The organism is Pseudomonas sp. GW822-FHT04C11 (genome assembly GCF_058800905.1).
Map to the genome: position 1 here is coordinate 1 of NZ_JBXAMS010000012.1, position 57,671 is coordinate 57,671.

52 protein-coding genes (1 of these 52 running past the window's edge) are annotated in these 57,671 nt (G+C 60.3%); 30 read left to right on the forward strand and 22 right to left on the reverse strand.

Annotation, left to right across the window (positions count from 1 at the left end):
* On the forward strand, positions 1–4,312 hold a 4,312-nt coding region (locus AC1RJ3_RS19180), incomplete at its 5' end, for a beta strand repeat-containing protein (RefSeq protein ID WP_493079945.1).
* 67 nt (positions 4,313–4,379) lie between these two features.
* Here the strand turns inward: AC1RJ3_RS19180 and lapD are convergent.
* From lapD to AC1RJ3_RS19195, 3 genes are all read right to left on the reverse strand, one after another.
* Positions 4,380–6,320, reverse strand: a complete 1,941-nt coding sequence (gene lapD, locus AC1RJ3_RS19185; RefSeq protein WP_493079947.1) for a cyclic di-GMP receptor LapD — start codon at positions 6,318–6,320, stop codon at positions 4,380–4,382.
* Between the two features lie 148 nt (positions 6,321–6,468).
* Positions 6,469–6,864 (reverse strand): YbaN family protein, encoded by a 396-nt coding sequence (locus AC1RJ3_RS19190; RefSeq protein ID WP_493079949.1) that lies wholly within the window; start codon positions 6,862–6,864, stop codon positions 6,469–6,471.
* A gap of 10 nt (positions 6,865–6,874) precedes the next feature.
* Positions 6,875–7,462 carry a UPF0149 family protein gene (locus AC1RJ3_RS19195; RefSeq protein WP_019692442.1) on the reverse strand — a complete coding sequence of 196 codons (588 nt, stop codon included), beginning with the start codon at positions 7,460–7,462 and terminating at the stop codon, positions 6,875–6,877.
* A 313-nt stretch (positions 7,463–7,775) separates the two neighbouring features.
* On the opposite strand from AC1RJ3_RS19195, the gene recQ reads away from it, so the two are divergent.
* From recQ to AC1RJ3_RS19215, 4 genes are all read left to right on the forward strand, one after another.
* The gene (gene recQ / locus AC1RJ3_RS19200) at positions 7,776–9,905 is read left to right on the forward strand and encodes a DNA helicase RecQ (RefSeq protein ID WP_054596241.1); all 2,130 of its coding nucleotides are present in this window, start codon (positions 7,776–7,778) and stop codon (positions 9,903–9,905) included.
* A gap of 118 nt (positions 9,906–10,023) precedes the next feature.
* A complete protein-coding gene (locus AC1RJ3_RS19205; RefSeq protein WP_054596242.1) occupies positions 10,024–10,458 on the forward strand; it encodes a MarR family transcriptional regulator in 435 nt (144 codons plus the stop codon).
* Positions 10,459–10,585: 127 nt separating this feature from the next.
* On the forward strand, positions 10,586–12,241 hold the full coding sequence (locus AC1RJ3_RS19210) for a FimV/HubP family polar landmark protein (RefSeq protein ID WP_493079952.1): 1,656 nt from the start codon (positions 10,586–10,588) through the stop codon (positions 12,239–12,241).
* 197 nt (positions 12,242–12,438) lie between these two features.
* Positions 12,439–12,726, forward strand: coding sequence for an Rdx family protein (locus tag AC1RJ3_RS19215; RefSeq protein ID WP_103315567.1), 288 nt, complete (start codon positions 12,439–12,441; stop codon positions 12,724–12,726).
* On the opposite strand, the gene AC1RJ3_RS19220 is transcribed toward AC1RJ3_RS19215, so the two are convergent.
* Together AC1RJ3_RS19220 and AC1RJ3_RS19225 are read right to left on the reverse strand one after the other, a co-directional pair.
* Entirely contained in the window at positions 12,720–13,613 is an 894-nt protein-coding gene (locus AC1RJ3_RS19220; protein WP_493079954.1) for a DMT family transporter, read from the reverse strand. The genes AC1RJ3_RS19215 and AC1RJ3_RS19220 overlap by 7 nt on opposite strands.
* 91 nt (positions 13,614–13,704) lie before the next feature.
* Positions 13,705–14,463, reverse strand: a complete 759-nt coding sequence (locus tag AC1RJ3_RS19225; protein ID WP_054596246.1) for a helix-turn-helix transcriptional regulator — start codon at positions 14,461–14,463, stop codon at positions 13,705–13,707.
* 134 nt (positions 14,464–14,597) lie between these two features.
* Between AC1RJ3_RS19225 and AC1RJ3_RS19230 the strand changes: the two genes are divergently transcribed.
* Positions 14,598–15,413, forward strand: a complete 816-nt coding sequence (locus AC1RJ3_RS19230) for a UDP-2,3-diacylglucosamine diphosphatase (protein WP_493079956.1) — start codon at positions 14,598–14,600, stop codon at positions 15,411–15,413.
* Between the two features lie 176 nt (positions 15,414–15,589).
* Here AC1RJ3_RS19230 and AC1RJ3_RS19235 read toward each other — a convergent pair whose 3' ends face one another.
* Positions 15,590–16,180, reverse strand: coding sequence for an HD domain-containing protein (locus tag AC1RJ3_RS19235; RefSeq protein ID WP_489111740.1), 591 nt, complete (start codon positions 16,178–16,180; stop codon positions 15,590–15,592).
* 99 nt (positions 16,181–16,279) lie between these two features.
* Positions 16,280–16,591, reverse strand: a complete 312-nt coding sequence (locus tag AC1RJ3_RS19240; protein ID WP_103315572.1) for an Mpo1-like protein — start codon at positions 16,589–16,591, stop codon at positions 16,280–16,282.
* Positions 16,592–16,751: 160 nt separating this feature from the next.
* On the opposite strand from AC1RJ3_RS19240, the gene AC1RJ3_RS19245 reads away from it, so the two are divergent.
* Positions 16,752–17,813: an AraC family transcriptional regulator gene (locus AC1RJ3_RS19245; protein WP_103315573.1), complete on the forward strand. Its 1,062-nt coding sequence runs from the start codon at positions 16,752–16,754 to the stop codon at positions 17,811–17,813.
* On the opposite strand, the gene AC1RJ3_RS19250 is transcribed toward AC1RJ3_RS19245, so the two are convergent.
* Positions 17,770–19,224: a TrkH family potassium uptake protein gene (locus AC1RJ3_RS19250; protein ID WP_054596251.1), complete on the reverse strand. Its 1,455-nt coding sequence runs from the start codon at positions 19,222–19,224 to the stop codon at positions 17,770–17,772. The two genes, AC1RJ3_RS19245 and AC1RJ3_RS19250, sit on opposite strands and share 44 nt — an antisense overlap.
* 120 nt (positions 19,225–19,344) lie before the next feature.
* Between AC1RJ3_RS19250 and AC1RJ3_RS19255 the strand changes: the two genes are divergently transcribed.
* The gene (locus AC1RJ3_RS19255; RefSeq protein WP_493079960.1) at positions 19,345–19,911 is read left to right on the forward strand and encodes an NAD(P)H nitroreductase; all 567 of its coding nucleotides are present in this window, start codon (positions 19,345–19,347) and stop codon (positions 19,909–19,911) included.
* 37 nt (positions 19,912–19,948) lie between these two features.
* Here AC1RJ3_RS19255 and AC1RJ3_RS19260 read toward each other — a convergent pair whose 3' ends face one another.
* From AC1RJ3_RS19260 to AC1RJ3_RS19285, 6 genes are all read right to left on the reverse strand, one after another.
* Positions 19,949–21,295: a sensor histidine kinase gene (locus AC1RJ3_RS19260; RefSeq protein ID WP_054596253.1), complete on the reverse strand. Its 1,347-nt coding sequence runs from the start codon at positions 21,293–21,295 to the stop codon at positions 19,949–19,951.
* Between the two features lie 67 nt (positions 21,296–21,362).
* Positions 21,363–21,803, reverse strand: coding sequence for a Spy/CpxP family protein refolding chaperone (locus AC1RJ3_RS19265; protein ID WP_054596254.1), 441 nt, complete (start codon positions 21,801–21,803; stop codon positions 21,363–21,365).
* A gap of 287 nt (positions 21,804–22,090) precedes the next feature.
* The gene (locus AC1RJ3_RS19270) at positions 22,091–22,768 is read right to left on the reverse strand and encodes a response regulator transcription factor (RefSeq protein WP_493079963.1); all 678 of its coding nucleotides are present in this window, start codon (positions 22,766–22,768) and stop codon (positions 22,091–22,093) included.
* 7 nt (positions 22,769–22,775) lie between these two features.
* Entirely contained in the window at positions 22,776–23,186 is a 411-nt protein-coding gene (locus AC1RJ3_RS19275) for an SH3 domain-containing protein (protein ID WP_054596256.1), read from the reverse strand.
* 108 nt (positions 23,187–23,294) lie between these two features.
* A complete protein-coding gene (locus tag AC1RJ3_RS19280; RefSeq protein ID WP_054596257.1) occupies positions 23,295–23,594 on the reverse strand; it encodes a YciI family protein in 300 nt (99 codons plus the stop codon).
* 1 nt (position 23,595) lies between these two features.
* Positions 23,596–24,192, reverse strand: a complete 597-nt coding sequence (locus AC1RJ3_RS19285; RefSeq protein ID WP_493079965.1) for a septation protein A — start codon at positions 24,190–24,192, stop codon at positions 23,596–23,598.
* An 87-nt stretch (positions 24,193–24,279) separates the two neighbouring features.
* On the opposite strand from AC1RJ3_RS19285, the gene AC1RJ3_RS19290 reads away from it, so the two are divergent.
* The 5 genes from AC1RJ3_RS19290 (at position 24,280) to rluB (ending at position 29,086) form a co-directional block, all read left to right on the forward strand.
* Positions 24,280–25,143: a PHP domain-containing protein gene (locus AC1RJ3_RS19290; RefSeq protein ID WP_054596259.1), complete on the forward strand. Its 864-nt coding sequence runs from the start codon at positions 24,280–24,282 to the stop codon at positions 25,141–25,143.
* A 13-nt stretch (positions 25,144–25,156) separates the two neighbouring features.
* Entirely contained in the window at positions 25,157–25,786 is a 630-nt protein-coding gene (locus AC1RJ3_RS19295) for an L-threonylcarbamoyladenylate synthase (protein WP_103315681.1), read from the forward strand.
* Complete coding sequence (locus AC1RJ3_RS19300; RefSeq protein ID WP_489111743.1) at positions 25,787–26,605, forward strand: segregation and condensation protein A; 819 nt, start codon at positions 25,787–25,789, stop codon at positions 26,603–26,605. It begins immediately after the preceding gene.
* A 12-nt stretch (positions 26,606–26,617) separates the two neighbouring features.
* Positions 26,618–27,610 (forward strand): SMC-Scp complex subunit ScpB, encoded by a 993-nt coding sequence (gene scpB, locus AC1RJ3_RS19305; RefSeq protein WP_493079968.1) that lies wholly within the window; start codon positions 26,618–26,620, stop codon positions 27,608–27,610.
* A gap of 192 nt (positions 27,611–27,802) precedes the next feature.
* Positions 27,803–29,086, forward strand: a complete 1,284-nt coding sequence (gene rluB, locus AC1RJ3_RS19310) for a 23S rRNA pseudouridine(2605) synthase RluB (RefSeq protein WP_054596262.1) — start codon at positions 27,803–27,805, stop codon at positions 29,084–29,086.
* A 177-nt stretch (positions 29,087–29,263) separates the two neighbouring features.
* On the opposite strand, the gene AC1RJ3_RS19315 is transcribed toward rluB, so the two are convergent.
* Positions 29,264–30,226: a M29 family metallopeptidase gene (locus AC1RJ3_RS19315; protein ID WP_493079971.1), complete on the reverse strand. Its 963-nt coding sequence runs from the start codon at positions 30,224–30,226 to the stop codon at positions 29,264–29,266.
* 67 nt (positions 30,227–30,293) lie between these two features.
* Positions 30,294–30,431 (reverse strand): hypothetical protein, encoded by a 138-nt coding sequence (locus AC1RJ3_RS19320; protein ID WP_054596264.1) that lies wholly within the window; start codon positions 30,429–30,431, stop codon positions 30,294–30,296.
* 949 nt (positions 30,432–31,380) lie between these two features.
* On the opposite strand from AC1RJ3_RS19320, the gene AC1RJ3_RS19325 reads away from it, so the two are divergent.
* Positions 31,381–32,802, forward strand: coding sequence for an amino acid permease (locus AC1RJ3_RS19325; RefSeq protein WP_054596265.1), 1,422 nt, complete (start codon positions 31,381–31,383; stop codon positions 32,800–32,802).
* A 144-nt stretch (positions 32,803–32,946) separates the two neighbouring features.
* A complete protein-coding gene (gene arfB / locus AC1RJ3_RS19330; RefSeq protein WP_019692415.1) occupies positions 32,947–33,360 on the forward strand; it encodes an alternative ribosome rescue aminoacyl-tRNA hydrolase ArfB in 414 nt (137 codons plus the stop codon).
* Here arfB and AC1RJ3_RS19335 read toward each other — a convergent pair.
* The 6 genes from AC1RJ3_RS19335 to phhA form a co-directional block, all read right to left on the reverse strand.
* A complete protein-coding gene (locus AC1RJ3_RS19335) occupies positions 33,357–34,556 on the reverse strand; it encodes an MFS transporter (RefSeq protein ID WP_054596266.1) in 1,200 nt (399 codons plus the stop codon). The two genes, arfB and AC1RJ3_RS19335, sit on opposite strands and share 4 nt — an antisense overlap.
* A gap of 115 nt (positions 34,557–34,671) precedes the next feature.
* Positions 34,672–34,854, reverse strand: coding sequence for a hypothetical protein (locus tag AC1RJ3_RS19340; protein ID WP_019692413.1), 183 nt, complete (start codon positions 34,852–34,854; stop codon positions 34,672–34,674).
* Between the two features lie 75 nt (positions 34,855–34,929).
* A complete protein-coding gene (locus AC1RJ3_RS19345) occupies positions 34,930–35,061 on the reverse strand; it encodes a hypothetical protein (protein WP_256583854.1) in 132 nt (43 codons plus the stop codon).
* Between the two features lie 307 nt (positions 35,062–35,368).
* Positions 35,369–36,562 (reverse strand): amino acid aminotransferase, encoded by a 1,194-nt coding sequence (locus AC1RJ3_RS19350; RefSeq protein ID WP_103315583.1) that lies wholly within the window; start codon positions 36,560–36,562, stop codon positions 35,369–35,371.
* Positions 36,562–36,918, reverse strand: coding sequence for a 4a-hydroxytetrahydrobiopterin dehydratase (locus AC1RJ3_RS19355; RefSeq protein WP_019692410.1), 357 nt, complete (start codon positions 36,916–36,918; stop codon positions 36,562–36,564). Before AC1RJ3_RS19355 ends, AC1RJ3_RS19350 begins: the two co-directional genes overlap by 1 nt.
* An 80-nt stretch (positions 36,919–36,998) precedes the next feature.
* Positions 36,999–37,790 (reverse strand): phenylalanine 4-monooxygenase, encoded by a 792-nt coding sequence (gene phhA / locus AC1RJ3_RS19360; protein ID WP_054596268.1) that lies wholly within the window; start codon positions 37,788–37,790, stop codon positions 36,999–37,001.
* A 281-nt stretch (positions 37,791–38,071) separates the two neighbouring features.
* Here phhA and AC1RJ3_RS19365 point away from each other — a divergent pair, with 281 nt between their 5' ends.
* From AC1RJ3_RS19365 to AC1RJ3_RS19435, 15 genes are all read left to right on the forward strand, one after another.
* Positions 38,072–39,634, forward strand: a complete 1,563-nt coding sequence (locus tag AC1RJ3_RS19365; RefSeq protein WP_103315682.1) for a sigma-54-dependent transcriptional regulator — start codon at positions 38,072–38,074, stop codon at positions 39,632–39,634.
* A gap of 368 nt (positions 39,635–40,002) precedes the next feature.
* On the forward strand, positions 40,003–40,743 hold the full coding sequence (locus tag AC1RJ3_RS19370) for a flagellar basal body rod protein FlgF (RefSeq protein ID WP_103315585.1): 741 nt from the start codon (positions 40,003–40,005) through the stop codon (positions 40,741–40,743).
* Between the two features lie 45 nt (positions 40,744–40,788).
* Entirely contained in the window at positions 40,789–41,574 is a 786-nt protein-coding gene (gene flgG, locus AC1RJ3_RS19375) for a flagellar basal-body rod protein FlgG (RefSeq protein ID WP_054596270.1), read from the forward strand.
* 51 nt (positions 41,575–41,625) lie between these two features.
* A complete protein-coding gene (gene flgH / locus AC1RJ3_RS19380) occupies positions 41,626–42,306 on the forward strand; it encodes a flagellar basal body L-ring protein FlgH (protein WP_054596271.1) in 681 nt (226 codons plus the stop codon).
* Positions 42,307–42,321: 15 nt separating this feature from the next.
* Positions 42,322–43,431 carry a flagellar basal body P-ring protein FlgI gene (locus tag AC1RJ3_RS19385; protein ID WP_054596272.1) on the forward strand — a complete coding sequence of 370 codons (1,110 nt, stop codon included), beginning with the start codon at positions 42,322–42,324 and terminating at the stop codon, positions 43,429–43,431.
* Positions 43,432–43,441: 10 nt separating this feature from the next.
* Positions 43,442–44,737 carry a flagellar assembly peptidoglycan hydrolase FlgJ gene (gene flgJ, locus AC1RJ3_RS19390; protein WP_493079977.1) on the forward strand — a complete coding sequence of 432 codons (1,296 nt, stop codon included), beginning with the start codon at positions 43,442–43,444 and terminating at the stop codon, positions 44,735–44,737.
* A gap of 23 nt (positions 44,738–44,760) precedes the next feature.
* Positions 44,761–46,824, forward strand: a complete 2,064-nt coding sequence (flgK, locus tag AC1RJ3_RS19395; RefSeq protein ID WP_493079979.1) for a flagellar hook-associated protein FlgK — start codon at positions 44,761–44,763, stop codon at positions 46,822–46,824.
* Positions 46,825–46,837: 13 nt separating this feature from the next.
* The gene (locus AC1RJ3_RS19400) at positions 46,838–48,406 is read left to right on the forward strand and encodes a flagellar hook-associated protein 3 (protein WP_493079981.1); all 1,569 of its coding nucleotides are present in this window, start codon (positions 46,838–46,840) and stop codon (positions 48,404–48,406) included.
* 114 nt (positions 48,407–48,520) lie between these two features.
* Positions 48,521–52,117 (forward strand): glycosyltransferase, encoded by a 3,597-nt coding sequence (locus AC1RJ3_RS19405; protein ID WP_493079983.1) that lies wholly within the window; start codon positions 48,521–48,523, stop codon positions 52,115–52,117.
* A gap of 750 nt (positions 52,118–52,867) precedes the next feature.
* A complete protein-coding gene (rfbF, locus tag AC1RJ3_RS19410; RefSeq protein ID WP_103315589.1) occupies positions 52,868–53,641 on the forward strand; it encodes a glucose-1-phosphate cytidylyltransferase in 774 nt (257 codons plus the stop codon).
* A complete protein-coding gene (rfbG, locus tag AC1RJ3_RS19415) occupies positions 53,623–54,705 on the forward strand; it encodes a CDP-glucose 4,6-dehydratase (protein WP_347929314.1) in 1,083 nt (360 codons plus the stop codon). The genes rfbF and rfbG overlap by 19 nt, the downstream gene beginning before the upstream one ends.
* A complete protein-coding gene (locus AC1RJ3_RS19420) occupies positions 54,702–55,262 on the forward strand; it encodes a dTDP-4-dehydrorhamnose 3,5-epimerase family protein (protein ID WP_493079985.1) in 561 nt (186 codons plus the stop codon). Before rfbG ends, AC1RJ3_RS19420 begins: the two co-directional genes overlap by 4 nt.
* Positions 55,259–56,485, forward strand: coding sequence for a methyltransferase domain-containing protein (locus AC1RJ3_RS19425; RefSeq protein WP_347929316.1), 1,227 nt, complete (start codon positions 55,259–55,261; stop codon positions 56,483–56,485). Before AC1RJ3_RS19420 ends, AC1RJ3_RS19425 begins: the two co-directional genes overlap by 4 nt.
* On the forward strand, positions 56,482–57,603 hold the full coding sequence (locus AC1RJ3_RS19430) for a DegT/DnrJ/EryC1/StrS family aminotransferase (RefSeq protein WP_103315592.1): 1,122 nt from the start codon (positions 56,482–56,484) through the stop codon (positions 57,601–57,603). The genes AC1RJ3_RS19425 and AC1RJ3_RS19430 overlap by 4 nt, the downstream gene beginning before the upstream one ends.
* Positions 57,600–57,671, forward strand: partial view of an acetyltransferase gene (locus tag AC1RJ3_RS19435; protein ID WP_493079988.1) — the beginning only. The gene runs 594 nt beyond the window's last position; the window shows 72 of its 666 coding nt (coding positions 1–72); the start codon lies at positions 57,600–57,602; its stop codon lies beyond the right edge, outside the window. Before AC1RJ3_RS19430 ends, AC1RJ3_RS19435 begins: the two co-directional genes overlap by 4 nt.

The following is a 57,671-nucleotide window of genomic DNA, read 5'->3' on the forward strand; positions in this document are numbered from 1 at the left end:
GCAAGGCGCCACGGCCAGTGTCACACTCAGCTACACCATGACCGACGAGCATGGCGCGATCTCGACCAGCAGCGTAGGTGTGACCATCACCGGCACCAACGACGCGCCGGTAGCGGTGGCCGATGTCGCCGCCGGTACGGAAAACCAGACCCTGAGCATCGACGTGTTGGCCAACGACACCGATGTCGACGACGGTCACGCGTTCACCTTGGTCAGCGCCAGTGCGCCAATCGGCCAGGGCAGTGCCAGCGTGGTCGGCAACCAGTTGCAGTTCAATCCGGGAAGCGACTTCGATCACCTGGCGCAAGGCGTGGTCGAGCACGTGACGCTCAGTTACCAGATGCAGGACCAGTACGGAGCGCTCTCAAGCTCCACGGTGGACGTGACGATCACCGGCACCAACGACGCGCCGGTAGCGGTGGCCGATACGGCCGCCGGCACGGAAAACCAGACCCTGACCATCAACGTGCTGGCCAACGACACCGATGTCGATGACGGCCACCTGCTCACGCTGAACTCGGCCAGCGCGCCGGCAAACAAAGGCAGTGCCAGCGTGGTCGGCAACCAGCTGCTGTTCAATCCGGGGAGCGACTTCGATCATCTGGCACAGGGCGTGGTCGAGCACGTGACGCTCAATTACCAGATGCAGGATGAACACGGCGCGCTCTCGAGTTCCACGGTGGACGTGACCATCACCGGCACCAACGACGCGCCGGTGGCGGTGGCCGATACGGCCGCCGGTACGGAAAACCAGACCCTGACCATCAACGTGCTGGCCAACGACACCGACGCTGACGACGGCCACCTGTTCACGCTGAACTCGGCCAGCGCGCCGGCAAACAAAGGCAGTGCCAGCGTGGTCGGCAACCAGCTGGTGTTCACCCCGGGAAGTGATTTCGACCATCTGGCGCAGGGTGCGGTCGAGCACGTGACGCTCAATTACCAGATGCAGGATGAACACGGCGCGCTCTCGAGTTCCACGGTGGACGTGACCATCACCGGCACCAACGACGCGCCGGTGGCGGTGGCCGATACGGCCGCCGGTACGGAAAACCAGACCCTGACCATCAACGTGCTGGCCAACGACACCGACGCTGACGACGGCCACCTGTTCACGCTGAACTCGGCCAGCGCGCCGGCAAACAAAGGCAGTGCCAGCGTGGTCGGCAACCAGCTGGTGTTCACCCCGGGAAGTGATTTCGACCATCTGGCGCAGGGTGCGGTCGAGCACGTGACGCTCAATTACCAGATGCAGGATGAACACGGCGCGCTCTCGAGTTCCACGGTGGACGTGACCATCACCGGCACCAACGACGCGCCGGTGGCAGTGGCCGATACGGCCGCCGGTACGGAAAACCAGACCCTGACCATCAACGTACTGGCCAACGACACCGATGTCGATGACGGCCACCTCTTCACGCTGAACTCGGCCAGTGCGCCGGCAAACAAGGGTACGGCCAGCGTGGTCGGCAACCAGCTGCTGTTCAACCCCGGAACTGACTTCGACCACCTGGCGCAAGGGGTGGTCGAACACGTGACACTCAGTTACCAGATGCAGGACCAGTACGGGGCACTCTCGAGTTCCACGGTGGACGTGACCATCACCGGTACCAACGATGCTCCGGTAATGACGGCAGGTGGTTCTCTGTCGTACACAGAGAACCAGGCAGCGACGGCGATCAACTCGGTGCTGACGGTCACCGATGTCGACAGTAGCAACCTAACGGGCGCTACGGTATCGATCACCAGCAACTTTGCCTCGGGTCAGGACGTACTCGGGTTCACCAACCAGAACGGCATCAGCGGCAGCTACAACGCAAGCACTGGCGTGCTGACACTAAGCGGGACGTCGTCGGTGGCGAACTATCAAGCCGCGCTACGTTCGGTGACCTACTCCGACACCAGCGACAACCCGTCGACGGCACCGCGCACGATTAGCTTCCAAGTGGATGACGGCTCTGCTGCTAACCACGCGAGCAACGTCGCAACGACGACCGTCACTGTGGCGGCAACCAATGACGCGCCGATAGTGGACTTGAATGGTGGCAGCGCGGGCAATGACGCAACGGCGAACTATCCAACAGGCACCTCGCAGTTATTGATTGCGCCGTTGGCGACGGTCACCGACGTCGACTCGCCGAACCTGTCGTCAATGACTGTCACGTTGACGAACGCTATGGACAGCAACAATTCGAACGTCAGGGAAATGCTCTCTCTGAACGCGTCAGCATCGACCGCCGCTACGGGGTTGACGGTGACCGGTGTTGCCAGTGGCGCAAACAATGGGATCTATACACTGACGATCACTGGCTCGGCTAGCCAGGCCACCTACCAGACTATCCTCAAAGGCGTTCAGTACACCGACACCAAGACCGGAAGCCACAACGTTACCGACCGAATCGTGAACGTGGTGACCAACGATGGAGCTGCAAATAGTCTCTTGCACACAGTCACAATCCATGTGGCAGCTCCGGCTGGCGTAGCCGGCGAGGCTATCAATCTGGCACTGACCGATCCCACGCCCGACACCTCTGAGGTCATTACCTACAAGGTGAGCGGGGTTCCGATAAATTGGGTACTGAGTGCCGGAACCAGAAACGGTGACGGTAGTTGGACGATACAGACCAGCGACCCCTCCGCACTGACGGTCATGACGCCATCCACCTATGCCGGTGCGATGGAACTCACAGTAACTTACGGATGGACCAATGCGGACGGCAGTACAAGCACTCATATCGTTTCCGACAACGTCGAAGCCTACGCCCCCGGCTCGCCGATCTTCGCCTTGTCAGCGGACGACAACCTCACTGCCTCCAGCGGTGCTGACCTGTTCGTGTTCGCTCAGCCGGTTGGCAACAACGTCATCCACAGCTTCGATACGGCAGCGGACAAAATCGACTTGATCGGCTTCACGGGCGTTACCGGCTTTGCTGACTTGAGCATCGCTCATGACGCAAACGGCAATGCGTTGATCAGCATGGGGTCCGGCCAGACGGTAACCCTGAAAGGTGTCGATGCGGCGGGCTTGAGCGAAGCGAACTTCCAGTTCGATGTGGATCCGCTCACCACCAATACCGGCACCATCAGCATTGCCAACGGGGCGATCATGCCGTTTGGTGGCAGCATCCATAACAGCGGCACCATCGAGCTCGGCTCCACCGGCACTGAAACCGACCTGGAAATCCTCTTCCGTGGCGCGACCTTGACCGGCGGCGGACATGTGCTGCTATCCGACAGCGCGCACAACGTGATTTTCGGTGGCAGCGCCGACACCGTGCTGACCAACGTCGACAACCACATCTCCGGTGCCGGCCAACTCGGCGCAGGGCAAATGGTGCTGGTCAATGAGGGGCTGATCCAGGCCGACGGGCTGAACAGCCTGGTGCTCGACACCGGCTCCCACACCATAGTCAACAGCGGCGTGCTGGAATCCACGGGCACGGGGGGCATGACGGTGACCAGCGCAGTCGATAACTCCGGTCACCTGTGGGCCAATGGCGGCGACCTGCGCCTGCTGGCAGACGTAACCGGCAACGGCAGTGCCACAATCGATGGCGACGCCAGCTTGATCTTCGGCGGCGGCGCCCACGCGTCAGTCGCCTTCCACGGAGAAGGTGCGGGTACGCTGATCGTGGAGCACGCCGCGGATGCCGGCTCGCTGGTCGGCATTCTCGGACTCGAAAGCAATGACTCGCTGATGTTCGGCGATATTGCCTTCGGCGCCAACACCCAGCTCGGCTACAGCGCCAATGCCCTTGGCTCCGGCGGCCTGCTGACGGTGGACGACGGCGTGCATCGGGCCGAAATGAACCTGCTGGGGCACTACTCGGCGGCCGACTTCCATGTCACCGACGGCGGCGCAGCCGGCACCCTGGTCGATTACCACGGCGTATCCAGCGGTACACTGGTGGGCAGCATGCTCGCGGACGTGGTCAGTGGCGGCGACGGCAACGACATTCTCGCGGGACGTGGCGGGGAGGACATACTCAGCGGTGGCGCGGGAGCCGATGTGTTTGCCTACCTCAGCCCGAACGACGGCGGCGACACCATCCTCGACTACAACTTCGCGGAAGGTGACACGCTCGACCTCTCCGCGCTGCTCAAGGCCAACTTCGTTAGCGGCAGCAGCCAGGTGTCAGACTTCGTCCAACTGGCGAAGTCCGGCAGCGACATCACCGTGAAGGTGGATACCGATGGTGCAGCCAATGGTGCGCATTTCACTGATGTGGCGGTCCTTGCCAACGCTGGCACGGCCGGCACCGATCTTGTGCGTGCCTGGTTCGGGGATGCTGACCATACGCTGAAGACCTGACAGACTGGAGCTACCCGGGGGGGCAAACATTTGCCTCCCGGGCTGCCAGGCAAAGCCAAAGCATCGCCTACATCGGCGCTGGCGGTCCGATCAGCCGGCCCATGACGCCGAACAGTCCCAGCGACCTGATTGCCTCCAGTTCCCCCTGCGTTTCTATCTGCTCGGCAATCAACGGTAAATCGATGCTGTTGGTCGCGCGGAAAATGGCTTCGATGAACAGGCGTTTGTCGCTTTGCTGGTCGATGGCGCGAATGTAGCTGCCGTCGATTTTCAGGTAGGCCAAACCGAGTTGGGTGAGGTTGCCGATCTGGCTGAAGCTGCCACCGAAGTGCTGCAGGCCGATCCCGTAGGCGGTGCCGTGCAGGCTCAGGCACAGTTGACGCAACTCTTCGGGGGGCGGCAGTTGGCGTTCGTCGAGTTCAAGGGTCAGCAAGGGGCCGAGGCTGGGCAGGCCGTCGAGCATATCGAGGATCAGGCGCCGTTGCGCGGCATCGCGCAGGGTACTGCCGGACAAGCTCAGGGCCAGCGGCCAAGGGTGTTCGGCAAGGTAGTCGAGGGTGTGTTCGAGCATTGCCAGGTCGAACCGCGCCGACCAGCCGAGACGCTCTATCCAGGGGAGAAAGTGTCCGGCACAAATGGCTTTGCCCTGCGGATCGAGCAGGCGCGCCAGCACCTTGTGGTGCAGCACCTGGCTGGTGTCGGCGCATTGCACCACGGGTTGGAAGTACAACTGCATCTTGCCATGGGTCAGAGCGTCATCGATCCAGGTACGCCAGTCGTGCTGCGTCTGGTTCGGTGGGTTATCGGACTGCTGCAGATGCACCCACGGCCGTTCTGGATGCTGCTGGGCCTGAGTCAGTGCCTGATCGAGGCGCAGCAGAATGTCGGTGGAGGCTTCGCCGGGTGTGTAGGCGACGATTCCCAGATGCGCCACTGGCATGCAGTCGCTGGCGCCGGTCAGGCGCAGGTTTTCCAGAGTGGCGCTGATCTCTGCGGCCAGGCGCGCTGCGTCCTTGCTGTCCAGGCCTGGGGTCAGCAGGCTGAACTCACCGCCCCGATTGCGTGCGGCCAGCCAGGTATGGCGATCCGGCTGTTGAGTCAGGCGCTTGAGTAACTGAGCCACGGCGCTGATCAGCGCGTCGGTGCGCTGGCCACCCAGTCGCTGGTTGAGCCCGGTCAGGTCATTGATCCGCAACATCAGCAGGTGTCCGGCGCTGCTCTGCTCAGTCACCAGCAACTGATCGGTGAGTTGTTCGTTGAGCAAACGGCGGTTGGCCAGCCCCGTGAGACTGTCCTGAAACGACTCGGCGCGCAGTTGTTCGCTTCGTGCAGCTTCTTCGGCAAACAGCCCTTTGAGCTTTTCGACCATTTGGTTCATCGCCAGCACCACGCGTTTGAGTTCCGGGGTTCTGGGCACCTTCGGCAGGCTGAGAAACTCGCGTTTGTTGATGGCTTCGGCCTGTTTGACCATGGCGTCGAGCGGGCGCAGTTGCCGACGGAGCAACCAGCCGCCGAACATCGCGCTGAGCAACCCGCACAGCAGTAACCAGACCAGACTGCCGAGGGTACTGTCCCACAGTTTGCTCAGGACGAACTGTGGGTTGCTCACCACTTCAACCCGCGCGGCTTGCTCCCAACCGCGCATCACCAACGCATCCCCGCCTTGCGGATGCAGGTTCACCAGATCGACGAACCAACCCGGTACGCGTTCGGTGGTGACGACCGCATTGCGCTCGACCAGGACGCGCTCGTCCTCGATATTGATGACCCGGATACTGGAAAAGTAGCCACTGTCGAAGACCGAGCTGACCATCAATTCAATCATCGCCAGATCGTCGATCTGTGTGGTCAACGACAGCCCCAGTGCGGTGGCAGTGTCCTGGGCATGGGAGCGCAATTGGCTGAGTATCTGCGCACGCGAGCTTTCCAGGCCGACAAAGAAACTGCCGCTGAAGGCGACCAGCAAGAACAGGCAGATGGCCAAAAACAACTGTTTGAGTAGCGACATGAGACGCTCCGGAGCGTTGACCTTCCTGGACGACGGGATATGTCTGGCCGCAGACGTGCAGATGCCTGGAGTTTAGGCGCTGTTTTGCGGGAAGCAGGGCAGATTGTCGGGGGCGGGGGGATAGATGAGCTTAGGTGGCGAAGCGTATTCAGGGTTTGATCAGGGTTTTCTGCCGCAGGATATAAACCGTCACCAGCACTGCGCTGGTCAGCATGAAACCGCGTGCCCAGGGCAGTGGGACGAGGATGCAGGACAGGCTTATGCTCAGCCACATCAGGCCAATGGCGTAGACCTTGCCCTTGAGCGGAATGCCGTTGCCGTCCAGATAGTCGCGAATCCAGGGGCCGAGTCGTGGATGCTCGACCAGCCATTGATAAAAGCGCGGCGAACTGCGGGCGAAACAGGCGGCCGCCAACAGCAGGAAAGGGGTGGTGGGCAGTACAGGCAGGAAGATCCCGATCACCCCCAACGCTACGCTCAGCCAGCCGATGGCCAGCAGCACGTAGCGCAGGATCAGGGGGCGTTTGCCTATGGGTTCAGCCACAGGCAACGACTTAGTGGTGACGAGGCTTGAGGATCGCCGGTTTTTCGTCTGGCGCGTTGCACAGCAGGTACAGCGCGGTCAGGGCTTCCGGGATCTGCACGATCATGTCGTCCATCAGGTTGGCGTCGGCCGCGATGTCGGAGAACTCTGGCTGTTCGTCGAACAGGCCGGAACCGACCATGATCGGCAGCAGCATTTCGCTGACTTCGTCTTCGGCGGTTTCGAACCAGGCTTCTTCACGCAGGAATACGCCTTCCATGAAACCGATGCACCAGCCGCGCAGGTCGGAATCATCCGGCTCTTCGCCCAGGTCCAGGTCGCATGGCAGCTCGAACTCTTCATCGGACGCCAGTTGGCGAGCGATATGAGCCTTGAGGGCCAACAGGGTCGATTCGATTTCCTGACGCTCGGCGTCATCGCGATAATGCGGCTCTTCGGCGAACAGCGCGTCGATCCACTCACGATCAGGCACCGTCTCGGAACAGATCGACAGGGCTGTCAGATAGCCGTGGGCGGCCACATAGTCCAGCGCCTCGTCATGCAGCTCGTCGGCGTCGAGGAAGGCTTGCAGGCGGGTTAGTTGCTCAGCGAAGGACATTGAAGGGCTACCTTGGGAATATACGATGCCCAATTCTAGGCGTTCTTGAGCGGTCCGGCCAGCCGCACGGCAGATTTGCCCGCATTCCAGACCAGTCTAATCCCGATCCGTAGGGAATTGTTGATCTGGGCGGGGAGGCTATTCGTCAGTGACCCCCATTGCCCGGTATCGCTCGGGTATACTCGCGCGTTTTGCAAAGCCCTGCAGGTGTCGCGACGGTCCCGGACAAATCCGCTTACGGATCTGTCCGTGACAACGTGGTTTTTTGATCCAGCCTGCACACAGGGATATTCAGCACCATTTGGAGTTTTTCATGCTCGAACAGGCTCAGCGCGTCCTCAAGGACATCTTCGGCTACGATAGTTTTCGTGGCCGTCAGGGTGCCATCATTGAGCGCGTGGCCAGCGGCGGTGACGCTCTGGTGCTGATGCCGACCGGCGGCGGCAAATCGCTGTGCTTCCAGGTCCCGGCACTGTTGCGCGATGGCTTGGCGGTGGTGGTTTCACCGCTGATTGCCTTGATGGACGATCAGGTTGCGACCCTCGAAGAACTCGGTGTGGCCGCGGCGGCGCTCAATTCGACCTTGAGCGCCGAGCAACAGCGCGATCTGGCGGCGCGGATCAAGCGCGGCGAAGTGAAGATGCTGTACCTGGCACCTGAGCGCCTGGTCCAGCCACGGATGCTGGCATTCCTGCAAAGTCTTGAAATCGCGCTGTTTGCCATCGACGAAGCTCACTGCGTGTCCCAATGGGGGCACGATTTCCGCCGGGAATACCTGCAACTGGGCCAGTTGGCGGAACTGTTCCCCAACGTCCCGCGCATTGCCCTGACCGCCACGGCCGACAAGCGCACCCGGGAAGAAATCGTCGAGCGCCTGCATCTGCAGAACGCCGAGCGCTTTCTGTCGAGTTTCGATCGGCCGAACATTTTTTACCGCATCGTGCCCAAGGAGCAGCCGCGCAAGCAGTTGCTGGCGTTTTTGGCTGAACGACGCAGCGATGCCGGCATCGTCTATTGTCTGTCGCGCAAGAAGGTCGATGAAGTAGCGGTGTTCCTCAGCGAGCAGGGTTTCCCGGCGCTGCCGTACCACGCCGGCCTGCCCAACGACACGCGGGCTCACCACCAGAAGCGCTTCCTCAACGAGGAAGGCCTGATCATGGTCGCCACCGTGGCATTCGGCATGGGCATCGACAAACCCAACGTGCGCTTTGTCGCGCATCTGGACTTGCCAAAGTCCCTTGAGGCCTATTACCAGGAAACCGGTCGGGGTGGCCGTGACGGTCTGCCGGCAGATGCCTGGATGGCTTACGGCCTGCAAGACGTGGTGATGCTCAAGCAGATGCTGCAGAACTCCGAAGGCGATGAGCGCCACAAGCGTCTGGAGCAGCACAAGCTCGACGCCATGCTCTCGCTGTGTGAAGAAACCCGCTGCCGCCGTCAGACGCTGCTGGCCTATTTCGACGAAGACATGCCGCAGCCCTGCGGGCATTGCGACAACTGTGTCGACGGTGTGCAGACCTGGGACGCCACCGAACCCGCCCGTCAGGCACTGTCGGCGATCTACCGCACCGGCCAGCGTTATGGCGTCGGGCATTTGGTGGACGTGTTGCTGGGCAAGGACAACGAAAAAGTCCGCAGCTTCGGCCATCAGCATCTGTCGGTATTTGGTGTCGGCAAGGCGCGGGCCGAAGGTGAATGGCGTTCCCTTTTCCGACAGTTGGTGGCGCGCGGTCTGGCGGACATTGACCTGGAAGGCTACGGCGGCCTGCGTTTAAGCGACAGCTGTCGGCCGTTGCTCAAGGGCGAAGTGACCCTGGAGCTGCGCCGCGACCTCAAACCGCAAACCACCGCGAAAAGCAGCAGCACCAGCCAGGCCAGCCAGTTGGTGCGAGGCGAAGAACGCGAGCAGTGGGAAGCCTTGCGCGCCCTGCGCCGCAAGCTCGCTGGAGAGCATGGCGTGCCGCCGTACGTCATCTTCCCCGATTCGACCTTGCTCGAAATGCTTCGCAGCCAGCCAAGCTCGTTGCCGGAGATGGCCAAGGTCAGCGGTGTCGGTGCACGCAAGCTGGAGCGCTATGGCGAGGCCTTCCTCGAAGTGCTGGGCGGCCAGGCCGAGGCGCCGAAAGTGGTTGCCGACCTGCGTCACGAATTGATCACACTGGCGCGCGCCGGCATGACGCCGATGCAGATTGCCGGTCAGTTGCAGTGTTCGGAAAAGAACGTGTACACGATGCTCGCCGAGGCCATCGGCAAGCAGCAACTGTCGCTGGAGCAGGCACTGGACCTTCCGGAAGACCTGATGGGTGAAGTCCAGGACGCCTTCCTGGACGGCGAGGGCGAGTTGCCGCCGGTGTCGGAGATTTCCGCGTTGTTTGCCGGTCGTGTTCCCGAGGGCGTTTTGTACTGTGTGAGAGCGGCATTGCAGTCGGAGTTTGAAATTTAAGTGTCGAAGATCAAGATGTAACGATTCAGTACAGACCGAGCCTTGCCTAGAGTCGAGGGCCATGCTTAGCTGACTAATAATTAGTTTCAGCCTATTTCAGTCTAACCATGAGTTTTTTATGCCGTTAACCGATCAACACCGTTTTGGCATGCAGTTGGCGCAGATGTCTCGCGGCTGGCGCGCCGAACTGGATCGCCGTCTTGCCGGCCTTGGCCTGTCCCAGGCCCGCTGGCTGGTGCTGTTGCACCTGGCGCGTTTCGAAGAAGCCCCCACTCAGCGTGAGTTGGCACAAAGCGTCGGTGTTGAAGGACCGACACTGGCGCGTCTGCTCGATAGCCTGGAAACCCAAGGCCTGGTGCAGCGTCAGGCGGTGGCGGAAGACCGCCGGGCGAAAAAGATCGTGCTGTGCGCGCCCGCCCGTCCCTTGATCGAACAAATTGAAACCATTGCCGCCGAGTTGCGCCATGAGCTGTTCGAGGGTGTCAACGAGGAAGATATGCGGGTGTGTATGCGGGTCCATGGGCACATTTTGGCCAATCTGGAAAAATCTTGAGGCATAACCACACCGCAGACTTTTGAGAACTGGCGCAGAGCAGACTATAAGAACTACCAGGCAATTACGTGTTCACACTGGACGTGCGAATGCGCACAGGTTGATTCTGGTTAGCTAAGGAATGCTCATGCTCGAGAGTTTGCAGTCTGTGTTACGGCGCTCCGTCAGCCTGTTGTCGGTCGCCGGTGCCTTGAGTTACTCCGCATTGGCACCCGCGTTGGGGTTGGGCGACATCACGTTGCACTCAGCCTTGAACCAGCCGTTGAATGCCGAAATCGCCTTGGTCGATCCCGGTGCCCTGAGTGACGGTGAACTCTCGGTCAGCCTGGCGACGGCGGATGAGTTCGCCCGCGCCGGTGTCGAGCGAGTGTTTTTTCTCAACGACCTGCGTTTTACCACCGTTCTGCGTGGCAATCGCAGCGTGATTCGGGTGGTGTCCAGCAAGCCGGTCAATGAACCGTTCCTGAATTTTCTGGTGCAGGCGAACCAGCCCAATGGGCATCTGCTGCGCGAATACACGGTGCTGATCGATCCACCGGGTTCACCGGGGATCGTACCGGTGAGTGAGGTCGAGCCGGCCCCGGCGATCACCCAGCAACCCACTGCTGCCGCACCCGCCAAAACGCCAGCTGTTGCTCCAGCGAGCACGGCGCCTGCGGCTACCGATCCGACTTCCGAATTGCTGGCAGCCAGTGTCCTGGAAAACCAGCAACTGAAACAAACGATCGATCAGTTGAACAGCCGGCTACAAGCCCAGGATGAACAGATCGCCAGCCAGCGCAAGCAAGTCAGCGATCTGCAAACCGAGTTGGCCGAAGCCAAAAAACCTTTACCCGCCCCCGTCATTCCCGTCGTGCCAATTCCGGTGCCCACAGCCGCTGTGGATGAGACGAGCAGTGGTTGGGCGTTGTGGCTGATCGGCGGCCTGTTGGTGCTTGGCGTGCTATTGCTACTGGGCCTGTTTGCGCTCCGTCGGCGGCGGGTACAGCCTGTATCAGCATCCGCGCCGCGACATGAGCCGGTGGTCAGTCGGGGAGCGCCCGATAGTGCACAGAAACCATCGATTGAGCTTTCTGCGATGCAGTCTCCCCCTGCGAACCGCGAAACCGCTCATGGGGCGGAAGTGCTTGAGGGTGTCGGTATCTACCTGACCTATGACCGCTACGCCGAGGCGGTCAGTCTATTGCGCGAAGCCTTGCTTAAAGAGCCGCAGCGCAGCGATTTGAACCTGAAGTTGTTGGAGGTACTGGGGCTGCAGGGCGACAGCGCAGCTTATTCGGAGCATGAAAACAGTTTGCATGAAGCGGGTTACAGTGCCGAGGTGCTGGAGCAGATTCGCGCACGTTCGCCGAAACTGGCCAGTGCACAATCGTTGGCGACTCTTGAGTCGACGGCTGAAACGACGGCTGAACCTGCTGCCTCGGTAGAGGATGAGTTCCAGTTGAATCTGGATGACTTGTCGATGGATTCGAGCTGGGATCTGGCCTGTCCGTCCGACACAACAGCGGCAATGGCTGAACCCGTGGATCAGCTGGAACCGTTGGACGATGGCTTTCTCGACCATTTCGCCGATGCATCGCCGCCTCTGGAACTTGAGCCGTTGTCGGGCGGGCTCGCAGTGCCTGAGCACGAAGAGATCCACCCCGGCAAACTGGAAGAGGCGCAGAACTGCATCGACGACGGTGATCTGGACAGCGCCATTGCGCTATTGAACGAGTTACTCAAGGACAGTGACGAATCCTTGAAGCAAACCGCCCGCAGCCTGTTGGCCAGCATACGCTGAGCTCCTGTAGGAGCATGGCTTGCCAGCGATGGCGTCCGTGAGATCGCTATCGCCAGCAAGCTGTGCTCCTACAGGTGTCGCGCAGCCATCAATTTTCGCAATACCTGTGATCAGTACGTCTGCCCAAGGCTCAGGTAAATCGAGCGGCAAAGGCGGCTATCATAGCGGCGCCATCGAGCTCAGGAGTCCAGCACGCCATGACCACACACAAACCGGAAGTTGTCATCACTTACTGCACGCAATGCCAGTGGCTGTTGCGCGCCGCCTGGCTGGCCCAGGAGCTGCTCAGTACCTTCGGTGACGACCTGGGCAAAGTTTCTCTGGTGCCGGGAACCGGCGGGGTGTTTTTCATTACCTGCGACGGGGTGCAGATCTGGGAACGCAAGGCCGATGGCGGTTTCCCGGAAGCCAAGGTGCTCAAGCAGCGGGTCCGGGATCAGATCGATCCCGACCGCGATCTCGGACACAACGATAGAACTCAGTGAGAGGCGGCTTCGGCCGTCACGCTTTTCTTGCTTAAGCTGCCAGACAGACTGCTGGACACCACGATCGCGATGATGATCAGCGCACCGCCAATCAACATCCGCAGTGTCGGATTCTCACCGAACAGCAGCCAGGCGACGGTGATGCCGTAAACCGGCTCCAGGGCAAACACCACCGCGGCGGTGCGAGCCTTGATCACCGCCAGGCTGGCCACGAACAGGCTGTGGGCGACGCCGGTGCAGAACACTCCGAGCAGACCGATCCACAGCCAGTCGATGGCGCGCACCTCACTCAAGCCCGGTGCTGCCACCGGCAACAGGCAGAGGGCGACCACTACGTTCTGACACAGCGCTGCCTGCACGGCGGGTATACGCCCGGAGCTGGCACGGTTGGTCAGCGACAGCAAGGCGAACAGCAGGCCCGAGCCCACCGCCCAGAGCAGACCGCTGGTGGCTTCACTGGCGAGGTCGAAATCCGGGGTAACCAACACCAGGCCGACGCTCACCAGCGTCACCAGAAGTATTTCATTGGCGCGGATTCGCTCGCGGAAGATCAGGCCTTCGAGGATCACTGTGAACGCCGGGAAACTGGCAAAGCCCAGGGTCGCAATCGCCACGCCGGCGACTTTCACCGCAATGAAAAAACTCACCCAATGCCCGGCCAGCAACAGGCCGCTGAGGAGCAGGCGACGCCAGTCCACGGCTTCGAGTTTCTGCCAGCCAGTGCTGCTGGCGAAACGGGCAAAGAATGCCAGAGCGATCACCGCGAATGCCGCACGGCCAAAGACAATGATGGCAGGGGAGGCCGCGGCGAGTTTGCCGAACACACCCGTCAGGCCAAACATCAATGCGCCGATATGCAGGGCGCCAAGGGCGGTACGCGGAGTCATTTCAATCCTTAATCCATAGAGGCAATGACGACATTGAACCGCGTGACGGCCTGATCTGTCTGTCGTCAAACTCGCGTTTTTTATCGTCAGCCTAGCGCTTGCCCGCCGTACGACGCAGTGCGCCCGGCGAGGCGCCGAACTCGCGCATCACCGCTGCGGCGAAGGCGCTCTGGGAGCCATAACCGACACGGCAGGCGACTTCGCCGATGGGCAGCGCGGATTCACGGAGCAACTTCACCGCGATATGCAGGCGGCGACTGCGGATGTAATCCATCGGCGTCTGTCCGCATTCAGCGACAAAGCGTGCGTGCAGACGTGCGCTGGACAGCCCGGCGACGCGCGCCAGATCGGCGACTTGCAGCGGATAGGCGGCGTATTGGTCGATGTGCGCGTTGAGCGCGGCGTAAGGCAAGCGGCGCCCGGCGATGCTGCTTGGCGCGGCGTTGTTGAGGCTGGCGAGCAACAATACGGCGCCTTGCTGGGCGATCAGCGGGTCTGCGACCGGGCTGCTCGCCAGCCAGCTCACCAGCTGGCTTTGCCCGGCATCCAGCGGCAAGCGTCCGGGGTTGTCGAGCAAGCGCCGACTGGCCTCGGCATGCTCGCCCAATGATTGCGAAACCCATTGGTCGCTCGGCACATCGAGCACCAGGCAGCGGCTGCCATTCGGGCTGCCGCAAGCGTGATGAGCACCTGCCGGTACGACCACAAAACTCTGCTGCACCACCTGGCTGCCATGACCGCCGACCTCGAAGTCGAGCGCGCCCGACAGGCCGAACACCAGTTGCGCGTGGTCATGGCTGTGGACGATCAGGTCGTGGGTGTACTGGCGTAGCGTGAGGATCGGTCTCATCGCAGTCTCCTGGGCAGACTCGCAGTCTACACCGGCCGCGCCTGGGTCCGGGTTGTCATCAGACTGCCGTATTTGTGTCATGGGCTATTAATCGCTGCGGTGCAAGCTTGCGAAAAATCTCGCAGAGGTTGCCCATGACCAGCGCCGAACGTGCAAAACCCAGCCGTAAACAACGCGTGCGCACCTTGTGGATCTCCGATGTGCACCTCGGCACCCGGGATTGTCAGGCCGAGCATTTGTCGCAGTTTCTCAAGGGCTATCAGGCTGACAAGATCTATCTGGTCGGCGACATCATCGATGGCTGGAAGCTGCGCAGCGGCATGTACTGGCCGCAGGCTCACACCAACGTCATTCGCCGTTTGCTGACCATGAGCAAGCGCGGCACCGAGGTGATTTATGTCACCGGCAACCACGATGAATTTCTGCGGCGCTATTCGAAGCTGATCCTGGGCAACATTCAACTGGTGGACGAGGCGGTCCACGTTACTGCGGATGGCCGGCACCTGTTGGTGATTCATGGCGATCAGTTCGATGTGATCACCCGTTATCACCGCTGGCTGGCGTTTCTCGGCGACTCGGCCTATGAGCTCACTCTGACCCTCAACCGCTGGCTCAACCACTGGCGTGCACGGTACGGCTACGGTTACTGGTCGTTGTCGGCGTACCTCAAGCACAAAGTCAAAACCGCGGTCAGCTTCATCAGCGATTTCGAAGAGGCCATCGCCCACGAGTGCGTCAAACGCGAGCTGCACGGGGTGGTTTGCGGGCATATCCATCATGCGGAAATCCGCAAGGTCGGCGAGGTGGACTACCTCAATTGCGGAGACTGGGTGGAGTCGTGCACGGCCTTGATCGAGCATTGGGACGGCACGATCGAGTTGTACCGGTTGGCGGATGCGCAGGCGCGCGAGGCACAACTCAAGGCCGTTAAGGTTGCTGAACCGGCTTGATCCGACAGGTTTAGCTTTTGTGGCGAGGGAGCTTGCTCCCGCTCGACCGCGAAGCGGTCGTAATCCGGCAATCGCGATCCATCCGAATACTCGCGGCGGCTGACATCAGGGTCGCTTCGCCCGAGCGCGGACCGACCCGCGGGAGCAAGCTCCCTCGCCACAGGTCCGCGGATATTTCAGACCGGTGCGTATTCTTCCATCGCTGCCATGTAGATCGAGTTTTTCGGCCGGGCAAACAGGCGTTCCATCATCGGTTCGAAGAAACTCAGCGGCAGGGTCTCGTAGTCTGGATCAAAGGCTGCCGCGTCATACCTGGCGCAGAAATCGAGGGTTTGCCGGTACTGCGGGTGTTCGCGAAACTGCTCGCGCAGGTGCCGGTCCATGCCCAGGTGATGGAAAAAATAGTAGCCCTGGAAAATTCCGTGCTTTTCGACCATCCACAGGTTTTCAGGGCTGACGAATGGCTTGAGGATCGCTGCCGCAATGTCCGGGTGGTTGTAGGAGCCAAGGGTATCGCCAATGTCGTGGAGCAGCGCACACACCACGTATTCCTCATCCCGGCCATCGCGCCAGGCGCGGGTGGCGGTTTGCAGTGAGTGGGTCAGCCGATCGACCGGGAAACCGCCAAAATCACCCTCCAGCAGTTTCAGGTGCGCCACAATCCGTGTCGGCAATTGTTTGGCGTAGGCACTGAAGTCCGCGGCGATGATCGCCCAGTCTTCCTGCGTACCCTCCTTCATGTGGGTGAAACGGGCGTGCGCATTCATCAGCTATCCTCTTATTGTTTTCGAAGGGACGTCGTGCAGTGTAGAGCTTGGATCCAATGCTGCGCTGGCCAAGTGGGACGGCTTGATGGCCCGGCGAGCCTAGAAAGGCACTTTGCCGAGGATCATGTCGCGATACATGATGAAGTCGCCGAGCAGGCTGTAAAACGGATGCTGGAATGTCGCCGGCCGGTTTTTTTCAAAGAAAAAGTGTCCGACCCAGGCGAAGCTGTAGCCGGCCAGAGGCAGGGCCAGCAACAACAGCCAGGCACCTTTGCCGATAGCGAAGGCCAGGATGAAAAGCACCAGGCTGGTGCCGACAAAGTGCAGGCGTCGGCAGACACTGTTGCTGTGTTCGCTGAGGTAATACGGGTAAAACTCGGCGAAGCTGCTGAAACGCTTGATGTTTTCCACGACTGCATTCTCTGTGGTTATTGTTCTGCCGAGCGGATGTTCTGCGGGCAGCTTATTTAAGTCTAGAGTCATCAGTGGCAACAGCCAGTGACCTTGGGCGCCACTTTAGTATCCTTCTGAAATTGGCCGTGATGCGCGGCACATCAAGTAAGAAAACGCCATGAGCGAACGAACGACTTCTGCAAGCTGGGCGATGGGGATTGTCAAGGCACTGGAGATGGACGGCCTGGATTGCCGGGTCTTGTTCAAACAGCTGGGGCTCGACTACGCGGCGCTGAATGATCCGGATGCGCGCTTTCCTCAAGATTCGATGACGCGACTCTGGCAGCGTGCGGTAGAGCTGTCCGGCAACCCGGCAATCGGTCTGAACATGGGCAAGTTGGTCCGCCCGGCATCGTTTCATGTGGTCGGTTATGCCTTGATGTCGAGCCAGACCCTGGCGGAAGGTTTTCAACGCCTGGTGCGTTATCAGCGGATCATCGCCGAAAGCGCCGACCTGAGTTTTCGCCTGTTACCCGAAGGGTATGCACTGATTTTGACGGTGCATGGCGACCACCTGCCGCCCACCCGACAAAGTGCCGAAGCGTCACTCGCCTGCGCGCTGGGCTTGTGTGGCTGGCTGACCGGGCGCACCTTGCAGCCACGCAAAGTGCTGATGCAGGGCGATCAACCCCAAGACCTCGAACCCTACAAATTTGCCTTTCATGCGCCGCTGGAGTTCAGCGCGCCTTATGACGCGCTGATTTTCGAACGGGCAGACATGGAAGCCCCGTTGCCGACTGCCAACGAGGCGATGGCGTTGTTGCATGACCGGTTTGCCGGCGAATACCTGGCTCGGTTTTCTGAAAGCCAGGTTACCCACAAGGCCCGGCAAGTGCTCTGTCGCCTACTGCCGCAAGGCGAGCCCAAGCGCGATACAGTGGCGCAAACCCTGCACTTGTCCCAGCGCACCTTGCAGCGACGCTTGCAGGAAGAGGGCACGAGTTTTCAGACGCTGCTCGACGACACGCGCCGTGAGTTGGCCGAGCAGTACCTGGCGCAACCGAACATGACCCTGCTGGAAACTGCCTACCTGTTGGGGTTCGCCGATCCGAGCAATTTCTTTCGGGCTTTTCGGCGCTGGTTCGATACCACGCCCGGCGAATACCGGACGCGGTTGATGGACGCGCCCAAAGAACTCAGTGACGCCAGAACGCCGGGATACACAGCACAAACACGGTAATGATCTCCAGTCGCCCGAGCAGCATGCCGAGGGACAGAATCCACTTGGCGGCGTCGGGCAGGCTGGCGAAGTTACCGGACGGTCCGATGGTTTCACCCAGTCCCGGACCCACTCCGGAAACCGTACTGGCGGCACCGGTCAAGGCGGTCATCCAGTCCACGCCCAGCAGCGACAGCGCCAGGGCTATGGCGCAAATGGTGATTGCAAAGAAGAACGAAAACGTCAGGATCGAGCGCACAATTTCTTCGTCGAGACGATGACCGTTGTACTTCTGCTTGATCACCGCACGGGGGTGGATCAGTTGGTTGAGGTTAGCCTTGAGCAGGATAAAGGCCACCTGGAAACGGAAGATCTTGATCCCGCCAGCGGTCGACCCAGAGCAACCACCGACAAAGCCCAGATAGAAAAACAGCATCAATGAGAAGGTACCCCACAAGCTGTAGTCCCCCAGCGCGAAACCGGTGGTGGTGACCACCGAGGTGACGTTCAGCGCAACGTGGCGCAGGGCGTCCAGCCAATGCAGGTCGGTGGTCCACCAGTACCAGGTGCCGAGTACCAGCCAGGTCACCAGCAGCATGCCGAGTAACCCCTGCACTTGCTGATCCTTGATCAGCGCCCGTCGATTGCCGCGCAAGGTCGCCACGTACAAGGTAAATGGCAGGCTGCCGAGAATCATGATCACCACCGCGACCCAGTGCACAGCCGGTTGCGTCCACTTGGCCAGGGACTGGTCGGAGGTGGAGAAGCCGCCAGTGGATATTGCCGACATCGCATGGTTGACGGCATCGAACGGGCTCATGCCCGCCCACCAGAACGCCAGGCTGCCGAGGATGGTGATGCCGACGTAGGCGGCGACGATCAGCCGGGCCACCATGTGCGAACGCGGCATGACCTTTTCGGAACGGTCCGACGACTCGGTCTGAAACAGCCGCATGCCGCCGATGCGTAGCAGTGGCAGAATCGCGACCGCCATGCCGATAAAGCCGATACCGCCCAGCCAGTGCAGCAACGAACGCCACATCAGGATTCCCGGAGACATGCTGTCCAGGCCGCTGAGCACAGTAGAACCGGTGGCGGTGATGCCTGACATGCTTTCGAAAAACGAGTCGGTGTAGCTGATGTGCTGGGTTAGCAGAAATGGCAAGGCGGCGAATATGCAGACCACCACCCAGCTCGACACCGTGAGCAGGTACATGTCCCGCGGGCGCAGGTGTATATGCTCTGGTCGCCCGGGGATAACCAGCGCCAGGCCGGCGAGAAAGGTAATCATGCTGGCCCAGAGGAACGACGGCAGGTCGCTGGTGCGGTCGTAAATCAGCAGGGTTGCCATCGGCACAACCATGCTGATGGCCAGGGTGATCAGGAAGATGCCGATGATGAAACCAATGATCCGTAAGGTCGGCAACGCCATGAAGTCCGCTCGGGCTGATAGGGAAGGGCGCCATTCTACCTGCGAGGCAGGGCATGTAAACCGGCATCCCGGCGGCAGTTGCCGCTAGAATAGCCAGACATTTTTTTCAGGAGGTGGCCGATGCAGGCTCTCGACGCTTTGCTCAACCGTGTATCCGTTCCGCGTTTGCTCGACCCGGCGCCCACCGCAGCACAACGGGAAGTGTTGTTTTGCGCGGCCATGCGCGCACCGGATCACGGGCATTTGCAGCCGTGGCGTTTTCTGACGGTCGAAGGCGCGGCGCGCGAGCAATTGGGCGAGATACTGGCTGAGGCTGCACGCCTGCAAGACGCCGATGTACCTCAGGCCCTGGTGGACAAGGCGCGCAATGGCCCGCTGCGTGCGCCGTTGGTCGTTGTTGTGGTGGCGCGCGTTCAAGACCACGTCAAAGTGCCAAAGTCCGAGCAGTTGCTGGCGGCAGGTTGTGCGGCCCACGCTATCTTGCTGGCGGCTTACGCTCAGGGTATCGGCGCGGTGTGGCGTACCGGCGAGCTGGTCTATTCGGCGCATGTGGCCCAGGGGTTGGGCCTGGCCGAAGGTGAAGAAGTGATTGCGTTCCTTTACCTGGGCACACCGCAGAACGAACCGCGGGTGGCTGGGAAAGTCGATCTCGCCGAGTTTGTCAGCGCCTGGCCTGCCAAGCCCTGAACATGATCGTCCCCACGCGGGAGCGTGGGGATGATCGTTACGGTGCGATACCGGGCTCTAATGGCAGCTCCAGGCTGGCAATGAATCCACCTTCCGGGTGATTGGCCAGAATCAGGCTGCCGCCGTGGCGCTCTGCCGCGCGACGGGCGATGGCCAATCCCAGGCCATGTCCGGGGGCGGTCTGGCCGGGTGCCCGAAAAAACGGCTCGCCCAATTGCTTCAAATGCTCGGCTTCTACACCGGGGCCGTGGTCGCGCACGCTGATCACAATCCGATCTCCCTGACGCAATGCCAGCACTTCAATCGGTTGTCCTGCCGGATTGAAGCGCTGGGCGTTGCGCAACAGGTTGTCCAGCGCCCGCTCGATCATGGTCGGCCAGCCCTTGAGGCTTAATTGCCGTTCGGCTTCGATACGGATGCTTTGCTCTGGCGCGCCAAGCTGAGCGTCTTTTTGCACAGTATTGAGTAGCGCGTTGAGGTCGACCGCTTCGGCACTTGCGTTGTCGGCGTCGACCCGTGCCAGCACCAGGATTTCACTGATCAGTGCTTCCAGACGATCACATTCGCGGGTCAATCGTGGCCAGAGTTTTCCGCGTTCTTCGGGACCGGCCCGTTCCGCAAGCGCCAGGGCGATGCGCAACCGGGCCAAGGGTGAGCGCAGTTCGTGAGACACGTCGCGCAGCAGTTGCCGCTGGCTGCCGATCAGGCTTTGCAGGCGTGCGCCCATGCGGTTGAAGTCGTTGGCCAGCACGCCAAACTCGTCACGCCGGTTGGCCAGCCGCGCCAGGCTGTTTTGCTGATAGGTCGTCTGACCGAGATCGTGCACCGCGCCGCGCAAACGGCTCAGCGGGCGGGTGATGGACAGCGTCACCAGCAGGCTGAACAGTGTCAGCACCACCAAGGCAATCGCCAGCGCACTGAAGGGCCAAAGCAGGCTGTTGCGGTGCCAGGCGTTGAGCTCTGGATGCGGAATACGGTAGATCAGCAAGTAGGTTTCGGCGCTTTTCGGGCTGGTGTACTCGACGGTCAGACGCCGCCAGGGCAGGTGACGGCCGCTGTCGTCGGGGTTGTCGTTTTGCCGTGCTTCCAGGGCTGCCGCGCGGCGAGGAAAGGTCCCGCGCACCACCGGGTCACCACCTTCGTTCAGTACCTGAACATCGATGTGGTAACGCCGTTTGCGTTGTTCGAGCAAGGCTTGTGCCGCGTCCTCGCCTTTTTCTTCGTAGAGCTGCGTCCACTCTTGCGCCAGGGTATTGAGGCCCGGGTGGCGACTGAGAATCCAGGCGTCCTGGTTCAACATGTGCCCGAGCAGGATCGACAACCCTGCAACCAGAGCGATGGCCAGCCAGAAACTGGCAAGGATGCGCCAGAACAATGAACGCACGGTAAGTCCTCAAACAAAGAAAGCCCAATGGCGATTGACCATTGGGCTGGGGAGAAACGCTAGAGCATTATTGCGTTTTTTGCGGTTGTTGGGCTTTCCAGGCCTGGAACTGCTCCCATTCGGCTTTGCGTTCGGCCTGCTTCTTTTGGATCGCATCGAACTTCTGCTGTTGGTCCGGCTTGAGAAGGGCACGAATGTCCTTCTCGGTTTTCTGGCGGCCGGCCGCCATTTGGTCTTTCATGGCCTGCTGATCGGCTGGCGAGAGTTTTTGCAGGTACTGCTCGACCAACTCTTTACGTGCATGCATCTGCTCGCCGATCAATTTGCGAATCTGCTCGCGTTGTTCGTGGCTGAGGTTCAACTCTCTGTACATGCCTTTGCCGCCATGCATGTGCTCGCTGTAGCCGTGGCCTTCCATTGGGCCCATCGGGCCTGGGCCTTCTGGTGCAGCCATGGCAATGGTTGGCAGTGCAGCGGCGAACATCAAAGCGATAAGGGTCTTGCGCATGGTGTGTCTCCTTGTCTCGTTCCCGGTGTGTTCCGGATGAGTACAGAATACGGAGATCAAGGTCAGCGGCGGTCAGCAGAGCGTAAAGCTTGGGTAAAGACGGTTTTGTGCTGACCTGACAAAACACAGTCCCGTAGCAGCTGGCGAGCCCGCGAGCCTGCGTTCGGCTGCGAAGCAGTCGTGAAATCCGGCACCGCAGTGTTTCAGGTAGACCGAGGCGATAGGGTTTACGACCGCTTCGCGGCCGAACGCAGGCTGCGCCAGCTGCTACAAGGACCGTGTGGTGTTCAGAGGCTGTAGTAATAACCACGGCTGCGCAGGGCAACGATGCGCGGGCGACCGTCGGGGTGTGGGCCGATCTTTTTGCGCAGGTTGCTGACGTGCATGTCCAGGCTACGGTCGTACAGGGTCAGCTTGCGCCCCAGGGCGATCTGCGCCAGTTCCTGCTTGTCCAGCGGTTCGCCGGGTTGCTTGAGCAGGGCTTCGAGCAGGCGACTTTCAGAGACGGTCAGGGTGAATTCCTGGTCGTCGATGCTGACCACGCCGCGGACCGGGCTGAAGCACAGGTCGCCGAGTTCCATCTGGCTGGACACCGCTGCCGGATGGCTGCGTCGCAGCACCGCACGCAGGCGCGCGGTCAGTTCTCGGGGATCACAAGGCTTGGCCAGGTAATCGTCGGCGCCCAGTTCCAGCCCGAGGATCCGGTCCAGCGGCTCGCCACGGGCCGAGAGCATCAGCACCGGCAGGTCCGGGTGGTCGTTGCGCAACTGCTTGAGCAGCTCCAGACCGCTGCCGTCGGGCAGCATCACATCCAGCACCACTGCTGCTGGCGCAGACTCGGCCAAGGCGCGGCGCGCACTCAGACCGTCGTGGCAAGCGCGCACGACAAAACCTTCCTGGCTCAGCCAACTGCTCAGGAGCTCACACAGCTCCTGGTCATCATCAATTAGTAACAGCTCGCTCATGACTCACTCAATTTAGCCATTGCCGACGTGTTCTACGTCCACCACTGGCGAAGATACCGCAGAGCAGGGCCAATAGCGCTACTCCGGCGCCAGTGACGAACCACTGCTGTTGATCGGTCAGCAGGCGCGGCAGCGGGTTTGCCTGGGCTTCCTTGAGTTGCAGCTTGAGGCGCTGATTCTCTTGGCGTAACCGGCCCAGCAAGGCGCTTTCGCGTTCGTTATCGGCATTTTGCAGTTGTTTGTTCAGCTCTTCTCGTTGCCGCTCGCTCTCTTTCAAGCGCTGCTGCAATTCGGTGATCTGGCTTCCGGCGCTTAACGACAGAGGCGTTGAATAGCCTGAGTCCGAATGCTCTTCGGCATGGGCGAAGGCCCCGATCGATAACGTGACCAACAGCAGACACAGCGGACCTTGGCGCATCGAAACTCCTGATTCCAATCGAGTGTTGGGCAGGTTGTCGGCCGTGGAACGAGAATAATGAGCAATTGAACACGCGATGAACCGAAGGTTCATCGCGCAGAGGCCGGGTTATGGCAGGACTTGCTTGAACGGTTTGACCAGAACGTTGGCGTAGACGCCTGCGGCGATATACGGATCGGCGTCGGCCCAGGCCTTGGCGGCTTCGAGGGAGGCGAACTCGGCGACGATCAGGCTGCCGGTGAAACCTGCTGCGCCCGGATCATTGCTGTCGATGGCAGGGTGCGGGCCTGCCAGAACCACGCGGCCCTCGGCCTTGAGCTGTTGCAGCCGCTCGATGTGGGCAGGGCGCGCAGCCAGGCGGTTTTCCAGGGAGTTGGCGACGTCTGTAGCAATGATTGCGTAAAGCATGTCAGTCCTCGGTTTTTGGCGTAGAAGTGTCGGCGTCGTGCAGGTGGCGGGACAGGTAAATGCCCTGGCCGACCAGGAACAGCAGGGTCATGCCCAGGCTGCCGAAGACTTTGAAGTCGACCCAATAGTCCTGGAAGGTGAACGCAACGAACAGGTTGGCCGCGCCACAAAACAGGAAAAAGCCGATCCAGGCGATGTTCAAACGGCTCCAGACCAGGTCCGGCAGGGTCAGCGCATGGCCCATGATGCGTTTGATCAGCAACTGCTCGCCGATGAAGTGGCTGCCGATAAAGGCCAGGGCGAACAGCCAGTTGACCACCGGCGCTTTCCATTTAAGGAAGGTTTCGCTGTGGAACGCCAGGGTCAGGCTACCGAAGACCAGGCAGGCGATCAGGGTCAGCCACTGGCTCTTTTCCAGCTTGCGCTGCTTGATGAACAGCGTGCCGTAGACCACCAGAGAGCTGACGATCAGCATCGCAGTGGCGCTGTAAATGCCGCCTACCGTCAGTGGATGACCGGCGATGTCGACGACCCGTGGATCGATTTTGAAGACGATGAAAAACAGCAGAAGCGGGATGAAGTCGATGAATTGTTTCACAGTGGCAGCCAGAAGCAGGATGTGGCGGCATAATAACAAACATATTGAGTCGCGAAAGCGCCAGCTGATTTGAGGTTACACAGTCCTGTGAATGTTGATTTGCACTGCCATAGCACGGCCTCCGATGGCGCCCTGGCGCCTGCGGTACTGGTTGCGCGTGCGTTCGAGAAAGGCGTGCGAGTCCTGGCCTTGACCGATCACGACACCCTTGAAGGCCTCGACGAGGCCCGCAGCGCTGCGGTTGCGCTGGGGATGCAACTGATCAACGGCGTCGAATTGTCCTGCACCTGGGGGGGCGCGACCATTCATGTGCTCGGTTACGGGTTCGACGTCAATGCCCCGGCGCTGGTCGAGGCGATTGCCAAATTGCGTGACGGGCGCTGGCTGAGGTCCGAAGAAATCAGCCGCAAGCTCGAACTCAAGGGCATGCCGGGCGCGCTGGAAGGCGCGCGAGCTATCCAGCAGGAGCTCGGTGACAGCGGCAATGCGCCGGCCCGACCGCACTTTGCCGACTATTTAGTCCGTGCAGGCTTCGTCAAGGACCGTGCCGAAGCCTTCCGCAAGTGGCTGGGCGCCGGCAAGCTGGGGGACGTCAAGCAGCACTGGCCGACCCTGGAAGAAACCGTCGAAACCCTGCGCGCTGCCGGGGCCTGGGTCAGTCTGGCGCATCCTTGGCACTATGATTTTACCCGCAGCAAACGCCGTCGCCTGATTGCCGACTATATTCAAGCAGGCGGCCACGCAATCGAGGTGGTCAATGGCCATCAGCCGGCCGAGCAGGTCGGCAGCCTGGCTATTCTTGCGCGTGAGTTCGGTCTGCTGGTCAGTGCTGGCAGTGATTTCCATGGACCCGGAGGCTGGTCCGAGATCGGCGAGTACCGCCCACTCCCGGAGGACCTGCCACCACTTTGGTGTCGGTTCAAACATGACCCAGCCGTTATTGCCGTCTGAACAGGTAGACAATGTGAGTCAATTTTTCCAGATTCATCCGGAAAACCCGCAAGCGCGCCTGATCAAACAGGCTGTCGAGATCATCCGCAATGGCGGGGTAGTGATTTATCCTACTGACTCGTCCTACGCCATTGGTTGCCAGATCGGTGACAAGAATGCTGTGGAGCGCGTGCGTCGGCTACGTCAGCTGGATGAAAAGCACAATTTCGCGCTGATTTGCAGCGACCTGTCACAGCTGGGGCTGTTCGCCAAGATCGACACCGGCACCTTCCGCTTGCTCAAGGCCCACTTGCCGGGGCCGTACACGTTTATTCTCAACGCCACTCGCGAAGTGCCGCGTCTGCTGCTGCATCCGAAGAAGCGCACCATCGGACTGCGGGTGCCGAGCCATCCGATTGCCCTGGCGCTGCTCGCAGAGCTGGGTGAGCCGCTGATGAGCGTGACCCTGATCATGCCCGGCGACACCGACCCGTTGAGCGATCCGTATGAAATGCGCCAGTTGCTTGAGCATCAGGTCGACCTGATCATCGACGGCGGTTTTGGCGGTATCAAAGCCTCCACGGTGATCAACCTGGCCGATGGCGAGCCAGAAGTGATTCGCGTCGGTTGCGGTGACCCTGCACCGTTTACGGTTGAGGCCTAGATGTCCGCAGTAGAGCCCGTCGATAGCCAGGCCGGGGCACAGCAAGAGCTGCCGTTCGCCATGGTCTATGGCCAGGCGGTCATGGAAATGCCGCTGGACCTGTACATTCCGCCGGACGCGCTGGAAGTCTTCCTTGAAGCCTTCGAAGGCCCGCTCGACTTGCTGCTGTACCTGATCCGCAAGCAGAACATCAATATCCTCGACATTCCGGTGGCGGAAATTACCCGGCAGTACATGGGCTATGTCGAGTTGATGCAGTCGGTGCGCCTGGAACTGGCTGCCGAGTATCTGGTGATGGCGGCGATGCTCGCCGAGATCAAGTCGCGGATGCTGCTGCCGCGCTCGGCCGAGATCGAAGAGGAAGAGGACGATCCGCGTGCCGAGCTGATCCGGCGCTTGCAGGAGTACGAACGCTTCAAGGCCGCGGCTGAAGGCATCGACGGCCTGAGCCGGGTCGGCCGCGATGTGGTGGTGCCCAAGCTCGATGCCCCGCAGGCGATGGCGCGCAAATTGCTGCCGGACGTGAGTCTGGAAGAGTTGCTGATGTCCATGGCCGAGGTGCTGCGCCGTGGCGATATGTTCGAAAGCCATCAGGTCAGCCGCGAGGCGTTGTCAACGCGCGAGCGCATGAGCGATGTGCTGGAACGGCTCAAGGGCGGCGGTTTTGTGCCTTTTGTCGAGCTGTTCACCGCCGAAGAAGGACGCTTGGGTGTGGTCGTGACCTTTATGGCGATCCTCGAACTGGTCAAGGAATCCTTGGTCGAGCTGGTGCAGAATGAGCCGTTTGCGGCTATCCATGTGCGGGCGCGAGCCGAATAACGAGCAAAATCAATGAATCTGAGTGAACCCCGCGAGCTGGCGCCACTGCTTGAAGCCTTTCTGTTGGCCTCGGGAAAGCCGCAGTCGATGGAGCGTCTGTACGAACTCTTCGAGGAGGGCGAGCGCCCGGAGCCGCCGGTCTTCAAGAAGGCCTTGGCGATTCTCGCGAAATCCTGCGACGGTCGGGCTTTTGAGCTGAAGGAAGTCGCCTCGGGCTACCGTCTGCAAATTCGCGAGAAGTTCGCGCCCTGGGTCGGACGTCTGTGGGAAGAGCGCCCGCAGCGCTATTCCCGGGCGATGCTGGAGACCATGGCGTTGATCGCCTATCGTCAGCCGATCACCCGTGGCGAGATCGAGGATGTGCGCGGCGTGGCGGTCAACAGCCACATCGTCAAGACCCTGCTGGAGCGTGAGTGGATCAGGATCGTCGGTTATCGCGACGTACCGGGCAAGCCGGCGATGTTCGCCACCACCAAGGCGTTCCTCGATCATTTCAACCTGAAGAACCTCGACGACCTGCCACCGCTGGCCGAACTGCGCGAGCTGGAACCCGAGCCGATGCTCGAGTTCGACGACGCACCGGTGCCGCAGGGCCTGCAAGAACTGGCCGATGCCAGCGCCGAGCCGGAAGAACCGAAAGACGAGACCAGTTTCCATACCTTGCTGCTCGAACTGGACTCGATGGAAGAGGGGATCAAGACCGACTTCGACGACTTGCTGCGTGACGGCGCGGTCAGCGACAGCGAGCCGCAATCGCCCGTTGATGCGCCCGTCGAAGTGGCGGTAGAGACCGAGCACCAGGTTGAAGCCGAGGCCGAAACTGAAGAAGTTGAGGAGGAGGCTGAAGACGACGTCCTCGGCGTTGCCGAAGCTCGGGAGAAACTGCTCGCCGCCGTCGCCGCGTTGGAGCAGTCCGAACCCGAACCCGAGCTGAGCGACGAAGAAGCCGAAGCCCAGGCCCTCGCCGAAGCGATCGAGAACGAACGCCGCCAGTTTGAGGATTGAGGGGCGCCAAAAGATCCTTGCGCACCACCGGTCGGCGGAAAAACAATTAACCGACCGTTTATCCGCTAGTCTCTGATGCGCGAGCGGCGTCATGCGCGTATGATTCGCGACCCTTCGGCGATCCTTTCGCCCAAAGACCAGATTTCAACTCTTCAGGCCAGGCCTGAACAGACCACACCGGGAGGTGCCCAGATGAGTATCAACGACCAGAAAGACGACCAGGAAATCGGCCCAGCAGGCGAAAAACTGCAGAAAGTCCTCGCCCGTATCGGTGTCGGCTCGCGCCGCGACGTAGAAGCCTGGATCAGTCATGGCCGGATCAAGGTCAACGGCAAAGATGCCACCCTTGGCCTGCGAGTCGACCTGCACGACGCCATCACCATCGATGGCAAGGTGATCAAGCGTGAAGAAGCGGCCGAATCGGTCCGCCGCGTGATCATGTACAACAAACCCGACGGCGAAATCTGCACCCGTGACGACCCGGAAGGCCGTCCGACCGTGTTCGACAAAATGCCGAAACCCAAAGAAGGCCGCTGGATCAACATCGGTCGTCTGGACATCAACACCACCGGTTTGCTGATGTTCACCACCGACGGTGAACTGGCCAACCGCCTGATGCACCCATCCTACGAAATGGACCGCGAGTACGCGGTACGTGTTCGTGGTGAAGTCGACGACGAAATGATCGAGCGCCTGAAGGCTGGCGTCGTTCTCGAAGACGGCCCGGCGAAGTTCACCGACATCAAGCAGGCTCCAGGTGGCGAAGGTTTCAACCACTGGTACCACTGCGTGGTGATGGAAGGTCGTAACCGTGAAGTTCGACGTCTGTGGGAATCCCAGGGGCTGGTGGTCAGCCGTCTGAAGCGCGTGCGTTTCGGTCCGGTGTTCCTCAACTCTGACCTGCCGATGGGCCGCTGGCGCGAAATGAGCCAGTACGAAGTCGACGTACTGAGTGCTGAAGTCGGTTTGACCCCGGTGGCTATGCCGCAAATGAACGCCAAGAGCAAAGACAAGCTTGAGCGTATGCAGCGCAAGTCGTCGCGCCCGGTCGGCAAGAGCGAGCGCGTGCGGACCCTGCGTCCAGCGACTGGTGCTCCAGCGGCTGCTGGTCCGCGTCCAGCGCGCGAGCCGCAGATTGAAGGCGAGCGTCCGGCTCGCAAGCCGGCACCACGTCAGGACGGCGAGCGCGGTCCACGCACTCCGCGTCCGGCCAACGGTCGCACTGAACGTGGCGAAGGCCGCGGTGCTCCGTCCGGTGGTCGCAGCGATCGCGGTGCGCCGGCAGGTCGTGGTGAGTCCGGTCGCGGTACGCCAGTGGCAGACCGTCCGTCCGACACCAAGCGCCCGGCCAAGCCTGCGCCGAAAAAGCGTCCGGGCATCGTCCTGGTCGACCGTGATGCGCCATCGGGCAAGCGTCGTGGCGCACCGGCCGGTTCTGGTCAACGCCCAGGCTTTGGTCGTCGCAAGCCGGAATAATCGGTAAGCGCTCCATAAAAAACGCCAACCCTCGGGTTGGCGTTTTTTTTTGCCTCTATGGAGCATCGCGGGCAAGCCTTGCTCCTACAGATTTACCTCCATTTTCAAGATCACCGCAAAACCTGTAGGAGCATGGCTTGCCCGCGATGACGTCAGCCGCGTCACCACTGAACTCGCTTAGAACACAAACCGCCCATCAAACACCGGCTTGTCATCCAGCGCCAACACGCCGCTGGCGAAGATCAGGTCCAGGTGATGGCTGCCCTTGGCGCCACCGCCCAACCCCAGGTGGAGGCCGCAATGGCGCTCTTCGAAGCCGGCGTTGCGCGCATACAGGTCCTTGACGCCCTCGTTGGTGCCGATCCCCAACTCCTCGATGCGTCGGTTGGAAGGATTGGCATCCAGGTATTTGTTGAAGTCATGTTCCAGCCCCGGCACTTGCGTGGCGATTCGGCTGATGGTCGAGTTCTCGATCCACAATTCCAGCGGCGATTCGAGCACACCATATTTGCGGGCGAAAGGAATGGTGCCGAGGAAGGTACCGACGAACTTTACCTGGCCATTGATGGCTTCGCTGTGGGTGGCGATCTCGCCGGGCGCCAGATCGAAGTTGCCGACGCCGTTGATATTGGTCCACTTCTTGATGCTGCTCAGCGGTGTTTCAAAGTAAGAGCCATGTCGATCACTGAAGCTCAGGGTGGTGGCCTGGGACATGCGCTGGATCAGATGGCTGTTGAGCCCGGCGATACGTTGCGGCGTGACACTGAAGGTGTCGTAGAAGTAATCGCCGTAATCCTTGAACAGCAGCGACTTCTTCCAGTGGTCGGCCATGACGCTTTGCAGGGCGCGAACAAAGTCGGGGCCGTCCGGGCGCGGGTTGGGCAGGGTCGACGAGTCATAGAAGAAAATGTACAGATCGCAGTCGGCAATCGCCTGCGCCAGGGTTTGGGTCGATTCGAGGTCCAGGCGCATGGCACTGAAGTGGAATGGCTCGTTGGCCGCTTGCTCGATGATCGCGCCGGTCAACGCCTCGTAAGGTTGCGTATGCCCAAGCAAGACCTTGGCCGGACGTACGCCAACGAGGGCAGGGTGGTGTTCGAGGTAGTAAAGGAAATGCGAAATGGCGCGGAGTCTTTCCATGAATCCTCCCTGACAGTCAGCGAATAATGGCAGGTACGACCGGCCGGCGCGTACCTGCCTGGATTTCTTACAAAGGCCACATCGCCGTGCCGAACGGAACGACCGCGTCGGCTTGCATCATTTCAACAGCTGCGTCATGGGTCGGCGCTTCAAACCACTCGTCCAGTTGCAGTTCGGTTTCCAGGTCTTTATTCATTGCTTGCATAGTGAATCTCCCTGATAGCTTTAAGGTTGAATGGCGGTGCTGTTTTCAGTGCGGGAATAAATCATTGCGACTGAAAAAGTTGCCGCTTACTTGCGCGCCTTCACGGTCTGGCAAGTGGTTGGAAACCTAGTCCAGTACTTTTTAAAATACAATTTAAAATTTAAATTCATCTTTGGTGAAATTTATATTCCGTTTTTGGTTGTCTGTTTTTTCAATTAAAAACAAAACGCTAACTCGGTCTCATCGGCAGGAATGGGGCTGCTGTCAATTTGCAGTCGGCCTCCAGAAAGATCTGTTGTGGAAAAAATACGTTACGCCTCGTAACGGAGGCTTTACGAAAAGCCGCGTTCTGCGCCATGGATTCGGGTTGCAGTGAGGACTGTAAGGAAAAACTTCCGGTTGGCGCTCTGTCATACGGTTTGCAGGGCTCTGGTCCGCTTGTTTCAAGACGGTTTCAGCGGTGAGATGCGCCCATGCCTGTCGTGCAGGTGCATAACAAGAAGGAGGCGCAATGAACGCCGTGAGTCATCTCCATCTCTCTTCGAGGGACGATTTTTCCATCGTCCCCGTCAACGACCCGCAAAGGTCTGAGCCTTTTTTTGCAGCCGTCCGGGCTCCCCGAGGCGGACACAGGCAATCCCGGCAAACGACCCGCTGATTCAGCGGTGTCTGGCAGCAGGGGGTTACAGGTGTACAATGCGCCGCGTTTTAACTGTGACCACCCTGCGTAACTGCGCAAACTCAAGGCTATCCGCTTTGTTAACTCCGCCGCGCCACAAGCGTGTCGGGTTCGATTTCGTCACAGATAAAAACAAACAGGTGACGCATGACCGGTAAAAAAACGCTGAACTCCTGGTGCCTGCGCTGGGGTTTGATCCGCGCTGCTTGATCCTGATCCGAGCGGCAACGTCTTAACGAACATTATCAAACCTTGCGTGAGACCCTTTTCATGAGTGGACAAAACTCGCATTCAGGTACGCTTCAACGCGGCCTGAAAAATCGCCATATTCAACTGATCGCCCTCGGTGGCGCGATCGGTACCGGATTGTTCCTGGGCTCTGCCGGTGTGCTGAAATCGGCCGGCCCGTCGATGATTCTCGGTTACGCAATCTGTGGCTTCATCGCTTTCATGATCATGCGCCAACTGGGCGAAATGATCGTTGAAGAGCCGGTGGCCGGCTCGTTCAGCCACTTTGCGCACAAGTACTGGGGCGGTTTCGCCGGCTTCCTGTCGGGCTGGAACTGCTGGATCCTGTACATCCTGGTGGGCATGTCGGAACTGACTGCGGTCGGCAAATACGTGCACTACTGGTGGCCGGATGTCCCGACTTGGGCTTCGGCTGCAGTGTTCTTCGTGATGATCAATGCGATCAACCTGGCTAACGTCAAAGTCTTTGGCGAAGCGGAGTTCTGGTTTGCGATCATCAAGGTCGTGGCGATCGTCGGCATGATTGCCCTGGGCAGCTACCTGCTGGTCAGCGGCCATGGCGGCCCGCAAGCCTCGGTGAGCAACCTGTGGGAACACGGTGGGTTCTTCCCGAATGGCGTCAGTGGTCTGGTGATGGCCATGGCGATCATCATGTTCTCCTTCGGCGGCCTGGAAATGCTCGGTTTCACCGCAGCAGAAGCCGACAAGCCGAAAACCGTGATCCCGAAAGCCATCAATCAGGTGATCTACCGGATCCTGATTTTCTACATCGGCGCCCTGGTGGTTCTGCTGTCGCTGACTCCGTGGGACAGCTTGCTGGTGAGCCTGAATGCGTCCGGCGATGCCTATAGTGGCAGCCCGTTCGTTCAGGTGTTCTCGATGCTGGGCAGCAAGACCGCGGCGCACATCCTCAACTTCGTGGTGCTGACTGCTGCGCTGTCGGTGTACAACAGCGGCACCTACTGCAACAGCCGCATGTTGCTGGGCATGGCTGAACAGGGCGACGCCCCGAAAGGCCTGGCGAAGATCGACAAGCGCGGCGTGCCGGTGCGTTCGATCCTGGCCTCGGCCGCGGTAACGTTCGTTGCGGTGGTGATGAACTACCTGATCCCGCAGCACGCGCTGGAACTGCTGATGTCGCTGGTGGTTGCAACGCTGGTGATCAACTGGGCGATGATCAGCTACTCGCACTTCAAGTTCCGCCAGCACATGAACCGCACCAAACAAACGCCCTTGTTCAAGGCGCTGTGGTACCCGTACGGCAACTACATCTGCCTGGCGTTCGTGGCCTTTATCCTGTGCATCATGCTGATGATCCCGGGCATCCAGATCTCGGTCTACGCGATTCCGGTGTGGGTCCTGTTCATGTGGGTCTGCTACAACATCAAGAACAAACGCAGCGCTCAGCACGCGTTGAATGCTGCGGCTTCTGCAGTGAAGTAACGCAGAAAGCAGAAACGACAAACCCGGCCATGTGCCGGGTTTGTTGTTTTCAGGGTTCATACAAAACTCCGTGGGGACGAGCCTGTAATCTCCTTCAGGCTATTCGGGTATCCTGATGCACTCCTAACGCGGATACGCTTTTCCATGCTGGTGATTTCCAACAACGTGCATCTGCCGGATGCCGAGATCGAATTGACCGCCATTCGTGCGCAAGGCGCGGGTGGGCAGAACGTCAACAAGGTCTCCAGCGCGGTGCACCTGCGCTTCGATATTCCGGCGTCATCCTTGCCGGAGTTCTACAAGGAGCGCTTGCTGGCGCTGCGTGACAGTCGGATCACCAGCGACGGCGTGATCATCATCAAGGCCCAGCAGTACCGCACGCAGGAGGCCAACCGCGCCGATGCGCTGGCGCGACTGACCGAGTTGATCCTCAGCGCCACCAAGGTTGAAAAGAAGCGTCGTCCGACCAAGCCGACCCTGGGTTCGAAGAAGCGTCGGCTGGAGTCAAAAACCAAGCGCGGCTCGATCAAGGCCGGGCGCGGCAAAGTCGACTTCTAGGGCACTTCGCGCTCTTCGCGATACTTTGGTGATTGCCGGTACAGGTAGAAGCTGAGCATCAAACCGCTCAGCGCGGCGAGGGCGGCGAACAGGAAGATCGAGGCAAAGCCGAATCCGGCCGCGATGGCGCCCGCCAACGGCCCGGTGATCCCCAATGACAAGTCGATGAACAGCGAGTAAGCGCCGACTGCCGCGCCACGGCTGGAGGCGGGCACCAGATTCACCGCTTCCACGCCCAGCGCCGGGAACACCAGCGAGAAGCCGAACCCGCTCAACGCCGCGCCTGCCAGTGCCCAGTGTGCGTCCGGGGCCAGCCACAACAGCAACAGGCCAAGGGTTTCGACCGACAGGCAGGCAATGGCCACGCGAAAACCGCCGAGGCGATTGATCAGGTTACCGAACAACAGGCGCGCGCCAATGAAGCAGGCGCCGAACAGGCTCAGGCAGAGCACGGCGTTGTCCCAGTGTCGGGTGGCGTAATACAGGGTGATGAAGGTGGCGATGGTGCCGAAGCCGATCGAGCCCAGCGCCAGTCCACAGCCGTGGGGCAGCACCCGCCCCAGCACATGCATGAACGGCAGGCGTTCGCCGGCAACGATCGGCGCCGCGGTTTTTGGCCAGGCCAGCAGCAGCCCCAACGCTGCCAACAACAGAATGCTCACGCCCATGCTCCACAGCCCCAAGTGATGCACCAGCAGCACGCCGAGCGGTGCGCCGACCGCCAGCGCACCGTAACTGGCGATGCCGTTCCAGGAGATAACCTTGGCGGTATTCGCTGCGCCGACCCGACCGATGCCCCAACCAATCGATCCCGAACCGACCAGGCTTTCGGCACTGCCCAGTACCAGTCGGCCGATCAGCAGGCTGATCAGGCTCAAGGTCGGCAGGTTTTGCGTCCAGGCCGACAGCAGCATAAACACGCCGCTCAAGCCGCAGCCCGCCAGGCCGATCATTACCGCGCGTTTGCTTCCCTGGTTGTCGATGATCCGTCCTGCGTACGGGCGGCTGAGCAGGGTGGCGAGGTATTGCACACTGATCACCAGGCCCGCGATCACCGCGCCAAAGCCCAGGTCGCTGTGCACGTAACCCGGCAACACGGCTAAGGGGATGCCGATATTCAGATAGCCGATGAAGGTAAACAGGACGATGGAAACGACTTGCAGCGTGACCGCCATGGGGCGCTGAGGATCTGGCATGGGAATGGGTCCACGGGACAGCGGGATAGATAGGCTGCTTATGATACCGGTGGTTGGATGCGCAGAGGGGGAGAAATTGGTGCCGGGTGTCGATCGTTGTGTTGCCTGGCCGGAATCAGGATTTGGCAGGTGCGACCAGTTGCGTGGTTACCAGTGCGGCGAGGGCGTTTTCCTGGCTGCCGAAGCGGGTCAGGAGCAGGGCTTGCTTCTCGGGTGTCAGGCGGTTCCAGACATCGATCATCTTTTCGGCAGTGCCGATCAGTACGCTGGCCTGGCTTTCGGTGAAGGTGTCGCTCATGTGCGGGTCCTTGGTTCAGGCTGTGTGGAAAGCGCATGAGTTAGCGCTTTCCACACGGTCTGGGTAGTGCTTTTTTCAGTCTTCGCTGTCGGCCTTGCGGCTGCCAGTGGCTTCTTTCGGCTCGGGCTTATGGGCACCGGCTTGTTGCGGGGTTGTCTGCGCAGTTTCGTGCAGGCTTGGGAAGGGGAGATTAGGAATCTCGTGCATGTTGGTTGCTCCTCGCAAGGTCTGTTTTTAAATCGCTGTGTAGATCCGCGCTTTTAAAAAGCCTGGGCAGGATACAGCAGGGGAGATGACAGAAAGACTTTTATCTCCCTTTGTTGCGACGGATGGCCGCATGCGGTACCCGTGCTTTGAAGCATTTGTGGCGAGGGAGCTTGCTCCCGCTGGGCTGCGGAGCAGCCCCAAAAGTAAGGTAATGAGTTTGTTCAGTTAAAGCTCGAATGCAGGCTTTTCGACCACTGCGTGCTCGAGCGGGAGCAAGCTCCCTCGCCACAAGGAGCCTGCCAGGGATTTACTTGCAGACGTCAGCGATAGCTTGCGCCAGCAAATCCAGACGTGTCGCATCAATCCCGGCGACGTTGGCACGACCGGAGCTGACCATGTACACGCTGTGGTGGTCGCGCAGGTTTTTCACCTGCGCCGGCGTCAAACCGGTGTAGGAAAACATCCCGCGTTGCACGCCGATATGCGCGAAGCGTTCACCCAAACCGTGTGGCTCCAGCGCTTCCACCAGGCCCGAGCGCAACTGCGCGATGCGCAAACGCATGGCTTCCACTTCATCGGCCCACAGCTGTTTCAGCTCCGGGTCGCCGAGGATGGTTGCCACCACGGCGGCGCCGTGATCCGGTGGTGTCGACCACAGGTTGCGGGCGATGTTGGCCAATTGGCTGCGGATATCCACCAGCTTTTCGGCATCCTTCGCGCAGACGATCAGTGCACCGGTGCGGTCGCGGTACAGACCGAAGTTTTTCGAGCAGGAACTGGTGATCAGCAGCTCGGGCAGCTCAGCGGCAAACAACCGCACCGCCCAGGCGTCCTGCTCCAGACCATCGCCAAAACCCTGATAAGCGAAGTCGATCAGTGGCAGCAGTTCGCGGCTGCGAACCACCTCCAGCACTCGGCGCCAGTCATCGTGGGACAGGTCGAAACCGGTCGGGTTGTGGCAGCAGGCGTGCAGCAGCACCACATCGCCCTTGGGAATCAGGTTCAGGGTCGCCAGCATCGCTTCGACATCGAGGCGATTGTCGCTGCCCACGTACGGATAGTGGCTGACCTTGAGGCCGGCAGTGGCGTAGATGGTTTCGTGAATCGGCCAGGTCGGGTTGCTCAGCCAGATGCCACGCCCCGGCAGGCAGTGCGCAATGAAGTCGGCGCTCAGGCGCAAGGCGCCGGTGCCGCCCGGGGTTTGGGTCGCGCCGGCTCGCTGCTCGGCGATCAGCGTGGAATCGGCGCCGAGCACCAGCTCATTGATCACTTTGCCGAAAGCCGGGTCACCGTGACCGCCGATGTAGGTCTTGGTGGTCTGACGATCCACCAGGCGCAGTTCGGCGAGTTTCACCGACTGCGGAATCGGGGTCAGGCCCTGGGCGTCCTTGTAGACGCCCACGCCAAGGTCGAACTTGCACGGATTGCTGTCCTGCGCATAGGCCTCCATCAGGCCGAGAATCGGGTCGCCGGGTACTCGGCCGATGGCGTCGAAATGCATTATTTGCGGCCCTCGGCGTCTTTCGCCACTTCGTCAGTGCGCGCGGCCATGATGAAGTCGTTGCGGTGCAGGCCTTTGATCGAGTGGCTCCACCAGGTCACGGTGACTTTGCCCCATTCGGTGAGCAGGCCTGGGTGGTGGCCTTCGGCCTCGGAGATTTCACCCACGGCATTGGTAAAGGCCAGGGCGAATTTGAAATTCTTGAACAGGAAGACTTTTTCCAGCTGCATCACGCCATCGCGGACTTCGATGTTCCAGTCAGGGATCTGCTTGATCAGTACCGGCAGTTCTTCGTCGCTGACTTGTGGGGCATCGGCACGGCAGGCTTCGCAATGGGCTTGGTTCAGAGCGTTCATGGTTTATTCCTGAATTCGGTTCTTGTTAGACGTTGTTACTTTTTACGGGCATTTGCAAGGTTGCCGCGACTGCGGCGCTCTCAGGCCGCCTTGGGTTTAGGCGGAAACTTGGGTGCGTGCAGACCCAGCTGCATGCCTTGATGGACCATGCCCATGATGTCCTCGTGGGCCAGATCGAACAGGCGCTTGAGGTTGGGCAGGACGAAGTACAGCGGTTGCAGGATGTCGATGCGATACGGCGTGCGCATCGCTTCCAGCGGATCAAAGGCTTGATGCTCCGGTTCGCCGGACAGGCTGTACACGGTTTCTTTCGGCGAGGAGAGGATGCCGCCGCCGTAGATGCGTTTGCCTTGCGGGGTGTCGACCAGGCCAAACTCGATGGTCATCCAGTACAGGCGCGCCAGATAAACGCGTTCTTCCTTGGAAGCCTGTAGGCCGAGTTTGCCGTAGGTGTGGGTGAATTCGGCGAACCAAGGGTTGGTCAGCAGCGGGCAGTGCCCAAAGATCTCGTGGAAAATGTCCGGCTCTTGCAGGTAATCCAGTTCTTCGCGAGTACGAATAAAGGTCGCGACGGGAAACTGCTTGCTGGCCAGTAATTCAAAGAAGGTCTGGAATGGAATCAGCGCCGGTACCCGGGCAACTTGCCAGCCAGTGGTCTCGCCGAGGACTTTGTTGATTTCGTCGAGTTGCGGAATGCGGTCATGGGGCAGGCCGAGTTTTTCGATGCCGTCCATGTATTCCTGGCACGCACGACCCTCGAGCACTTTCAGCTGGCGAGTGATCAGCGTGTTCCACACCGCGTGTTCTTCTGCGGTGTAGTGGATAAAACCTTGCGCATCGGGCTCGCGGGCCACGTATTGCGTCTGCTTCATGCTGCTCTCCTGCAAAGGGATACGTTCTTGTTATGTCTGTTGCCTATGGACCTAGAGATAACCCGAAGTGTGCGACCTTGCAGCAGGTTTGGAGCGTTGTGCGTAGGAGAATTCCCTGATTTTCGTAAAGTATTCGTTACGGATGGGCGGCTGTGGCGTAGGTATTGAGATTTTCGGGTTTTAAAAGGCTCTGGGCTGTCACATAATCTTGACAACAAACTTCGCGCCTCGGCAGAAAAATCCTCGCCATGCGCCTCATTTACCACCGTTCGGGCCTTTATATGCGTATCAAAGTCCACTGCCAGAACCGCATCGGTATCCTGCGCGACATTCTCAACCTGCTGGTGGAGTACGGGATCAACGTCGCCCGGGGTGAGGTCGGCGGCGAGCATGGCAACGCGATCTATCTGCATTGCCCGAACCTGATCAACCTTCAGTTCCAGGCACTGCGTCCGAAGTTCGAGGCCATCACCGGTGTATTTGGCGTCAAGCGCGTAGGGCTGATGCCCAGCGAGCGTCGGCACATGGAGCTGAACGCCTTGCTCGGCGCGCTGGAGTTTCCGGTGCTGTCGATCGACATGGGCGGCTCGATCGTCGCGGCCAACCGTGCCGCCGCGCAATTGCTCGGGGTGCGGGTGGACGAGGTGCCGGGCATTCCCTTGTCGCGGTATGCCGAGGACTTCGATCTGCCGGAGCTGGTTCGCGCCAATAAATCGCGGATCAATGGCTTGCGGGTCAAGGTCAAGGGCGACGTGTTCCTGGCCGATATCGCGCCGTTGCAATCGGAGCATGACGACAGCGAGGCCATGGCTGGTGCGGTGCTGACGTTGCACCGGGCGGACCGGGTCGGCGAACGCATCTATAACGTGCGCAAGCAGGAGTTGCGCGGTTTCGACAGCATTTTCCAGAGTTCGAAGGTCATGGCCGCGGTGGTGCGTGAAGCGCGACGCATGGCGCCACTGGATGCGCCGCTGCTGATCGAGGGCGAGACCGGCACCGGTAAAGAACTGTTGGCGCGCGCCTGCCATCTGGCCAGCCCGCGTGGACAGTCGCCGTTGATGGCGCTCAACTGTGCCGGGTTACCAGAATCGATGGCTGAGACCGAGCTGTTCGGTTATGGCCCAGGGGCGTTCGAAGGGGCGCGCGCCGAAGGCAAGCTCGGGCTGCTGGAACTGACGGCGGGCGGTACGTTGTTTCTCGATGGTGTCGGGGAAATGAGCCCGCGCTTGCAGGTGAAATTGCTGCGGTTCTTGCAGGACGGTTGCTTCCGCCGGGTCGGCAGCGATGAAGAGGTTTACCTGGATGTGCGGGTGATCTGCGCCACCCAGGTCGATTTGTCTGAACTGTGTGCCAGCGGTGAATTCCGTCAGGATCTTTACCATCGATTGAATGTGCTTTCGCTGCACATCCCGCCGCTGCGTGAATGCCTCGACGGTCTGACGCCGCTGGTCGAGCACTTTCTCGATCAGGCCAGTCGGCAGATTGGTTGTCCACTACCGAAGCTGGCACCGGCGGCGATGGAGCGGCTCAGTCATTACCACTGGCCGGGCAATGTCCGGCAGTTGGAGAACGTGCTGTTTCAGGCGGTTTCGCTGTGTGACGGCGGCACGGTCAAGGCGGAGCATATTCGCCTGCCGGATTACGGCGTGCGCCAGCCTCTGGGGGATTTCTCGCTGGAAGGCGGGCTGGACGAGATTGTCGGGCGTTTCGAAAAGGCGGTGCTGGAGCGGTTGTATTCCGAGTACCCGAGCAGTCGCCTGTTGGGCAAGCGCCTCGGGGTTTCTCATACCACCATCGCCAACAAACTGCGTGAATACGAAGTCGGTAAAGAACCGGGCGCATAGCCTGTGATGGACGGGCTCTTTGTGGCGAGGGAGCTTGCTCCCGCTCGGGCGCGAAGCGGCCGCAACTTCCGTCGGCGGGTAATGCCTGCTGGAACTTCATTGTTGTTTTTGGGGCTGCTTTGCAGCCCAGCGGGAGCAAGCTCCCTCGCCACGGTGAATGTGTCGCGTGTAAAAGGCCGACACTTGCCGTAAGCGGCATAACCGCGCCGGTTTTTCGTCTTTGATGCCATTGCCCATTCTCCTCCAATTCCTCTCAAGTCCTTTGTTTATAGGGCTTCGAACCCCTGCGTGAAAGTTGGTCTGCAAATTGCTTGAGGCTCAACAGTACAGCGGTGGGCGGCAAACGTCCGACATGCAGAGGAAAGACTGTGGACAAGTACCTTTATGTGGCAATGACCGGCGCCAGCCAGAACGCACTGGCGCAAAAGGCTCATGCCAACAACCTGGCGAACATCTCCACCAACGGTTTTCAGAAAGACCTGGAGCAGGCGCGGTCGATGCCGGTGTTTGGCGACAGCTTTCCGGCGCGAGCGTTTGCCCTGTCCGAACGTCCGGCCACCGACTTCTCTCCAGGCGCGATGATTGAAACCGGTCGCGACCTCGATGTAGCGGTTCAGGGCAGCGGCTGGATTGCCGTACAGAATCCGAGCGGTGGCGAAAGCTATGTGCGCACCGGCAGCCTGAATGTCGACGCCTTGGGCGTGTTGCGCGCCGGCAACGGCATGCCGGTCATGGGCAACGGTGGCCCGATTGCCGTGCCGCCCGAGCAGAAAATCGAAGTCGGCCAGGACGGCACCATCAGCATTCGGTCAATGGGTGAAGGTCCGCGCGTCATCGCAGAAATCGACCGCATCAAGCTGGTCAACCCGGACATCAAGAACATGACCAAGGGGCTGGACGGTTCGATCAACACCGCAGACGGCAAGCCGGCACCGGTCGATGCCAATGTGCAACTGGTGTCGGGCTTCCTTGAGTCGAGCAACGTCAATGCCGTTGAAGAGATGACCTCGGTGTTGGCCTTGTCCAAGCAATTCGAGCTGCACATCAAGATGATGAACACCGCCAAAGACGACGACCAGGCCATGGCTCGGGTCTTGCAGATCAGCTAATTATCAGAACGTCGCGCCGTAAAACAGGCGCACGAGGAGAATTGAATGCTTCCGGCTCTATGGGTTGCCAAAACAGGTCTGTCCGCCCAGGACACCAACCTGACGACTATTTCCAACAACCTGGCAAACGTATCGACCACGGGTTTCAAGCGTGACCGTGCCGAGTTCCAGGACTTGTTGTACCAGATCAAGCGTCAGCCAGGCGCCCAGTCGACCCAGGACAGCGCACTGCCGTCGGGTCTGCAATTGGGTACCGGTGTGCGCATTGTCGGCACTCAGAAAAACTTCACCGCCGGTAGCCTGCAAACCACCGACCAACCGCTGGACATGGCGGTCGACGGTCGCGGTTTCTTCCAGATCCTGCAGCCGGATGGCACCACCGCCTACACCCGTGACGGTACGTTCCACCTGGACTCCAATGGCCAGATCGTCAACGCCAGCGGCTTTGCCCTGGAACCCGCCATCGTCATTCCGAACAATGCACAGACCTTCACCGTCGGTCGTGACGGCACCGTGTCGATCACCGTTCCAGGCGCTGCTGCCGCGCAAGTGATCGGCAACCTGCAAACCGCCGACTTCATCAACCCGGCCGGTCTGCAGGCGATGGGCAACAACCTGTTCCAGGAAACCGCCGCCAGTGGCGCGCCGCAAATCGGTACGCCGGGCCTGAACGGTTTTGGTACCACGCTGCAGAACACCCTGGAAACCTCCAACGTCAGCACCGTTGAAGAGATGGTCAACATGATCACCACTCAACGCGCTTACGAGATGAACTCCAAGGTGATTTCTACCGCCGACCAGATGCTCTCGTTCGTAACGCAGAATCTGTAATCAAGTCTATGAGGCGGCATGCAGCCGCCTGCAACACCGTGAGGTAGGGTCATGAATCGCTTTGTATCTGTTCTCGCATTGAGTGGGATCGCCGTGCTCGCGGGCTGCGTCGGTCCGACGCCGAAGCCCAATGACCCCTACTACGCGCCCGTGTTGCCTCGTACACCGCTGCCTGCAGCGGCGAACAACGGCTCGATCTATCAGGCCGGTTTCGAGCAGAACCTGTACAGCGACCGCAAGGCGTTCCGGGTCGGTGACATCATCACCATCACCCTGAACGAGAAGACCCAGGCCAGTAAAAATGCCAACTCCCAGGTGGACAAGACCAGCAAGGCCGGAATCGGTCTGACCTCGTTGTTCGGTGGCACCCCGGCCGCCAACAGTCCGCTGAGTCTGGGTGCCAATTACAACGGTGACCGCGCCACCAAGGGCGACAGCAAGGCAGGGCAGGGCAACAGCCTGGTCGGTTCGATCACCGTCACCGTTGCCGACGTGCTGCCCAACGGCATCATTGCCGTGCGTGGCGAGAAGTGGATGACCCTCAACACCGGTGATGAGCTGGTGCGCATTGCCGGTCTGGTCCGGGCAGACGATATCGCTACCGATAACACGGTGCCGTCGACGCGTATCGCTGATGCACGGATCACCTATTCGGGCACCGGTTCGTTTGCCGACGCGAGTCAGCCAGGCTGGTTCGACCGTTTCTTCCTAAGCCCGCTGTTCCCTTTCTAGGTGATGAAACGACTCATGTTTAATTTCAAGCACCTGATGGCGGCCGTGTTGTTGCTGTCCACCTCCCTCGGCGTTCAGGCTGAGCGGTTGAAGGACATCGCCAGTATTTCGGGCGTGCGTTCCAACCAATTGATCGGCTACGGTCTGGTCGTCGGGCTTAATGGCACGGGTGACCAGACCACGCAAACCCCGTTCACCCTGCAGACCTTCAACAACATGCTCTCGCAGTTCGGCATCAAGGTGCCGGCCGGCTCTGGCAACGTGCAGTTGAAGAACGTCGCGGCAGTGTCGGTCAGTGCCGATTTGCCGGCGTTTGCCAAGCCGGGTCAGCAGGTCGACATCACCGTATCCTCGATCGGCAACTCCAAGAGCCTGCGTGGCGGCACCTTGCTGCTGACGCCGCTCAAGGGTATCGACGGTAACGTCTATGCGATCGCCCAGGGCAACCTGGTGGTCGGTGGTTTTGATGCTGAAGGTCGCGACGGTTCGAAGATTACCGTCAACGTTCCGTCGGCCGGTCGCATCCCAGGTGGTGCTTCGGTCGAGCGTTCGGTGCCGAGCGGTTTCAATCAGGGCAACAGCCTGACCCTGAACCTCAATCGCTCCGACTTCACCACCGCCAAGCGCGTGGTCGACAAGATCAACAACATGCTCGGCCCTGGTGTTGCACAGGCGATTGATGGCGGTTCGATCCGCGTCACCGCGCCGCTCGATCCGAGCCAGCGCGTCGACTACTTGTCGATCCTGGAAAACCTCGAAGTCGATCCGGGTCAGGCGGTGGCCAAGGTCATCATCAACTCGCGGACCGGCACTATCGTGATCGGCCAGAACGTCAAGGTTTCACCCGCCGCCGTGACTCATGGCAGCCTGACCGTAACCATCACCGAAGACCCGATTGTCAGCCAGCCTGGGCCTTTGTCCAATGGTCAGACCGCCGTCGTGCCGCGTTCCCGGGTCAACGCTCAACAAGAAGCCAAGCCGATGTTCAAGTTTGGCCCTGGCACCACGCTGGACGAGATTGTCCGTGCGGTGAATCAGGTCGGCGCGGCGCCGGGTGACTTGATGGCGATCCTTGAAGCATTGAAGCAGGCTGGCGCCCTGCAAGCCGACCTGATCGTGATCTGATATGGCGAACATGGATCTTCACAAGAGCGGGTTGGTCAGCAGCGGCGATTCGGGGTCGTACTCGGACCTGAACCGGCTTAACCAGCTCAAGGTCGGTGACAAGAACAGCGATGCGAACATGCGCAAGGTTGCGCAGGAGTTCGAGTCGCTGTTCCTCGGCGAGATGCTCAAGTCCATGCGCTCGGCCACCGAGACCCTGGGCAAGGACAATCCGCTCAACACGCCTGCGGCCAAGCAGTACCAGGAAATGTACGACCAGCAGTTGGCGGTTTCCATGTCTCGTCAGGGTCATGGTATCGGTCTGGCCGACGTGCTGATGCGCCAGATGTCGAAGAACAAACCGCTGGCACCGGGTGAGGCGGCGGCAATGTCTGCGGCCAAGCAGGAAGCGGCGAAAGCGGCAGTATCAACGCCGGTGGCTGCCGGTACGGTGGGCACCGACGGGCCGTTGTCGCGGCTCAATGGCCAGCGGCCGTTGTGGGCGTCGCGCGCGATCAACCCGCCGCAACAATCGCTCGATGGGCACCGCAATGACGTGGCGATGCTCAATCAGCGTCGTCTGGCGCTGCCGCCGAAACTCGCGGATCGCTTGCTCGCCGGCCTGGTGCCGTCGGCATCGACGACCGCTGCGACCAGCGCAACGGCGCTCAACAACATCCAGCCGCCTCAAGGTATGAAGATCGGCTCCGGTCCGCTGTTCAATGGCGATTGGCTGGCCTCGCAAACGGATTCGGGATCGAGCGGGCGGATGCAGATTTATGGTCGTGCCATGGCTCAAATTCCGTTGGCGCCGGCGAAGAAAGCCTTCAGCTCTGCCGACGAATTCGTCAATACGATGATGCCGATGGCCAAGGAAGCCGCCGACCGCATTGGCGTCGATCCGCGTTATCTGGTGGCCCAGGCGGCCCTGGAAACCGGTTGGGGTAAATCGGTCATGCGTGCCCAGGATGGCAGCAGCAGTCATAACCTGTTCGGCATCAAGGCTGGCAGCAGTTGGACGGGCGATTCGGCGCGGGCGATCACCAGCGAATTCAGGAATGGCGAGATGGTCAAGGAGACGGCCGAGTTCCGTTCCTATGCCTCTTACAAGGACAGCTTCCATGACCTTGTGACATTGCTGCAAACCAATAATCGCTATCAAGATGTTGTGAAGTCGGCCGATAACCCAGAACAGTTTGTACGCGAGTTGCAAAAGGCCGGGTATGCAACCGACCCGGGCTACGCCCGCAAGATTTCGCAGATAGCCAAGCAGATGAAGAGTTACCAGAACTACGCTGCGGCGGGCTCTTCCACGACGCCTTTATAGGCATAAGGTATAAGGTCTGAATCATGAGTTTGCTCAATATCGGGATGTCGGGGTTGAATGCGGCCTCATCGTCTTTGGCGGTGACCGGCAACAACATTGCCAACGTTGATACGGCCGGCTATTCGCGTCAGCAAACCGTACAGAGCAGCAAGGCCTCGATTCAGTACGGCAATAACGTATTCATCGGCACGGGCACGACCCTGGCTGACGTGCGTCGTGTGTATAGCGCCTACCTCGACACCCAGTTGCAGACCAGCACTTCGCTTAACGGCCAGGCATCGTCCTATCTGGGGCAGGTTACGCCGGTCGACACGATGCTGTCCGACAGCAACACCGGCCTCAGTGGCTCACTGCAGAAGTTCTTCACGTCCCTGCAAGCGGTCGCGACCAAGCCTACCGATGATGCGTCCCGCCAATCGGTGATGACCAATGCCAAGGCCCTGAGCGATCGCTTCAACTCGATTTCCAAGCAGTTGACCGACCAGAACACCGGCATCAACTCCAACCTCGCGGACATGGCGTCCCAGGTCAATAAACTGGCGACCACGATCGCCCAGTACAACCAGCAGATTTCTCAAACAGCGGGTAGCAACACCAGCAACAGCAGTGGCCCGAGCGACCTGCTCGACAAGCGTAACGAGGCGGTCCGCCAGCTTTCCGACCTGGTCGGTGCCCAGGTTGTCGAGCGCGGCACCAACTACGACGTCTACATCGGCAGCGGTCAGCCGTTGGTGATGGGCGGCACCACTAATACCCTGGAAACCGTACCGGGCAAGACTGATCCGACTCAGTCGACACTCCAGTTGAATCGTGGCTCGAGCGTCATCGATATTACGTCGGTGGTGACGACCGGTCAGGTGGGTGGCTTGCTGAGTTATCGCAGCGAAGTGCTCAACCCGGCAATTAACGAGCTGGGGCGAGTGGCACTGGTTGTCGCCGATCAGATGAACCAGCAGCAGGCTCAGGGCATCGACCAGAACGGCGACTTTGGTTCGGCGATCTTCAACAACATAAACAGTGCCACGCTGATCTCGCAGCGCAGCATTGCCCAGGCGGGTAACAGCGCCGGTTCCGGCAACCTCAATGTCACTATCAACGACACGGGCAAGCTGACCACCAGCGATTATAAGGTGACCTTCACCAGCGCCACGAACTACAGCGTTACGCGCTCCGACGGCACCAACATGGGCGCCTTCAGCACCACCACCACACCGGCTCCGGTGATCGACGGCTTCAGCATGACGCTCAATGGCGGCGGTGCCATGAGCGCCGGCGACACTTTCAAGGTGACGCCGACCCGCAGCGGTGCCAGTGATATCCAGACGGTGATCACCGATCCGAAGAAGCTCGCCGCGGCTGCGCCTCTGAGCGGTGTCGCCAGTGCCAACAACAAAGGCACCTATACCCAGCCGACTTTGACCAGCACCCTGGATATCTACAATCCAGCGGCCAATGCCGACCTGCAAACCGGGCTCAAGTATTCGACGCCGGTCAAAGTGGTGTTCGATCCTGCCGGTGCCGGGACCCAGGGTTACAAGCTTTTCGACGCCAAGGGCGGGCTCATGGGCTCGGGCACCATCGTTCCCGGTCAAAGCAATACCCTGAACCTGCAAGTGAACATGGTCGATAGCACGGGTGCTGCGATCATGGACAACTCGGTCGTGCCGCCAGTGCAGAAGACCTTCTCGGTTCAAACAACGGTCAATGGTTCGCCCGCTGACGGTGAGAGCTTCAGTATTTCGTTGACCGGCGCCAACTCTTCGGACAACCGTAACGGCACCGCTCTGGTCGGTTTACAGACCAAGCAAACGGTGGATACCGGCTCGGTGAGCAAGGGGCTCAGCCTCTCGGACGCCTACGGCAAACTGGTGTCCAACGTTGGCGCCCAGGCGGCTCAGGCCAAGTCTGACGGCGATGCCGCCACGGTGATTCTGACCGGTGCCAAGAATGCCCGCGATGCCCTGTCGGGTGTCAACCTCGATGAAGAGTCCGGCAACCTGGTGAAATACCAGCAGTACTACACAGCCTCATCGCAGATCATCAAGGCTGCGCAGGAAACTTTCAGCACGCTGATCAACAGTATTTAAGGAGTCGTAATTCATGCGCATTTCTACCGCCCAGTATTACGAAACGACCGCTGCCAACTATCAGCGTAATTACAACAATGCAATCAAGACCAGTGCCGAAGCGAGCAGCCTGACCAAGGTCAATACCGCCGCCGATGATCCGATTGGTGCTGCGCGCTTGCTTCAGCTCGGCCAGCAGAGCGCAATGCTCGATCAGTACGCCGGCAACATCAGCAGTCTCAAGGGCGCATACAGTCAGTCCGAAACCGCGTTGAGCGCGATTGGCACCGCCTTGCAGCGGGCCAAGGAACTCGCGCTCGGCGCCAGCAACGGCACGCAGACCGATGCGGACCGTAAGGCTGCGGCCCAGGAGCTGGGGCAGATCCAGAGTCAGGTGTTGGGCCTCATGAACAGTCAGGATGCCAACGGTAACTACCTGTTCGCCGGCTCCAAAACCAGTACGCCTCCGTACACGGCAAACTCCGATGGCACCTACAGCTACAACGGTGACCAGTCCGACGTGAACCTGGCCATCGGCGACTCCATGTCGGTTGCCAGCAACATCACTGGTTGGGATGCCTTCCAGAAGGCGAGCAACACCAGCCGCTCTCTGACCACCATGACCGCGCCTGCGGTGGATGACGGTCGGGTGACGCTGTCCAGCGGCCAGATCAGCAACACCGGAACGTTCGATTCCAAGTTCACCGCCGGTCAACCTTACACCGTGAATTTTGTCAGCAGTACCCAGCTGCAGATCACTGATGCGCTGGGTAACGATGTCACTGCCGAGGCCAGCCAGAACGGTGTGATCAGCAATAAGGACGCCTCTAACCAGACGGTCAGTTTCCGCGGTGTGGACCTGACGCTGAACATCAATCTGAAGTCTGGCGATACCGTTCCAGACGCAGTGATCGCCGGCCATAGCTTCCAGTTGGCGGTCAAGCCCGACACCATCAGCGCGTCGCGTAGCCCGGGCAACCCGTCCACGGCAGTGATCTCCGGTGCGACCACGAGCAACCCGACTGCCTATAACAGCACCTTCCCGACTGGCGGCGCGATTCTCAAGTTCACCAGTGCCACGGCTTACGATCTTTATGCATCGCCGATCACGGCGACCAGCAAGCCCGTGTCTTCGGGCACCATGGCCGGTTCTACGGCGACAGCTGCAGGGGTTACGTTTACGCTCGGCGGTACTCCGGCAGCCGGCGATCAGTTTGTTGTTCAGTCTAACAACCACCAGACCCAGAACGTTCTGGACACTTTGGGGCAGTTGCAGGCTGCGTTGAATACCCCGGCGGATAACAATCCGGTCGCCTTGCAAAAAATGCAGGCGGCCGTCGCGTCGGGCTTGGGCAACCTGGACACCGCTTCGGCGCAGGTGGGCTCGGCAATCACTGCGGTGGGCGTGCGCGGTCAGGCCCTGGATGATCAGACGACAACCAACCAGAGTCTCGTCCTGGCCAACACCACCAGCCAGTCGGCTATCCGCGACTCTGATCCTGCCGAAGTCATGACCCGTCTGACGTTGCAGCAAACCATGTTGCAGGCCGCGCAACTGGCGTTCAGCAAAATCAGTCAGCTGGGTCTGTTCAACAAGATCTAAGGGGGCCTGGCGCGAAAGCGCCCGGTCGTAAACCGCCGAATACCAATCGCCTTTTTTCAGCGGTTTCAGGGGCTCACCCGACCGGGTGAGCGTCCGCCGCTTGAGAGCCCCGCCGTGAATCCAGTCCCGTTAGTCAGCCTCGTCATTCCCGCCTTCAATCCACGCTTCTTTGCTCAGGCTCTGCGCAGTGCCCTGGTCCAGCATTACGCCAACCTCGAAATCATTGTGTGCGACGACAGTCGCGGCGATGAGATCCGGCAGGTTGTCGAGTCGCTGACGGGCGATGCAGCAGAGCGCGTGCGGTATGTGCGAAACCCGCAGACGCTGGGGTTTGTCGGCAATCTGCTGGCGTGCCTGGGTGAGGCAAAGGGCGAGTACATCAAGTTTCTCTGTGATGACGATCAGCTGTCGCCTGCGTGTATCGAGCGCCAGGCGCACGTCCTGACCGAGCAGGCGGACATCAATCTGGTGCTGGCCCAGCGCGTGTTCTGGGATGCGGACGATCACCCGCTGCCATCACGTCTGGAGAACAGCACGCTGTCGCCGGAGTGCGGGATATTCAAGGGCGATGACCTGCTGGCGATTTTCGAGAGCTTCCCGGTCAACTTCCTCGGTGGTTTCAGCAGTGCGCTGTTCCGCCGCAAGGATGTGCAGGAACTGATGCCGGCCTTGACTCAACCTGGCCATTGCTTTGTCGCGTCGCTCGATCTGGCCTTGTACATCTGCCTGATGCGCCGGGGCAACATGGCTCAGCTCAACTACGTGTTGAGCGTCGAGCGCTTGCATCCGGAGCGTTTGATTCGTCAGCAGCCGATGAAAGATGCGGCGGAGCTGGAAAAGCACTGGCTGGTGCAAATGCTCAAGGTTCGTGGTGGCGAGGATGCACCGGCGGGAGGCTGGGTTCGTTTCCTGCCACTGAGTCGTGCCGAAGAGGCGCCGCGAATCTGGGAGGAGTTGCCCCTGAGTCGGACGCTGGGGAATCGCCAGGCCAGCCAGGAATATCGGGTGGGTATCGCCAGCGAGAGTTTTTCCCAGCTGTACACGCAATGGCTGGCGTGTCGCACACTCAGTGAGACTCAGCGACATCTGTTGCCGGAAACCGTCGCCGGTTGGTCGCGGCAACCGAAAATCGTCCCGATCATCATCGATGATCAGTCCAGTCGTGCCAACCTGGATCTCACCCTTAAAAGCCTTGCCGGACAGCTCTATGCGCCAGAGCTGATCCTGGTGTTGTCCAGCGCCTGTACCGAAGCGCAGCTCGAAGAGCGGGTGTTCAACCTGCCGTTGCAGGAGGATTGGTGCGCGCAGCTCAACGCATTGCTGGCGCAGCTCGACGGGGTTGACTGGTTCTATGTGCTGCGTGCCGGCGATCGTCTGGTGGAGCCGGCGCTGTTGCTGCTGGCCGAGCGCGTCAGTGCGTCACCGAGCGCATTGTGTGTGTATGGCGACGAAGGCGGATTGCGCGACGGTGAGTCGGCAGACCCGGTCTTCAAGCCGGATTTCAACCTGGACCTGATGCGCAGTTATCCCTATGTCGGGCGATCCCTGGCGTTCCAGCGTGAGCGATTCCTGGCGCTGGGTGGATTCAATTCAAGCTATGGCGAGCTGGCGCCTCACGATGTGCTGTGGCGCATGGTCGAGGACAGTGGCGTGGAGGTCGTCGAACATATTGCCGAGGTGATGCTGGAGTCGACACTCGGCCTGGCACAGTGGCTGGCGCTGCCCGACGTCATTGAACTCAATCCGCAAGTGTTGGAGGCACATCTTCAGCGATTGAATATTGCCCATGAGATTCGCCAGGGCAGTTTTACCTTGCTCAATCGTGTCGATTACCTGCACGCCGAGCGGCCGCTGGTGTCGATCATCATTGTCTGCAAGGACCAGTTGTCAGTGCTGCAACGGTGTGTCGAAAGCCTGTTGGAGAAAACCGCCTACAGCGAGTACGAGTTGCTGCTGGTCGACAACGGCAGTGAGTCTGCGCAGACGCTTGAGTGGCTGAGTGCCATGGCCCAGTTGGGCAGCGACCGGTTGAGGGTGCTGACGTATCCGCCGCAGGGGAATCTCGCGGCGACGCGCAACTTTGCGGCGCAGCAGGCTCGCGGTGAATACCTGCTGATGCTCGACCCGTATGTGGTGGTCACTCGTGCGGACTGGCTGGGTGAGTTGCTCAATCATGCGCAGCGTCCAGAAGTCGGTGTCGTCGGGGCCAAGCTGTTCAATCCTGACGGTTGCGTGCTGCATGCCGGGCTGATTCTCGGGCTGCAAGGGCCGGCCGCTTCACCGTTTTACGCCGACTCGCTTAACGCGGCGGGCTACATGCACCGCTTGCAGGTGGTTCAGGACCTAAGCGCTGTCGGTGCTGATTGCCTGATGGTGCGCAAGGCAATATTCGAGAGTGTCGGTGGGCTGCAGGCGCAGGATTTTGCCTTGACCCTCAACGAGGTGGACCTGTGTTTGCGGGTCCGTCAGAACGGCTATCTGGTGGTGTGGACGCCGTACGCCCAGTTGGCCCTCGGGACACAGCCTGCTGTCGTCCCGGACAAAGCCGAGTTGGCGCAACGCACGCAAGAGCAGGAAACCTTCTACCGGCGCTGGTTGCCCATTGTTGCTCGCGACCCGGCGTACAACCCGAACCTGATGCTCAATACGCCAGGGGGTTCCAGTTACAGCCTGGAGCCAGGCTTGCGCACCGGCTGGAGCCCGTTTTCCGTTCGCCAGTTACCGAACATCATGGCGCTGCCGGTCAACTCCTCGGCAGTCGGTCACTATCGGGCGATCCAGCCGCTGGTTGAACTGCAGAAGGCGGGTCGGGCGACCGGGCGGATCTACTACGATCTGCCGTCGATCATCGAGATCGAGCGTGAGGCGCCGGACGTCATCATCCTGCAAGGGCGCTACAGTGAAGGGCCGGTCAACGAGATCGCCGCCTTCAAGCCCTACACCAACGCCCGACTGATTTTCGAGCTGGATGACTATGTCATCAAGGCGCCGAAGAAGAACGCACACATTCGCAATATGCCGGACCACGTCGAGATGGAGCGTCTGGTCCGTCGTGGTATCGGCCTGTGCGATCGGGTGGTGGTGTCGACCCAGCCACTGGCCGATGCGTTGTCGTCGATGCATCACGACATTCGGGTTGTGCCGAACATGCTCGCCACTCATCTTTGGGATGGCCTGCGCAGCCAGCGCCGCACCTCGAAAAAGCCACGGGTAGGCTGGGGGGGCGGTACCAGTCACTCGGGCGACCTGGCGATCATCGCTGACGTCGTTCGCGAGCTGGCCAACGAGGTGGATTGGGTGTTCTTCGGCATGTGTCCCGAAGAATTGCTGCCTTACATGCATGAGTTCCATGGCGTGATCGACCTCAGTGTCTACCCGGCGAAACTGGCTAGCCTGAACCTCGACCTGGCGCTGGCGCCGCTGGAGTTTCATATTTTCAACGACTGCAAGAGCAACCTGCGCCTGTTGGAGTACGGTGCTTGCGGCTACCCGGTGGTGTGTACGGATACCGAGGCCTATCGGGGTTATCTGCCGTGCACTCGGGTTGTCAGCAACAGCACCGAGGAATGGTTGCAGGCCATTCGCATGCACCTGGCGGACCCGGATGCCAGCTACCGAATGGGCGATGAACTGCGCGAAGCGGTGCTGCGCGACTACATGCTGCGCGGGGATAACGTGCGGTACTGGGAAAATGGCTGGTTGGCCGACTGATACGCCCTGCCTTCGGAGCTGCCGAAGGCTGCGATCTTTTGACCTTGGCAGCCGACCCATCTCTCGCAGATGTACACAGTCCAGCTGTGGGAGCCGGGCTTGCCCGCGATGGCGGCCTGGCAGCCGACCAATCTCTTGCAGGTGTACATATCCATTCCTGCGGTAACGGCCACTTACGGTTTCGCTCTTACAGCGACTCCCTTTGGCAGACGCCCCAAAGGAAGCAAAGGTCTTCGCCCCAAGCGTACGGCACCTCGCCTAGGCTCGGCGTCCCCTCACTCCGGTGTCCATCAGGGGGCATCGCCTACGGTCTGCTGCGCGACGACCTCCTCTCGATGTGTTCGACTGCGTCGAACGGCGCTGCGCGCCCACCCCCTGATGAACGCCTCCACTCGGCCTCCCGAAGGGGCGGGTGGATCAAGATCAAGAGCTGCAGGCGAGCTAACGCTCGGCCTGTTGAGTGGTGAAGGCAAGCCGTTTCATCGCGGGTGGTTGATGTCCGTAGCTGATGCAGGCTCGGGCCGCGTTCGGGCGATCTTTTCAAGGCGCAATCAAAAGATCGCCGCCTGCGACAGTTCCTGTGTCAGCGCTAGCTGGCGCGTTTCCTGCAAGTCCCCCTCAAAATCGCCATAAATCGAGCATGTGCGGTGCAGCCAGAGAGTGATGGGTGCAGCCTCATACGATTTATCCAGACGGTCGCAAAGCCTTGCAGGGCTTGGGCTGGCGCTGTGACGAACAAGAGGGGACAAGATGAAGGCAGTTATTCTGGCGGGTGGCCTGGGCACGCGGATCAGCGAAGAGTCGCACCTCAAGCCCAAGCCGATGATCGAGATCGGCGGCAAGCCAATTCTCTGGCACATCATGAAGCAGTATTCCGCACACGGAATTCACGACTTCGTGATTTGCCTGGGCTACAAGGGCTACGCGATCAAGGACTTCTTCGCCAACTACTTCCTGCACACCTCTGACGTCACCTTCGACATGTCGAACAACCGCATGGACGTTCACCAGAACTACAGCGAGCCTTGGCGTGTCACCTTGATCGACACCGGCGAAGAAACCATGACCGGTGGCCGTTTGCGTCGTGCCAGCCGCTATCTGGAAGATCAGGAAGCGTTCTGCTTCACCTATGGCGACGGTGTTTCGGACCTCAATATTGGTGCCCTGGTGGATTTTCACTTGAGCAGCGGCAAGCTGGCGACGGTTACGGCGGTACAGCCACCAGGACGTTACGGCGCGCTGGAGCGCGACGGTGATCTGGTGCGCGGTTTCACCGAGAAGCCTCGCGGTGATGGCGGCTGGATCAACGGTGGCTTCTTTGTCTTGTCGCCCAAAGTGCTGTCGCTGATCAAAGCCGACGAGACGGTCTGGGAATCCGAACCGCTGATGACCTTGGCGGCCGAGGGGCAACTGAACGCTTTCCAGCACGATGGTTTCTGGCACCCGATGGACACCCTGCGTGACAAGAATCATCTGGAGCACCTGTGGCAGAGCGGGGAGGCCCCATGGAAGCAGTGGGACTGAGTTCGCAATTCTGGCGCGGCAAGCGGGTACTGGTCACCGGTCACACCGGTTTCAAAGGCAGTTGGTTGACGCTTTGGCTGCAAAGCCTGGGGGCTGAGGTCACAGGTTTTGCCCTGGACCCGTCCACCGAACCGAGTCTGTTCGAACTGGCGCGCGTTGCTGAAGGCATCAACGATCAGCGCGGTGACTTGCGTGACCTGGCGGCCTTACTGGAACTGATCGCCGAGGCTCAGCCAGAAATCGTCCTGCATCTGGCAGCGCAACCATTGGTGCGCGAAGGCTACCGTGACCCGCTCGGGACTTACTCAAGCAACGTCATGGGAACGCTCAATCTGCTGGAAGCGATTCGTCAGATCGGCGGGGTGCGCGCGTGCGTGCTGGTGACCACAGACAAGGTCTACGCCAATCAGGAATGGCTGTGGCCCTATCGCGAGAACGAAGCCCTTGGCGGCCATGATCCTTACAGCAGCAGCAAGGCCTGTTGCGAGTTGTTGGCGCAGTCTTACGCAGCTTCGTTTTTCCCTGCCGAGCGGCATGCCGAGCACGGTCTGGCACTGGCCACTGCGCGTGCCGGGAATGTGCTCGGTGGCGGCGATTTCGCCCCGGAACGTCTGATCCCCGATGTGCTCAAGGCGTGGTCGGCGAATGAACCGGTGACCCTGCGTTATCCACAGGCCGTTCGCCCTTGGCAGCACGCGCTGGAACCGCTGGCCGGTTACCTGCAACTGGCGGCGGGTCTGTATGAGCAGGGTCCGAAATTCGCCGGTGCGTGGAACTTCGGGCCGAGTGAAAGCGATATGTGCAGCGTCGGTGAGGTGGTCGAACTGCTCTCCAGGCGTTGGCCGCACGCGCGAGGTTTGCGTGTCGAACCGAGCGAGTTGCATGAGGCCGGCCTGTTACGCCTGGACAGCAGTCGCGCCCGTCAGTTGTTGGCATGGCAGCCGCGCTGGTCGCTGCAAGACTGTCTGACGCACACTCTGGATTGGCACCTGGCCTGGGAAAATGGCGATGACATGCGTGCCATCACGCTGCACCAGCTGAACCTGTATCGGGGGCCGCTGTGAGTGAGTTTTGCATCAGTGCGTTACCTCTCCAGGGCTTGTTCAGTGTTCAGCACAAACGTCATGAAGATCAGCGCGGGCACTTCGCCCGGTTGTTCTGCGAGAGCAGCCTGAACGCCTTTGGCGAGCCGTTCCATATTCGTCAGATCAACCAGTCCTGCACCCGTGAGCGCGGCAGCGTGCGCGGTTTGCATTATCAGAATGCCCAGGCCCCGGAAGCCAAGCTGATCACCTGCCTGCGCGGTGAAGTCTGGGATGTTGCGGTCGACCTGCGACCGGACTCGGCGACCTTTTTGCAATGGCACGCCGAGCACCTGCGCGCCGGTGATGGTCGCAGCCTGTTGATTCCAGCAGGTTTCGCCCATGGCTTTCAGACCTTGAGCGACGATGCCGAGCTGCTCTATTTGCACAGCGCCGATTATGCGCCGGATCACGAGGGCGGCCTGTCGGTGCTCGATCCGCGTCTGGCGATTGCCTGGCCCGAGCCTGTCAAAAATCTGTCGACCCGGGATGCCGCCCATCCCTGGCTGGATGACCAATTCCCTGGAGTGCGTCTATGAATTGCCGAGGTTGCGGCACCCCGTTGGCGTTGCCATTGATCGATCTGGGCACCTCGCCGCCGTCCAACGCGTACCTGCGGGCGGAGCAGTTGGAGCAGGCCGAGCAATGGATCCCGTTGAAGGTCGCGGTCTGCCAGGAGTGCTGGCTGGTGCAGACCGAGGACTACACCCGCGCTGACAGTCTGTTCGATGCCGACTATGCGTATTTCAGTTCGTTTTCCAGCACCTGGCTGGCCCATGCCGATCGGTATGTGGCCGAGATGGTCGAGCGTTTCGGGCTGACCGCCGACAGCCGTGTGGTGGAAATTGCCGCCAACGATGGCTACTTGCTGCAGTACGTTGCACAACGCGGTATCCGTTGCCTCGGCGTCGAGCCGACCCGCAGCACAGCACAGGCCGCGCGGGAAAAAGGCCTGGACATACGCGAGCTGTTCTTCGGTCGCGACAGCGCCTCGCAGTTGCTGAGCGAAGGCTGGGGCGCGGACCTGATGGCCGCCAACAATGTGCTGGCGCATGTGCCGGACATCAATGATTTTCTCGGCGGTTTCGCGACGCTGCTCAAGCCCACGGGCGTGGCGACGTTCGAGTTTCCGCAGTTGCTGACGCTGATGGCCGGGCAGCAGTTCGACACCCTTTACCACGAGCACTATTCCTATCTGTCGCTGACCGCCGTGCAACGTTTGTGCGAGCGCAATGGCCTGGAAGTTTTCGATGTCAGTGAGTTGCCGACCCATGGCGGCTCACTGCGGGTGTTCGTGCAGCGTGCCGAGGGTGTGCGCCGTGAAGTAACGCCTGCCGTGCAACAACAGTTGCAGGTCGAGCAGGCGGCCGGAGTCAAAACCGCTGCTTACTACACGACCCTGGCCCCGGCCGCGGAACAGATCAAACACGCACTGCTGCGTTTCCTCTTACAGGCCAAGGCCGAGGGCAAACGCGTAGTCGGTTATGGCGCCGCCGCCAAAGGCAATACCTTGCTCAACTATGCCGGGGTCAAGCCAGACCTGCTGGCCTGGGTCGCGGATGCGAGTCCGCACAAGCAAGGAAAGTTCTTGCCGGGCAGTCGCATTCCGGTGGTGTCTCCCGAGCGGATTGAAATCGAGAAACCGGACTATGTCCTGGTGCTGCCATGGAACCTGCTGGACGAGATCACCCAGCAATACGCAGTTGTCCGCAGTTGGGGCGGGCGTTTTGTCGTTGCCATTCCGGAGTTGAGCTTCAGATGAGCCGAATTCACTACACCAAGCCCAGTGTGGGCGAGCTGGAAGCCAAGTACGTGCTGGATGCTGTGCAGCATGGCTGGGGCGAGCGTTGCTACGAATACATCACACGTTTCGAGAAGTCCTTCGCGCAGCACATGGGCGTGCCCTATGCCATCGCGACCTCCAGCTGTACCGGCGCCTTGCACATGGGCATGGCCGCATTGGGAATCGGTCCGGGCGATGAAGTGATTCTGGCCAACACCAACTGGATCGCCTCGGCGGCCCCTATCGATTACCTGGGCGCGACGCCGGTTTTTGTCGACGTGTTGCCGGACAGCTGGTGCCTGGACCCGGAGCAGGTTCGGCAAGCCATTACGCCACGGACCAAAGCCATCGTGGCGGTGCATTTGTACGGCAACCTGTGCGATCTGGACACGCTGCTTGCGATCGGCCGCGAGCACGGGATTGCGGTCATCGAAGACGCCGCCGAAGCCATCGGCTCGCAATGGCGTGGTAAAGCCGCGGGTTCGTTGGGGGCTTTCGGCGCCTTCTCCTTTCATGGCACCAAGACCATGACCACCGGGGAAGGCGGGATTTTCGTGACCTCGGACAAGGCGCTGTATGACCGAGTGCTGACACTCTCCAACCACGGTCGGGTCAGTGGCAGCACGCGGCAGTTCTGGCCGGATTTCATTGGTTTCAAATACAAGATGAGCAATCTGCAGGCCGCCATCGGTTGTGCCCAGATCGAACGTGTCGATGAGCTGATTGCCCGCAAACGCGCGATCTTCGATCGGTATGCCCAGGGGCTGCTGGATATCCCGTTGCTGTCCATGAACCCGCAACCTGAGCATTCCAGGAACGGTTACTGGATGCCCACCGTGGTGTTCCATGAAAGCACCGGTATTACCCGAGAGTTGTTGATCGAAGCCTTTCAAGCAGCGGATATCGATGCCCGGGTATTTTTCTGGCCATTGTCGGCGCTGCCGATGTTTGCCGATAAGCCGGTGCACACGCCGATGGCTGTCTCGCTGTCGGAACGGGCGATCAATCTGCCGAGCTACCACGACATGACCGACGCTGATCAACAGCGGGTGATCGAGGTGATTCGCACGGTCTGCCAGCAAAGGAATGTGCTGTGAAGGTCTACCTGTTGGGGGCGGCAAACCCTGAAGCCGTGCGGATGATTGGTTCCGTCAAACGAGCCAAC

Bases quoted from the DNA above. Each gene is read 5' to 3' on its own strand.
- lapD (WP_493079947.1), bottom strand. From the start codon at position 6,320: ATGTCGCTACTCAAACAGTTGTTTTTGGCCATCTGCCTGTTCTTGCTG.
- AC1RJ3_RS19195 (WP_019692442.1), bottom strand. From the start codon at position 7,462: ATGTCCTTCGCTGAGCAACTAACCCGCCTGCAAGCCTTCCTCGACGCC.
- recQ (WP_054596241.1), top strand. From the start codon at position 7,776: ATGCTCGAACAGGCTCAGCGCGTCCTCAAGGACATCTTCGGCTACGAT.
- AC1RJ3_RS19205 (WP_054596242.1), top strand. From the start codon at position 10,024: ATGCCGTTAACCGATCAACACCGTTTTGGCATGCAGTTGGCGCAGATG.
- AC1RJ3_RS19210 (WP_493079952.1), top strand. From the start codon at position 10,586: ATGCTCGAGAGTTTGCAGTCTGTGTTACGGCGCTCCGTCAGCCTGTTG.
- AC1RJ3_RS19215 (WP_103315567.1), top strand. From the start codon at position 12,439: ATGACCACACACAAACCGGAAGTTGTCATCACTTACTGCACGCAATGC.
- AC1RJ3_RS19220 (WP_493079954.1), bottom strand. From the start codon at position 13,613: ATGACTCCGCGTACCGCCCTTGGCGCCCTGCATATCGGCGCATTGATG.
- AC1RJ3_RS19225 (WP_054596246.1), bottom strand. From the start codon at position 14,463: ATGAGACCGATCCTCACGCTACGCCAGTACACCCACGACCTGATCGTC.
- AC1RJ3_RS19230 (WP_493079956.1), top strand. From the start codon at position 14,598: ATGACCAGCGCCGAACGTGCAAAACCCAGCCGTAAACAACGCGTGCGC.
- AC1RJ3_RS19235 (WP_489111740.1), bottom strand. From the start codon at position 16,180: ATGAATGCGCACGCCCGTTTCACCCACATGAAGGAGGGTACGCAGGAA.
- AC1RJ3_RS19245 (WP_103315573.1), top strand. From the start codon at position 16,752: ATGAGCGAACGAACGACTTCTGCAAGCTGGGCGATGGGGATTGTCAAG.
- AC1RJ3_RS19250 (WP_054596251.1), bottom strand. From the start codon at position 19,224: ATGGCGTTGCCGACCTTACGGATCATTGGTTTCATCATCGGCATCTTC.
- AC1RJ3_RS19255 (WP_493079960.1), top strand. From the start codon at position 19,345: ATGCAGGCTCTCGACGCTTTGCTCAACCGTGTATCCGTTCCGCGTTTG.
- AC1RJ3_RS19265 (WP_054596254.1), bottom strand. From the start codon at position 21,803: ATGCGCAAGACCCTTATCGCTTTGATGTTCGCCGCTGCACTGCCAACC.
- AC1RJ3_RS19270 (WP_493079963.1), bottom strand. From the start codon at position 22,768: ATGAGCGAGCTGTTACTAATTGATGATGACCAGGAGCTGTGTGAGCTC.
- AC1RJ3_RS19275 (WP_054596256.1), bottom strand. From the start codon at position 23,186: ATGCGCCAAGGTCCGCTGTGTCTGCTGTTGGTCACGTTATCGATCGGG.
- AC1RJ3_RS19280 (WP_054596257.1), bottom strand. From the start codon at position 23,594: ATGCTTTACGCAATCATTGCTACAGACGTCGCCAACTCCCTGGAAAAC.
- AC1RJ3_RS19300 (WP_489111743.1), top strand. From the start codon at position 25,787: ATGTCCGCAGTAGAGCCCGTCGATAGCCAGGCCGGGGCACAGCAAGAG.
- scpB (WP_493079968.1), top strand. From the start codon at position 26,618: ATGAATCTGAGTGAACCCCGCGAGCTGGCGCCACTGCTTGAAGCCTTT.
- rluB (WP_054596262.1), top strand. From the start codon at position 27,803: ATGAGTATCAACGACCAGAAAGACGACCAGGAAATCGGCCCAGCAGGC.
- AC1RJ3_RS19315 (WP_493079971.1), bottom strand. From the start codon at position 30,226: ATGGAAAGACTCCGCGCCATTTCGCATTTCCTTTACTACCTCGAACAC.
- AC1RJ3_RS19320 (WP_054596264.1), bottom strand. From the start codon at position 30,431: ATGCAAGCAATGAATAAAGACCTGGAAACCGAACTGCAACTGGACGAG.
- AC1RJ3_RS19325 (WP_054596265.1), top strand. From the start codon at position 31,381: ATGAGTGGACAAAACTCGCATTCAGGTACGCTTCAACGCGGCCTGAAA.
- arfB (WP_019692415.1), top strand. From the start codon at position 32,947: ATGCTGGTGATTTCCAACAACGTGCATCTGCCGGATGCCGAGATCGAA.
- AC1RJ3_RS19335 (WP_054596266.1), bottom strand. From the start codon at position 34,556: ATGCCAGATCCTCAGCGCCCCATGGCGGTCACGCTGCAAGTCGTTTCC.
- AC1RJ3_RS19340 (WP_019692413.1), bottom strand. From the start codon at position 34,854: ATGAGCGACACCTTCACCGAAAGCCAGGCCAGCGTACTGATCGGCACT.
- AC1RJ3_RS19345 (WP_256583854.1), bottom strand. From the start codon at position 35,061: ATGCACGAGATTCCTAATCTCCCCTTCCCAAGCCTGCACGAAACTGCG.
- AC1RJ3_RS19350 (WP_103315583.1), bottom strand. From the start codon at position 36,562: ATGCATTTCGACGCCATCGGCCGAGTACCCGGCGACCCGATTCTCGGC.
- AC1RJ3_RS19355 (WP_019692410.1), bottom strand. From the start codon at position 36,918: ATGAACGCTCTGAACCAAGCCCATTGCGAAGCCTGCCGTGCCGATGCC.
- phhA (WP_054596268.1), bottom strand. From the start codon at position 37,790: ATGAAGCAGACGCAATACGTGGCCCGCGAGCCCGATGCGCAAGGTTTT.
- AC1RJ3_RS19365 (WP_103315682.1), top strand. From the start codon at position 38,072: ATGCGTATCAAAGTCCACTGCCAGAACCGCATCGGTATCCTGCGCGAC.
- flgG (WP_054596270.1), top strand. From the start codon at position 40,789: ATGCTTCCGGCTCTATGGGTTGCCAAAACAGGTCTGTCCGCCCAGGAC.
- flgH (WP_054596271.1), top strand. From the start codon at position 41,626: ATGAATCGCTTTGTATCTGTTCTCGCATTGAGTGGGATCGCCGTGCTC.
- AC1RJ3_RS19385 (WP_054596272.1), top strand. From the start codon at position 42,322: ATGTTTAATTTCAAGCACCTGATGGCGGCCGTGTTGTTGCTGTCCACC.
- flgJ (WP_493079977.1), top strand. From the start codon at position 43,442: ATGGATCTTCACAAGAGCGGGTTGGTCAGCAGCGGCGATTCGGGGTCG.
- flgK (WP_493079979.1), top strand. From the start codon at position 44,761: ATGAGTTTGCTCAATATCGGGATGTCGGGGTTGAATGCGGCCTCATCG.
- AC1RJ3_RS19400 (WP_493079981.1), top strand. From the start codon at position 46,838: ATGCGCATTTCTACCGCCCAGTATTACGAAACGACCGCTGCCAACTAT.
- rfbF (WP_103315589.1), top strand. From the start codon at position 52,868: ATGAAGGCAGTTATTCTGGCGGGTGGCCTGGGCACGCGGATCAGCGAA.
- rfbG (WP_347929314.1), top strand. From the start codon at position 53,623: ATGGAAGCAGTGGGACTGAGTTCGCAATTCTGGCGCGGCAAGCGGGTA.
- AC1RJ3_RS19425 (WP_347929316.1), top strand. From the start codon at position 55,259: ATGAATTGCCGAGGTTGCGGCACCCCGTTGGCGTTGCCATTGATCGAT.
- AC1RJ3_RS19430 (WP_103315592.1), top strand. From the start codon at position 56,482: ATGAGCCGAATTCACTACACCAAGCCCAGTGTGGGCGAGCTGGAAGCC.